The following is a 57,671-nucleotide window of genomic DNA, read 5'->3' on the forward strand; positions in this document are numbered from 1 at the left end:
GCACCAGGCGGCTGTCGCGGAAGCGGACCTCGTGTTTGGTGGGGTGCACGTTCACGTCCACCGCCGCCGGGTCCAGCTCCAGGTAGAGCACGAAGGCGGGATGACGGCCGTGGTACAACACATCGGCAAAGGCGCGGCGCACCGCATGGCTCACCACGCGGTCGCGGATGGCGCGACCGTTGACGTAGAAAAACTGCAGGTCGGCCTGGGAGCGGGAAAATGCCGGCTCCGCTACCCACCCCCACAGGCGCAGGCCACTGCGCTCCATGTCGATATGCAGCGCGTTCTGCATAAACGCCGGCCCGCACAACTGCGCTACGCGACGCTCCATTTCCGCCCTGGTCGTACCGCCACGCAGGTTGTGCACGCCCTTGCCGTTGTGGCGCAGACTGATGGACACATCAAAGCGGGAAAGCGCGAGGCGCTTGATGGTTTCGTCGACGCGGCTGAATTCGGTTTTTTCGGTGCGCAGGAATTTTCTGCGCGCAGGAGTATTGAAAAACAGGTCCCGCACTTCCACCGTGGTGCCGCGGGGATGCGCGGCGGGTGCCAGCTGGGTCTCCATCTCCCGCCCTTCGGCGGTCACCACCCAGCCCTTGCCGGTGTCGTCGCGACTGCTTGTCAGTGACAGCCGGGCGACGGAGGAGATACTAGCGAGCGCCTCGCCGCGGAAACCCAGTGTGGCGACGGCTTCGAGGTCTTCGAGCGCGTGGATCTTGGAGGTGGCGTGGCGGGCGAGAGCTAGGTGCAGGTCGTCTTTTTCGATCCCCTTGCCGTTGTCCCGCACCATGATGCGCTTGACCCCGCCCCCGTCGAGATCCACTTCCAGCCTAGAGGCACCGGCGTCGAGGCTGTTTTCCAGCAGCTCTTTGATCACGGATGCGGGGCGCTCGACCACCTCACCGGCGGCGATCTGGTTGGCGAGTCTTGGGGAGAGTAATTGGATATTGTCGGGCATTGGGAGTCTGTGCCACCCCGCTTTCGGGGTTCTCTGTATTGCTGTGGCGCCGAAGCACCTGGTATGACTTTTCTACTTCATCAGAAACGGTGACCTGGCTCGAACACGATACCTGGGTGCGAAGGCTGACTGCCGCCACGACGGCAAGAACCTAGCTCCGCAGCCGCACCAAGGAAGCACCAAACTCAACCCGAGGGAATAGTTAGCGTCTGACCCACACGAATCATGGAAGTCTCCATGCTGTTGGCCTTCTTCAGGTCCGCCACCGAAATGTTGTAGCGGGCCGCGATGCCGGACAGGGTATCACCACGTGCGATGGTGTGCCTGCGATCCGTGCGGCTGCCATTGGAAGCGAGCCAGCTGCCAGCCGGTGGCCGCGAGGTGAAGTGGGCCACGATACCGTCGCTGAGCTTTTCCGCCATGCGCTTCTGGAACGATGGGTCACGCAGCCGGCGCGCCTCATCCGGGTTGGTAATAAATCCGGTTTCGACCAGGATCGACGGCACATCCGGGTTGCGCAGCACCGAGAAATTCGCCTGCTCCACCTTCTTTTTGTGCAGATGGGTAAAGCTGCCGATCGAGTTCAATACACTGCTGCCCACATCTAGGCTCGTGTTCATGGTCGCGGTCATGGCGAGATCCAGCAGTACTCCGGCAAGGGTATCGTCCTTGTCGCTGAGGCTGAGGCTGCCGGCACCACCGATCAGGTCAGACTCATTTTCCCGCTGGGCCAGAAAGCGCGCAGTCTCACTGGTCGCCCCACGCGAGGACACCGCGTAAACACCAGCACCGCGGGCATCCTTGCGGGAAAATGCATCCGCGTGAATCGACACAAACAGGTCCGCACGCAATTGCCGGCCCTTCTTTACCCGGTCGCGCAGGGGAATGTAGTAGTCACCGGAGCGCACCAGTTTTGCAGAAAACCCGGACTTGCGATCAATCGCCTCGTGCAGGTAGCGGGAGATTGCCAGCACCACGTCCTTTTCCCGCAGGCCGCCAGGACCAAGGGCTCCCGGGTCCTCACCGCCGTGACCAGCGTCAATGGCAACCACGATATCGCGCTGGCCGCTGTCGTGGACCTGCTCGATGGTTTTTTCTTCCACCTTGTCGCGATCGTGCAGGTCGATCACCAGACGGTCGGGAAGGGTTTCGTGGCGGCGCAGGGCGAAGCTGCGCGGGTTTACCGGCTGCTTCAGATCCAGTACTACCCGCAGGTCGCGCTTGTCCTTGGTGGCATAGCGAACGCCGGAGATGGGGGTATCCGTAAGCGGTAGGTCGGCCATGGAGGCCCCGAGAGTCGCCCCACTCACATCAATCACCACGCGATCGGGGTTCTGCAGGGTAAACAGTTTGTGCTCGGCGGGGCCGTCCAGATCGAACACCAGACGGGTGTGGTCCGGCGCACGCCACAGGCGCACACCCTCCACTTCTGCAGCGAAGACGGGCTGCGCGATGGAAACCGCCAGCGTAAACAAAATGGTCGTAAGTCGCACCGGCAACCCTGCTCCGATCATTATTATTGCCCTGTCGAGTTGTTAGCGCGCCTCTCTCCGTGAAATGCGCGGCTCAGTTTTCCGCGAAGTGTGCGCCGGCCAATACCGATGCCCCGGCGTCACTCTCTGCGATTAATTTTAGTTCGCGGCCCGCGCCCTGTAATTGCAGCGCCAGCCGCAGATCCGGTGCTGGCAATACGCCCACACCGCGCTCGGACCACTCCACCAGGCTCAGGCTACCGCGGCCGAAATAATCCCGCACCCCCATGTACTCCAGTTCCTCGGCGTCACCCAGGCGATAGAGGTCGAAGTGATACACACGGAAATCGGTAAATTCGTAGGGCTCCACCAGGGTGTAGGTGGGGCTCTTTACCGCACCGTAGTGACCAAACGCACGCAACACACCGCGACTGAATGTGGTCTTGCCTGCACCCAGCTGGCCGCCGAGAAAAATCACCAGGCCTGCGGCCATTCCCGCGTCGATACACGCTTGCCCCAGCACTTCGCCGGCAGCGACGGTGGCTGCCTCGTCGGCCAGATACAGCGTTTTTTCCACAGGCTGTGCGCTCAAGCTTTTATCCTCAGTCCACCAGTGCGCGGATATGCAGCAACAGGTCCGTGGCCAGCAGGCCGCGCTGTCCTTCGGCCGCGGCGCGGTTGCCGGCTTCGCCGTGCAGCCATACCCCGAGGCGCGCCGCCGCCGGCAGCGTCATACCCTGGCCGATCAATGCGGCAATTACTCCGGTGAGCAGGTCGCCCATACCGCCGGAGGCCATACCGGGATTGCCGGTGTTGATCACATCCACACCCTCGACATGGGCAATCACCGTGCCCGCGCCTTTTAATACCACCACGCCACTGAATTTTTCCTGAATCGCTTTGGCCGCAGCGACCGGATCAGCGGCGACCTCCGCGCTGGCAACGCCCAGCAGTCGCGCCGCTTCTCCCACATGGGGTGTCAGCACCCAGTCGTCGCGCTTGATGCCGGCGAGTACGCGGCCGCCGGCGAGAATATTCAGCGCATCCGCATCCAGTACCAGTGCGCCGTGGGCGCGTCCCGCGCGGGCGAGCAACTGCTCACTCCAGGGGGACTGGCCGAGGCCCGGGCCTACGGCGATCACATTCGGCGCCTCCAGCAGCGGCTCCAGCTCCTGACCCGACACCACCGGGTGCGCCATTACCTCCGGGCGCCGGGTGAGCGATGCCACCACATGCTCAGGGCGCGTTGCCAGTGAAATCAGGCCGGCACCACAGCGCGCAGCAGACTCCGCCGCCATCAGCGCGGCACCGCCAAAGCCGTGATCACCGCCGACAATCATCACATGGCCAAACTGGTTCTTGTAGCTGTCTGCAGCGCGCGCCGGCAGTCGCTCGAGACTGTCGCCGCTGTGGCGGACCAGCAGCGCAGGCACCTGGGCATAAATTTCCGGCGCTGCGCCCAGATCCTCGAAAACGACCTCACCCGCGAGCGCGGGACCGCGGCCGAGAAACAGGCCGGCCTTGCGGCCGATAAAGGTGACGGTCGCATCCGCCCGCACTGCATCAATGGCGAAGCCGCTGTCCGCGTTCAGGCCGGAGGGCAGGTCCACCGCCAGCACCGGTGCGGACGAGCGGTTGAGGTGTGCGATGGCCGCATCGACAGGTGCGCGCAGTTCGCCGCTGAAACCGGTGCCCAGCAACGCGTCCACCAGCACCGTGTGTTTGTCCACTGGCGGCAGCTCCGCGAGCCCAGACACGAACTTTGCGCCCTCGCGCTCGGCAAAACCGTAGGCTTCCAGCGCTTCGCCTTTCAGCTTGTCCGCGGGCACCCCCACAAATACCGTCACCGGAATCTGGCGTTGGGCGGCGAGACCGGCAATCACATAGCCGTCACCACCGTTGTTGCCACCGCCGCAGAACACCTGAATACCGCTTATCTCTGGCCAGCGGCTGCACAGGTAATCGAATGCAGCGCGACCGGCACGCTTCATCAACGCGATGGAAGGAACCTGCTGCTGACTGATTACAAGCCTGTCCAGCTGGCGCACGGCCTCGGCGCTGTACAGTTTTTGCGGGTGCGACGGAGTGAGATTCTGACTATCCATAGTGTCCGGCATAGGTGGGTACTGCATTCCAGCTGTGGTCAAATTTTAAACTGTGGCAAAATATCGGTGATTATACCGCCTCCACCCCCAAACCGCCGCACACGGCCACCGCCAATTTCGTGACCAACCCTTCATGACGAATACCCCTGACACTCAGACCATGACCGAACTGGCCGCGCAGATTCGCCTGTGGGGGCGGGAGCTGGGTTTCCAGCAGGTTGGCATTACCGATTGCCACCTCGAACAGCACGGCGAGCGGCTGCACGCATGGCTGGACGCGGGCTACAACGGCGATATGGAGTGGATGGGTGCCCACGGTGACAAGCGCTGGCGACCGGATCTCTTGGAAGAAGGCACCCTGCGGGTGATCAGCGTGCGCCTGGACTACCTGCCGCCGGACACACAGCCGGTGCAGGTTCTGAAAGACCCGGGCAAGGCCTACGTTTCCCGCTACGCCAACGGCCGCGATTATCACAAGCTGATCCGCAAGCGACTGGCGCAACTGGCGCAGCAGATCGATACTTTTTGCGAAGAGCGCGGTATCGAGGCACGCGGCCGCGCATTTACCGACAGTGCGCCGGTGATGGAACGGGCACTGGCCGAAAAAGCCGGGCTCGGCTGGATCGGCAAGAACTGCATGGTGATCAACAGCCACGCCGGCAGCTGGTTTTTCCTCGGTGAGATCTACACCAACCTGCCGCTGCCGGTGGATGTAAGCGAGGAGCCAAACCAGTGCGGCGAGTGCACCGCATGCCTGAAGGTGTGCCCCACGGATGCGTTTGTCGATGCCTACACCCTGGACGCGCGCCGCTGTATTTCCTACCTGACCATTGAGAACAAGGGCCCGATACCGGAGGAGTTCCGCGAGCCGATGGGCAACCGGGTATTTGGCTGCGACGACTGCCAGATCATCTGCCCCTGGAACAAGTTTGCCAAACCCACTGGCGAGCCCGACTTCCACCCGCGGCACGGGCTAGACAGCGGCGCGCTGATGGATTTATTCCGGTGGTCGGAAGAGGAATTCCTGAGGAAAACCGAGGGGTCGGCGATTCGGCGGATCGGGTTCGAGCGGTGGCAGCGGAACCTGGCGGTGGCTCTCGGGAATTCTGATCCGGCACCGGAAACGGTTGCGGTTTTGGAAGAGGCCCTTGGTTGCGCGACGCCGCTGGTGGCAGAACATATTGAGTGGGCGCTGATGCGGTTGCGCAGCGGGCGGCGTCGGAAGCGGAAGATCAAACGCCCCTCAGAGTAAATTCTAGTTTTCTGGTATTGGTGGCTTTTAAGCTGGGGGCATACGGAAGCCAAAAGCTTACGAAGTAAAAAGACTAGATTTGAAGGCGGAGTGACGGGAATCTGTTTTCAAAAGCGTCGGCGACAAGGACGTCGCCGACGCAGCGTACAGGGATGTATTCACAGCGGTTTTGAAAACAGATTCCCGGCGCTTCGCCGCTACCGCGCCTGCCTCCAAACCACCAACACCACCCAAACTCAACTCATACGAAAAAAATGTTCGCGATAATGCTTCAGCTCATTAATCGAATCGTGAATATCATCCAAAGCCAAGTGCGATGAAGTTTTCTTAACGCCTTCCAATACATCCGGACGCCAGCGCCGGGCCAGCTCCTTCACCGAACTCACATCCAGGTTTCGATAGTGGAAGTACCGCTCTAGTAACGGCATGTACTTCACCAGAAAGCGGCGGTCCTGACCGATGGAGTTGCCACACATGGGGGAGGCGCCCTCGGGCACCCAATGCTGCAGGAACTCGATGGTCTCCTGCTCCGCCTCCCGCTCACTGAACGGGGACTCCTTCACCCGCGCCACCAGCCCCGAGCCGCCGTGCTGCTCCGTATTCCAGTCATCCATCGCATTCAGTAGCGCATCGCTCTGGTGGATCGCCATCACCGGCCCCTCCGCCAGCACATTCAGGCGCGAATCCGTCACCACCGTGGCAATTTCGATGATGCGCTCTTTCTCGGGATCGAGACCGGTCATTTCCAGATCGATCCAGATCAGATTATTCTGATCCACAATAGTCTCCTGTCTGGCCGCCAGATCCAGCGGCAAATGAATACGGGATGAAGGAAGGATGGGCCGGAATATACAAGAGAAGCAAGGTACCGCAATCCCCCGGTGATGCAAGCTATAATCCGCCGCCCTCCACAAACCGAGCCCCTCCCCAAGGCCGCCAACGAAATACCTATGAGCAAACGCAAACTCAACCGCCGCCAGCAGTGGCGCATCGCCAAGATCCAGGAAGAGCGGGAAGCCCGCGCGCGTAAGCGTGAGGACAGCCTGGATCAGGCGGCCGAAGAAGGCGACCTGGGGCCAGAGCAGACCGGGCTGGTCATCGCCAATTACGGCAGCCAGGTACTGGTGGAGAGTGAGGACGCGAGCCTGCGACAGCGCTGCCATGTGCGCGCAAATATCGAAACCTTGGTCACCGGCGACAAGGTCGCCTGGAACCCATCCATCGGTGAATCCACCGGCGGCCTCGGCGTCGTCGGTGCGCGCCTGCCGCGTCACTCCGAGCTGCAACGCCCGGACCGCTACGGCGATATGAAAACCGTCGCCGCCAATATCGATCGCATCCTGATCGTCATTGCCCCCTATCCAGAACCCTTCGCCAATGCCATCGACCGCTATCTGGTCGCGGCGGAGACCACCGGCATCCACCCATTGTTGCTGCTGAACAAGATCGACCTGATCGACGACGACAATCGCGACAGCCTGGAGCAACTGCTGGCCCCCTATCCCGACCTCGGCTACGAGGTTCTGAGGCTGTCCACCAAAACCGGCGAAGGTCTCGATGGCCTGCTGACCACCCTCGCAGAGGGCGCCAGCGTGTTTGTCGGTCAGTCCGGCGTGGGCAAATCATCACTGGTCAACGGCCTGTTACCAAGCGCCGATGCCCGCACCGGCGCGCTGTCGGAAGCCACCGGCAAAGGCACTCACACCACCACCGCCGCGGAACTGTTTCATCTGCCGAGCGGCGGCGATCTGATAGACTCCCCCGGCATCCGCGAATTTGGCATCTGGCACATGAGCGAGCAGGAATTACTCGAAGGCTTCGTGGAATTCCGCCCATTTATCGGCCATTGCCGCTTCCGCGACTGCAACCACCAGGGCGAACCGGGCTGCGCGATACAGGGTGCACTGGAGCGCGGCGACATCAGCCAGCGTCGCATGGACAGCTACCTGCACCTGCGCAACAGCCTGGAAAACGAATAAGGGCCTTTTGAAAGGGCAACACCCATAAGGAACACGTCGTGAGTGAAGTACCGCTGATTCTCGAACCGGAACAACTGGCCCCACTGCTGGAGCATGAAGAAATCCGGGTCGTCGACCTGAGCTCGCCAGCCAATTATTTCGCCGGCCACATACCCGGCGCCATCGGCCTGCCCTTCCAGGCGCTCTTGGCCGGCACCCCGCCCGCCCCCGGCAAACTGCCGTCACTGGAACGCCTCACCGAAGTCATGCGCGCCATCGGCCTCACCCCCGACACCCACATCGTCGCCTGCGACGACGAAGGCGGCGGCTGGGCTGGACGCCTACTGTGGACCCTGGAAGTCATCGGCCACAAGAAATACAGCTATCTGAATGGCGGCATGATTGCGTGGAAAAATGCCGGCCTGCCACTGTCCACCGAAGACACCACCGTTGCAGCGAGCGACATCGAAATTGCCATCGCCGACGATGCGCCGATGATCGAGGCAGAACAAATCCAGCAGCGCCTGGGTCACAACGACCTGCAAGTCTGGGACGCCCGCTCCCCCACCGAATATACCGGCGAGCGCCTGGTCGCCATGCGCGGTGGCCATATCCCCGGCGCCATCAACTGCGAGTGGACCCAGCTGATGGACCCGCAGCGCGACCTGCGTATCCGCACCGATGCCAGGGAATTTCTCGAGGCCCTGGGCATCGACGGCAAAACCGAAATCGCCACCCACTGCCAGAGCCACCACCGCTCCGCGTTTACCTGGCTGGTAGGAAAATCCCTGGGATTCCCGATCAAGGCGTACCCTGGCTCCTGGAGTGAATGGGGCAATCTGCCAAACACACCAATAGAGCAATAGGGCTTACGAAGCAAAAGAGATCGAATTGAAGGTTGGGTACCGGGTGCGGGTTTTCAGGAGCGTCGGCAACAGGGATGTTGCCGACGCAGCGTACAGGGATGTATTCACAGCGGTCCTGAAAGCCCGCACCCGGTGCCCGACCGCGACCAAAACATAAACAGAGCACCGAAAGACTCTGGTACCAAATCAAAACCAAAGGGATTACCAAAACCCAATGCACCCGAAACTGTTTATCTTTCTGCAATACATCACTCCCCAGCACCTGCTCTCGCGCGCTGCTGGCTGGCTTGCTGAAACCCGCATCGGCGGCATCAAAAACCCGTTCACCAAGTGGTTCGTGGAAAAATATGAAGTCGACATGAGCGAAGCACTCGAAGAAGACTGCACCGCTTATACCTGCTTCAACGACTTCTTCACCCGCGCATTGAAAGAAGGCGCCCGCCCCATCGTCGAAGGTGAAGACACCATCGCCGGTTGCGCCGACGGCGCCATCAGCCAGCTGGGTGAAATCCACAACGGACGGATCTTCCAGGCCAAAGGCCAGGACTACAGCCTGCTGGAACTTGTCGGCGGCGACCCCGAAGTGGCTGCACAATTTACCGGCGGCAAATTCGCAACCATCTACCTCTCCCCGAAAGACTACCACCGCGTACACATGCCGCTGGACGGCGTACTGCAGCGCATGATCTACGTCCCCGGCGAACTCTTCTCGGTAAACACCACCACCGCGGAAAATGTCCCGCGCCTGTTCGCGCGCAACGAGCGCCTGGTGTGCATTTTTGACACCGCCGCCGGCCCCATGGCCATGATCCTCGTCGGCGCCATGATCGTCGCCGCCATCGAAACCGTTTGGGCCGGCCAGGTCGCACCTCTCAAACGCCAGATCCGCACCACCCGCTACGATGAGCAGAAGCCCATCGCACTGAAAAAAGGTGAGGAAATGGGACGCTTCAAACTCGGCTCCACTGTGGTACTGCTGTTTGGTGCGGATAAGGTGAATTGGCTGGAAGAACTGGCGGCGGAAGCCCCGGTGAAAATGGGCGAGCATTTCGGCGACCTGGCGTAAGGGCAGCTACCAAGCCAGTAGAACTCCCACGGGCCGCGCTCCCGGCGCGCCCAAAGGGTGACGAATTTCCGGCGGTTGCCGGTTACGTAAATATCAATTGTTGCGGAATTGCCGCCTCAGCGGCCGGGCAGGAATCGCGCGATAAATGCCGGCAGGCGCTGCTCGAAGAGGTACTGGTCGCGCACCTTGGCAACATTGATTTGCGGGAACTGGCTGGGGTCCAGGTCCTGGGTGATGGTGATGAGACCCGCTTCTGGCAGGGATTTCCTGCCCTTGTTTACCAGTGCCATTTTGCGGTCGTCGTCCACCGCCATATCGAACAGACGCGGCTTTTCCAACAGCTTTTTCTCGCGGTCCGTCACCAGCATGACCTTCGGCTTCAGCCGACGCTGATGACTCTGCTCCACCACCACCGCGAGTTCACCACTGGAGAGCTCCACCTGGGTGCCGGTGGGATAGAGACCGATGGACTGGATAAATTCCACCACCAGCTGCTCCTGGAAAGCTCCGTCACGCAATTCGTAGAGTTGTGCCACAGCCTTTGACGGCGGCACAGGGAATTCCGCACCACGGGGGTTGGTGGCTTCGTCATAGAAAGTGACGATACCGCACATACGCGCCAGTACCGGAATCTGTCCGCCGCGCAATCCGCGGGGATAGCCACTGCCATCGTACTGCTCCTTGTGGCACTGCACGATGTTGATTACCTGGCGGTCGATATTCGGATCGGTGGACAGCAGTTTTACGCTGTAACCCACGAACTTGCGGTATTCGAGCTCCGCACGTGGGTCGCGCCTTTCGGCTTTCAGCACTTCGTCCGGCAGGCACAGCTTGCCCACGTCTTTCAGCAGGGTCGCCACTCCCAGCTGCACCAGTTCATGTCGTCGCAGGCCGATATGACGCCCGAAAACCACTGCCCATACGCTGGCGCGCACCGAATGGCTGTAAGTGTGCTCATCTTTCTCCCGCACCCGCGCCAGCCACGAAAAAGCATCCGGGCTGCGCAGTACGCTGTCCACCATCTGGCAGACATTCTGGCTTATCTGAGCGGTCGGCAGGGGGCGGTCGGCTTGCAGTTGCACCATGACTTCGTGCATACCGCGGATGATACGGTCGTGCAGCTGCCTGGCCTTGTGGGCCTCCCGGCGCGCTGGCTCTGGCACCGCATAGCTGTTGTGACGGATCTGAACCGGTTTGCAGTCGACAGCGACGGGGATGCGGCGATAACTGCCCTTGGCGGGAGGAGTCTGCTGGCTGCTGCTCTGCTCGTCGGCGGCGCGAGTGATCTTGCGCAGCTTGACGCCCACGTCGCCCACACTCTTGACCACGTCCACATAGACGTAGCGACAGTATTTTTGCAGTTGGCGGATTTCTTCCAGATCGCGGATATAGAAACCCTGCAGGGCAAAGGGTGTGCGGGTCCACGGACGGTCCAGGCGGGACACAAACATGCCCCGCTGCAGGTCTTCCACGAATACCTTCGCCTGTTGGATTGCCACTAGTCAGTTGCCGCGTATTTATTTGTTTTGTGTAGTTCTGTCTAACAGTCTCGTGTACAGGTAGAAAACGGCGCTACCGTACACAAAGACCCCGCACCGGCCAAACCAGAGCAGGGCGGGATTGTCACACAAGTCTACCCGTTGGTTTACATTCCATTTGTGACACGCATCACGTAACAATGGTCAGCAAGCGCTTACGCACCAAATTCTTTTCCCATTACTGGTGATATTGGGGAGAGAGTTCCAATACCGCCTCGAACATGGCACCGGCATGGGCCGGATCCACTTGGGGCGTGACACCGTGCCCCAGATTGAAAATATGCCCGCTGCCATGACCAAAGCTTGCCAGCAGACTCGCAACTTCCGCGCGGATGCGCGCCGGGCTCGCCAGCAGTATCGCCGGGTCCAGATTGCCCTGCAGGGCCACACGATCGCCTACGCGCGCGCGTGCACGGCTGATGTCCGTGGTCCAGTCGAGACCAAGTGCGTCAGCGCCGGTCTCCGCCATCAGCTCCAGCCACTGGCCGCCCCCCTTGGTGAACAGGATCGCCGGAACTTTGCGCCCGTCCTGCTCCTTGATCAGTCCCTGCAGAATACGGGCCATATATTGCAGGGAAAACTCCTGGTAGGCCGCGTGGCTGAGTGCACCACCCCAGGTATCGAAAATCTGTACCGCCTGGGCACCGGCGCGGATCTGCGCGTTGAGATAGTCGATGACCGAGTCCGCCAGCACGCTCAGCAACTGATGCAGATCTTCTGGGCGGTTGTAGAGCATCTCCTTGGTGCGGGCGAAGTCGCGGCTGGAGCCACCTTCCACCATATATGTGGCGAGGGTCCAGGGACTGCCGGAGAAGCCGATCAGCGGCACCCGACCATTCAGTTCACGGCGGATAGTGGTAACCGCGTTGGTGACATAGTCCAGGTCCTGTGCGGTGTTGACCACTTCCAGTGCCGCGATATCGGCGCTGGTACGCACGGGCTTTTTGAATTTCGGGCCCTCGCCTTCCTCAAAATAGAGCCCCAGACCCATCGCATCGGGGATGGTCAGGATATCGGAAAACAGGATCGCAGCGTCCAGCGGGTAGCGCTCCAGGGGCTGCAGGGTCACCTCACAGGCCAGCTCGGTATTGCGGCACAGATCCATAAAGGTACCGGCCTTGGCACGGGTGGCGCGGTATTCCGGCAGGTAACGGCCGGCCTGACGCATCATCCACATCGGCGTGCGGTCTACGGGCTGACGCAGCAGGGCGCGCAGGAAGCGGTCGTTTTGAAGCGGAGCAAACTGGGAGGGGGGCTGGATCTCGGACATGACAATTCAGGGGCTGGCTAAAAAGGCGGCTATTGTAGCCGGGAGCATAGGCGGAAAACAAAACTCTTGCGGATACAGTTTCCCCAAACGTCACGTACAATAACGCGCCCACGGCTTTCACCATGGCGCAACCTGCGTTACCCGAACCCCGACCGCCGTGCCATCGCTCAGGCAATGATGCGCCGCTTCCACTTTTTTCAGTGGGCGGCTCTGGTTGCGGCTGCCGGATTCTTTTCCCTGTAGAACGATGAGCGATTGAATGGAAACTTATGGCGCACTCAGCCTGATTCCCACCATTGCCGTGGTCGCCACCGCCGTGATCACCAAGCGCCCGGTGGCCGCCCTGATCACCGGCGTGATTATCGCGCTGGTGATGCTCGACCCGAGCGACATCATGACCCCGCTGACCGAAACCGCACTGGCGGTGATGGCCGATGAAACCATCGGCTGGGTCATCCTCGTGTGCGGACTGTTCGGCAGCCTGATCGCGCTGCTGATACGCTCAGGTGCCGCCAACGCTTTCGCGGATTTGCTGGCCAAAAGAGCCAATACCCGCAACCGCGCGCTGCTCAGCACCTGGTTTCTCGGGCTGGTGATCTTTATCGATGACTACCTGAACGCCCTCGCCGTCGGCGCCTCAATGAAAAAGGTCACCGACAAATTCAAGGTGTCACGCCAGATGCTGGCGTATATCGCCGACTCTACCGCGGCGCCGGCGTGTTTTTTGGTGCCTATCTCCACCTGGGCGGTGTTCTTCTCCGGCATCCTGGAATCCGCAAATATCGCGGAACAGGGCCAGGGTATCAGCATGTACATCAGCGCCATCCCGTTCATGCTCTATTCCTGGCTGGCGCTGCTGCTGGTGCCACTGGTGGCCACCGGTCGTATACCACTGATCGGCCCGATGAAACGCGCCGAGGCTCTCGCCGCCGCCGGTACGCCGGAAATTTCCCCCGACGAGCTGCCGGCGAGTGCCGCCGGCCCCGCTGCGGTGGGTCCGCGGCACCACGCGTGGAACTTCATCGTGCCGATCCTCAGCCTGCTGTTTTTCAGCTGGGTTTACGACATTGACGTCCTCAAGGGTGTGATCATCGCATTGGCGATCACCATTCCCCTGTTCGGCCTGCAGAGAGTCATCGGCTGGCACGAGATGCTGGACACGGTGATGGACGGCTTCAAACTGATGATTCCACCGCTCGCCATCATCGTTGCGGCCTTTATGTTCAAGGCCGTGAACGACAGCCTGGGCATGCCGCAGTATGTGATCGAGTCACTGAAACCGCTGATGACCGCGCAGTGGTTGCCGCTGGTGGCCTTTTTGTCCATGTCGCTGATTTCATTTGCCACTGGCTCGTCGTGGGGGATTTTCACCATTACCATCCCCATCATCGTCCCGCTGGCGCAGGCCGTCGGCTGCCCGCTGCCGCTGGCTCTCGGCGCACTGCTCTCCGCCAGTGCCTTTGGTAGCCACGCCTGCTTCTACGGCGACGCCACCGTGCTTGCAGCCCAGGGCAGCGGCTGTACGGTGATGAGCCACGCGCTGACCCAGCTGCCCTACGCCATCATGGCGGCGATCATCGCCGGCATCGGCTTCGTGCTGTGCGGCTTTTTGCTGGTATAAGCGGTTAGCTGAATTCACCAATAAAAAAGGGGCGCCGAGGCGCCCCTTTTTATTTTGACGTTCTGCACGTCGGATAAGCATCAGACCTTCAGGTAGTCGAGGATACCCTCGGCGGCCTGGCGGCCTTCCCAGATCGCAGTAACCACCAGATCTGAACCGCGCACCATGTCGCCGCCGGCAAAGACCTTGTCGTTGCTGGTCTGGAACTTGAACTTCTGCTGCTCCGGCGCAACCACACCGCCCCACTCGGCCACCTGGATATTGTGCTCACCGAACCAGTCCGCCGGGCTCGGGCGGAAACCGAACGCCACCAGCACCACATCCGCCGGGATGACCTGTTCGGAACCGGGCACCACTTCCGGGCGACGGCGGCCTTTCTCATCCGGCTCACCCAGCTGGGTGGTCACCACTTTCACACCTTCCACCTTGCCGTCACCGACGATTTCCACCGGCTGGCGGTTGAACAGGAAGCGCACGCCCTCTTCCTTGGCATTCGCCACCTCGCGGCGCGAGCCGGGCATGTTTTCTTCGTCGCGACGGTAGGCACAGGTCACGCGCTTGGCGCCCTGGCGGATGGAGGTGCGATTGCAGTCCATGGCGGTGTCGCCACCACCCAGTACCACTACACGCTTGCCGTCCACGGAGATGAAATCTTCCGCGCTCTTCTCCCAACCCATGTTGCGGTTGACGTTGGAAATCAGGAACGGCAACGCGTCGTATACGCCCGCCAGATCCTCACCGGGGAAGCCGCCCTTCATGTAGTTGTAGGTCCCCATGCCCAGGAACACCGCGTCGTAGTCAGCCATCAACTGGTCGAAAGTGATGTCTTTGCCAATCTCGGTTTCCAGACAGAACTCCACCCCCATCTCGGTGAAGATGGCGCGGCGCTGTTGCATCACGGATTTCTCGAGCTTGAACTCGGGGATACCGAATGTGAGTAGTCCGCCGATTTCCGGGTGCTTGTCGAATACCACCGGCTGTACGCCGTTCCGCACCAGCACGTCGGCGCAGGCGAGGCCCGCAGGGCCGGCGCCGACAATCGCCACACGCTTGTCGGTCTTTTTCACCGCACTCACGTCCGGGCGCCAGCCCAGCGCGAACGCGGTATCGGTGATGTATTTCTCGGCGTTGCCGATGGTCACCGCGCCGAAGCCGTCGTTCAGGGTACAGGCGCCCTCACACAGGCGATCCTGCGGGCACACGCGGCCGCACACTTCCGGCAGGGAGTTGGTCTGGTGACTCAACTCCGCCGCTTCCATGATGTTGCCCTCGCTGATCAGGCGCAACCAGTTCGGAATGTAGTTGTGCACCGGGCACTTCCACTCGCAGTAGGGGTTGCCGCAGTCCAGGCAGCGGTGCGCCTGGCTGGCTACCTGCCGCTCGGTGAACGGCTGGTAGATCTCCACGAACTGGTTGGTACGGGTGATGATGTCTTTCTTGGCGGGGTCGACCCGGCCAACGTCGATAAACTGGAAATCGTTGTTCAGACGCTGTGACATAGGTAAATCTCCCCCTTATTCGCCGCGCTTGCGTACATCGGACAGCAGTCCGGCGAGGCTGGCGGCCTTCGGCTTCACCAGCCAGAACTTGTTGAGGTAGTCGTCGAGGTTATCCAGCAGTTCCTGGCCCCACTCGCTGCCGGTTTCATCCACGAACTCCTCGATCACTTCGCGCAGGTGACTCTGGTATTCCTCCAGCGCCTCGCTGCTGATACGGCGCAGCTCGATCAACTCGTGGTTGCACTTGTCGAAGAAATCGCGATCCATATCCAGTACATAGGCGAAGCCACCGGTCATACCGGCACCGAAGTTGACCCCGGTCTTGCCCAGCACCGCGATCATGCCGCCAGTCATATACTCACAACAGTGATCGCCTGCGCCTTCCACCACCGCAAAGGCACCGGAGTTGCGCACGCCGAAGCGCTCGCCGGCACAGCCGGAGGCAAACAGCTTGCCGCCGGTGGCGCCGTACAGGCAGGTGTTGCCGATGATGCTGGTTTCCTCGGACTTGAAGCTACTGCCCTGGGGCGGACGAATCACCAGCTTTCCGCCCGCCATACCCTTGCCCACATAGTCGTTGGCGTCGCCTTCCAGGTACATCTCCAGGCCGCCGGCGTTCCACACCCCGAAGGACTGGCCGGCAACGCCGGTGAGACGCAGCTTGATCGGTGCATCCACCATGCCCTGGTTGCCGTGGCGCTTGGCGATCTCGCCGGACAGGCGCGCACCGATGGAGCGGTCGCAGTTGGTCAGCTGGAAACTGAACTCGCCACCGGACAGGTTTTCTATCGCCGGCAGGGTTTCCGCCACCATGCGCTCCGCCAGCAGGCCCTTGTCCCACGGCTCGTTCTTCGGCTGCTGACAGGTCTGCGGCTTGCTGTCGAGCAGCGCGTCGCTGTGCAGCAGCGGCGACAGGTCCAGGGTCTTCTGCTTGGCAGTCTCACCCTCGAGGGTCTCCAGCAGGTCCACCCGGCCCACCAGTTCCTCGATGGAGCGAACCCCGAGGCGCGCCATCCACTCGCGGGTTTCCTCGGCCACGAACCTGAAGAAGTTCATCGCCATTTCCACCGTGCCGATGTAGTGCTCGTCGCGCAGGTCCTTGTTCTGGGTGGCGACGCCGGTGGCGCAGTTGTTCAGGTGACAGATTCGCAGGTACTTACAGCCCAGCGCCACCATCGGCGCGGTGCCGAAACCGAAGCTTTCGGCGCCGAGAATGGCCGCCTTGACCACGTCGAGACCGCTCTTCAGACCGCCGTCGGTCTGCACCCGCACCTTGCCGCGCAAGTCGTTGGCGCGCAGGGTCTGGTGAGTCTCCGCCAGGCCCAGCTCCCACGGGGAACCGGCGTAGCGGATGGAAGTGATCGGGCTCGCGGCGGTACCGCCGTCGTAGCCGGAAATGGTGATCAGGTCCGCGTAGGCCTTGGCTACACCGGCGGCGATGGTGCCGACGCCGGGGCGGGATACCAGCTTCACCGATACCAGCGCATCCGGGTTGACCTGCTTCAGGTCGTAGATCAGCTGCGCCAGGTCTTCAATGGAGTAAATATCATGGTGCGGCGGCGGTGAAATCAGGGTCACGCCGGGCACCGAGTAGCGCAGGCGCGCGATCAGTTCGTTGACCTTGCCGCCGGGCAGCTGGCCGCCCTCGCCGGGCTTGGCGCCCTGGGCTACCTTGATCTGCAGCACTTCCGCGTTCACCAGATAGTGCGGGGTAACGCCGAAACGACCGGAGGCGATCTGCTTGATCTTGGAGACCTTGTCGGTGCCGAAACGCGCCGGGTCCTCGCCACCCTCACCGCTATTGGAGCGGCCACCCAGGCGATTCATGGCCTGGGCCAGGGACTCATGCGCTTCCGGTGACAGCGCGCCGAGGGACATGGCGGCGCTGTCGAAGCGGCGCAGGATGTTTTCCACCGGCTCCACTTCATCCAGCGGAATCGACAGCAGGTCTTTTTTCACGCCCAGCAGGTCGCGCAGGGTGGCGACAGGGCGCTGGTTCACCAGCGTCGCGTAATCGCGCCAGGCGCCGTAATCGCCGGAGCGCACCGCTTCCTGCAGCGCCTTCACCACATCCGGGTTGAACGCGTGGTACTCCTGGCCGTACACAAACTTGTGCAGACCGCCGGCGGAGACTTGCTTGCGCGGTTTCCACGCCAGTTCGGCGCGCCCGCGCATGTCTTCTTCCAGCTCGGCGAAGCCTGCCCCCAGCACACGTGCTGGCGCTTCCGGGAAGCACAGGTCAATGACGTCCTGTGACAGCCCCACCAGTTCAAACAGCAGTGCGCCGCGGTAGGAGGCCACCGCGGAAATCCCCATCTTCGACAGGATCTTCAGCAGCCCCTTGCTGATGCCTGTGCGGTAGTTCTTCTGCGCGGTGGCAGCGTCCAGCAGCAGCTCACCGGTTTCGATCAGGTGATTGATGATGCTGTAGGAGAAATACGGGTGCACCGCGGTGGCGCCGACGCCAATCAGGCACGCCAGCTGGTGCGAGTCGCGCGCGGTGGCGGTGTCCACCACCACGTTGGAGTCACAGCGCAGGCCGTTGTGCACCAGGTGGTGGTGTACCGCGCCGGTGGCGAGCAGCGCATCGATGGGCAGCTTGCCTTCTTCAATATTGCGATCCGACAGCACCACGATGACGGTGCCTTCGTTGCGCACCGAATCGGCGGCATCCTTGCACAGTTTTTCAATGGCGCCCTTCAGGTCCAGCTGCGTCGGGTCATAGTTCAGGTCGAACACCTTCGCCTTGAACTCCTCACGGCCGAGGTCCAGCAGTGCACTGTATTTAATGTGCGAAAGCACCGGCGACGACAGGATCACGCGGTCCGCGTGCTCGGGAGTTTCCTCGAACACGGACTTCTCACGCCCCAGGCAGGTCTCCAGGGACATGACGATGGTTTCCCGCAGCGGGTCGATCGGCGGGTTGGTCACCTGCGCAAACTGCTGGCGGAAGAAATCGTACAGGCAGCGGTTGCCCTGGGACAGCACCGCCATCGGGGTGTCGTCGCCCATGGAACCCACAGCTTCCTGGCCCGACTCCGCCAGCGGGCGGATCACCTGGTCGCGCTCTTCCAGCGAGGAGCTGAACAGTTTCTGGTAGACCTTGAACTGCTCGAACGAGAAATTGTTGTCCACTGGTGCGGTCACCAGGGTGGAGCGGATGCGGCGGGCCTTGCCCTTCAGCCACTGCTTGTACGGATGCGCCTTTTTCAGCTCGCCGTCCACCTCGGCGGTATGGCGCAGCTTGCCTTCCAGAGTGTCCACAGACAGGATCTGGCCCGGGCCCAGACGCCCCTTGGCTACCACGTCAGCAGGATCGTATCTATAGGTCCCGACCTCGGACGCCACGGTAATGAAGTCGTCCTTGGTGATGACCCAGCGGGATGGGCGCAAGCCATTGCGGTCGAGGGTACACACGGCGTAGCGGCCGTCGGTCAACACCAGACCGGCAGGGCCATCCCAGGGCTCCATGTGCATGGAGTTGTATTCGTAGAAGGCGCGCAGCTCGGAGTCCATGGTGTCCACGTTCTGCCACGCCGGCGGTACCAGCATGCGGATGGCGCGGTGCATGTCGATACCACCCGCCATCAGCAGCTCGAGCATATTGTCGAGACTGGAAGAGTCGGAACCGGTGCGGTTCACCAGCGGCGCCAGCTCGTTCAGCTCCGGCAACAGCTCGGTATTGAACTTGGGCGTGCGCGCCACAGACCAGTTGCGGTTACCGGTGACGGTGTTGATCTCACCGTTGTGCGCCAGCATGCGGAACGGCTGGGCCAGCGGCCAGCGCGGCATGGTGTTGGTGGAGAAACGCTGGTGGAACACACAGATCGCGGTTTCCAGGCGCGGGTCTGCCAGATCCGGGAAGAACGCCGGCAGATCCGCTGGCATCATCAGGCCCTTGTAGGAAAGCACCCCGGTAGAAAGGCTGGCGATGTAGGTATCGTCACCGAGCTGCTGTTCCGACTTGCGACGGATCACGAACAGGCGGGCGGCAAATTTCTGGTCACCCAGCGGTTGCTCGGCATCGTTGATTAGCAGGTGTTCAAAGCGCGGCAGCGACTGGCGCGCAATGGGGCCAAGACAGTCGGCATTGGTAGGTACCGGGCGCCAGCCGGCGACCTTCAGGCCCTGGGCCTCCACTTCGCGCTCGAGAATGGCGCGTGCCGCGGCAGCCTTGGCCTCGTCCAGCGGCAGCATGATGGAACCCACGGCGTAGCTGTCGCTCAGCTCGCCACCGAAGGCCTCCTTCGCCACAGCGCGCAGAAACGCATCCGGCTTCTGCAGCAGCAGGCCGCAGCCGTCTCCGGTTTTGCCATCGGCGGCAATACCGCCGCGGTGAGTCATGCAGGTCAGCGACTCAATCGCCGTCTGTAACAACTTGTGGCTGGTCTTGCCTTTGAGATGGGCAATCAGACCAAAGCCACAGTTATCTTTGAACTCATCCAATCGATACAGACCGCTACCCATAGAATTCCTCAAAGTGTTATTGCCACCCCGTTCGTGCTGAATGATCGCGCCCTATCGGAGCGGCAATCCGTTCACAGTGCGCTCGTTAATTCGAGGACTGTCCTTGGGGGTATATTTATCTACTTTCGAGCCAAAGATGCCGCAGATTCCACTGGGTTTTCGAAACTCCAGTGACAAAAAAAGCCCGCATTAGGGGCTTGGGTGTTACTCGCTTCCTGCGAGCCTGGGCTTTGTTGTTATCGGCTCATTTCCCCGGTTTTCACCAGGGGGGCGCGCAATGTTACAAGTGCCCCCCTGCGATTGCAAGATTCGCCAGATTTTTTTGCTGTTAGCATGCCGTTTAACCGATTTATCTTCTTCAAAATTCGTTTGGCGTCAAAGAATCCTCAGTACGGTAAAAAAACTACAGATTCATCACCGTGCACCGCAGCTGTGCAACGCTTCTATCAGTTGCTCTTTAGGGGTATCAGCGACAATCTGCGCATCACCGATGGCGCGCAGCAACACCAGACGCAATTTGCCATCCTGTACCTTTTTATCCACCGACATTGCGCGTAAATAATCATCCACCGCCATATCCACGGGGGATTGTTGCGGCAGGTTGGCTCTGGTTAGCAGTGCGCGCAAGCGGTCTACCTCTTGCTGGGAAATCCAGCCGCGCAGGCGCGACAGCTCCGCCGCCATTGCCATCCCTGCAGCCACTGCCTCCCCATGCAGCCATTTACCGTAACCCTGTACCGCTTCTATCGCATGGCCGAAGGTATGGCCGAAATTGAGGATGGCACGGCGTCCGGATTCCCGCTCGTCTTGCGCCACCACCGCGGCCTTGTCCGCACAACTGCGCTCCACCGCGTAGGCCAGTGCCGCGGGGTCGCGGGCGAGCAGTGCGTCCATATTCGCCTCCAGCCACGCGAAAAAGGGTGCATCGCAGATCATGCCGTATTTGATGACCTCGGCGATGCCTGCAGACAACTCGCGATCCGGCAGGGTCGTCAGTGTGTCGATATCGATCAGCACCAGTCGCGGCTGATAGAAGGCGCCGATCATGTTCTTGCCCAGCGCATGGTTGACCCCGGTTTTCCCACCCACAGAGGAATCCACCTGGGACAACAGGGTGGTGGGGACCTGCACGAAATCCACCCCGCGCTGGTAGCAGGCCGCGGCGAATCCACTCATATCCCCCACCACGCCGCCGCCAAGGGCGACGATGGTGGTGCTGCGATCGTGGCGCTTTTCCAGCAGTGTGTCGAAAATCCGGTTCAGGGTATCCAGGGTCTTGAACGCCTCGCCGTCGGGCAGCTGCACACTGTCCACCTTGTCAAAGTCCTGCAGGCTGGCGAGCAGCTTTTCCAGGTAAAGCGGCGCAATGGTCTCGTTCGTGACCACCAATACCTGGCGGCCGCGAATCGCGTTGGTGAAATGTGTGGAATTTCCCAGTAAACCGGGGCCGATCAGAATGGGATAACTGCGATCACCGAGATCGACCGTGAGACTGTGCATGGCTACTCCCTTAAGCCCAGAAGTGAAAAATGAAAAGGTGATTTATTCCGGCGAGCCAACACCCTAACACCGCAAGATGCGGATGTTGCAACGGCGCATCGGGGATCTCATCCGGCAGATACTGCCATCAGCCGGTCCACCACCAGCTGGGCGGCCTGCTTGGGCGTACAGTCGTCGGTATCACACACAAGGTCGGCAACATCATCGTAAAACGACGCACGCTGCTGCAGAATTTCCTGCAGTTTTTCACGGGGATCGGCCACCTGCAGCAGCGGGCGGTTGCTGTTTTTGGAAGTGCGCTCCACCAGTTGGTCGAGTCCTGCGCGTAAGTAGACGACAAATCCGTGATTTTTCAGCAGCGCGCGATTTTCCGGTATTAATACTATTCCGCCGCCAGTGGCGATTACCTGCGGCTCGCCAGTGCACAGATCCCGCAACACCGCGCTCTCGCGACGGCGAAAGCCGGCCTCGCCTTCCACATCAAAGATCCACGGAATATCGGCGCCGGTGCGGTCTTCAATCACCTTGTCGGAATCGGCAAAAGGCAGCCCCAGTTGGGCTGCCAGTAATTTGCCGATGGTGGACTTGCCGGCCCCCATCGGGCCGACAAGAAAGATGGGCTGGGTGATCACTTGCTGAAAGACATGAACTCGTCTTGCATGATGCGCGGGGTGACGAAAATCAGCAGCTCGCGCTTGTCTTCCTGCTTGGTGGACCGCTTGAACAGGTGACCAAGGAAAGGGATATCGCCGAGGAATGGCACCTTGCTTTCCCCTTCCAGAGTCTGCGCTTCGAAGATGCCGCCGAGCACGATGGTTTCGCCGTTGCGCACCAGTACCTTGGTCTGCAGAGAGTTCACGTTGATCGCCGGAATCTGCGCACCGGTGATCACATTGGTGAACAGCTCACCGACACTGTTCTGGTCGATGTTCAGGCTCATGATGATGTTGTCATCCGGGGTGATCTGCGGGGTAACGTTCAGCAGCAGTACCGCCTCTTTGAAAGTTACCGAAGCGGCACCGGAGGAGGTCGCCTCCAGATAGGGGATTTCCACACCGGAGCGAATCGTCGCCTCCTGCTTGTCGCCGGTCACCACCTTGGGCTGGGACACAATTTCCGCCTTGCCCACATCTTCCAGTGCGGACAGCTCGAGACCCAGCAGGAAGTCTTCTTTCAGGATCGCATAGGCAATGCTACCTGCGCGCTGACTGAGCCCCAGATCCACCAGCATCGGGTCGTGCAGGGTGGTAGGTGAAGACAAATCCGGAATACTGCCATCGCCATCAGAAATTCCTGGCAACTGACTACCGGAACCGATACCAATGGCATCGTCACTCATGTTGTGATCTTCCAGATAGCTCCAGCGCACACCGAGGTTTCTCTCAAAGTCGGTATTGGCTGTCACCAGACGTGCTTCGATCATCACCTGACGGATCGGGATATCGATCGCGGCAATCAGATCGCGGAACTGGGCAATCTTGTCTTCGGTATCGGTGAGGATGATGGTGTTGGTACGCTCATCCACGATGGCGCTGCCACGGGAAGACAGGATGCTGCGCTGCTCCTGGTCATCACGACCACCTGCAAAGTTGCCCTGTCCAAAGCCACCGCCCTGACCACCACTCTGGTTACCGGCAAACAGGGTGAACAGTTCGCGGGCGTCGGCGTAGCGGATCTGAATGTACTCGGTGCGCAGCGGCGCCAGCTCTTCCAGCTGCTTGCGGGTTTCCAGCTCGCGGCGCTCACGCTCGGCAATTTCCGCTGCCGGCGCGACCATGATCACGTTGCCTTCCTGGCGCTTGTCCAGGCCTTTGGCTTTCAGAATCAGCTCCAGCGCTTGATCCCACGGCACGCCGTCGAGGCGCAGGGTGATACGCCCCTGTACGGTATCGCTCGCCACCAGGTTGAGGTCGGTAAAGTCAGCAATCAACTGCAGTACCGAGCGCACCTCGATGTCCTGGAAGTTCAGCGACAGTTTCTCTCCGCTGAACTGGAATTCCTTCTGCTTCTCGCGCACCTGGGCCACGGTCAGCGGTTTGACGCTGAGTACGTATTCGGTATCAGCCTGGTAGGCCAGGTAGTCGTAATCGCCATCGTGCGGATCCACGGTAATTACGGTGTTGCGACCGTCGTAATCCACATTGATAGCATTCACCGGGGTGGCAAAATCGGTCACATCCAGGCGCTGGCGCAGTTCCGGCGGCAGTTGTGCGCCGAGGAAGGTCAGCACAATCTTGCCCTTGGTGCGCTCGACATCGATATTCACCGCGGGGTCGGTCAGGCTGACGATCACCTTGCCTTCACCGCCCTGGCCGCGACGGAAGTCCACGTTGCGGATACCCACGCCACTGGCCGCCTTGAACTGCGCACTGCCACCGATATTGGTGCTGCTGTGCACCGGCGCGGCCGCAACACTCGCGGTCGCAGCACTGTCGGCTCCCACTTCCAGAACCACCTGGTTACCGATGCGCTCGCTGGTATAAACCGGCAGTTCATCGAGGTTCAGAATCAGGCGGGTGCGGTCTTCACCGGATACGATCACCGCGCTGCGCGCCGCGCCAATATCCATGCTGTATTTTTTCTGCGGCAGCACGCTCTCGACGCCGGCAAAGTCCATGACGATGCGCGCGGGCTGCTCGATGGTGTACCCAGTCGGCTCAGGCGGCACATCACTGAACGTGAGACGCAGCTGCAAGCGGCTGCCCGGCAGTTCGGAAAACTGGATATCTTTTAACTGGCTGGCCAGGGCTGGCGCCGCCAGTGGCAGAATCAGCAGGCCCAGCAGCAGCGCTTTGGCGCGCGGCAATGCATTGGCAGCCCGGGCCAATACGCAGGCGAGTTGCTTGGTGATCATTATTAGTTGTCCTTCTCTTCCAAAGTCAGAGCCCGCGGCCGTTCGAGCCAGCCACCGGTGCCGTCCGGCACAATTTCCAGTACATCGATCTGTGACGATGAGGCGTTGACCACACGCCCGTGATTTTTACCCATGAAGTTGCCGATGGTGATGCGGTGAATACCGCCGTCGCCATCGTTGATCAGCGCCCACAGCTGGCCGCTGCGGGACAGCGTGCCCACCATGGAGAGGGCGTCGATGGGGTAGCGTTCCAGCAGTTCTTTCTGGCGGTTCAGGTCCGGCGCCACGTCGAGTTTGCGGCCAACCAGACGCTGGTCCGCCTCCAGTACCGGGCGCATGAACGGGCTGCGTAAGGCAGCCGCGCTGTAGACGTAAGGGCTGTAAGGGGTAAAGGTCGGAATCGGCTCAATCTGCCCCTTGGGCTTGTGCTTGACCGCCGCCATTTTGTCGCGAAGGTCGCTGTGGTTGCCGTCCAGGCTGCAGCCGGCCAGTGCCAGCAGCGCCGCGGTCAGAGCGATGTATTTTTTCATCCCTCTTCTCCCTGATCCTTGTAGCGATAGGTTTTCGCGTTTACCACCATGTTCAGCAGCGCAGCGCCATCCTTGCTGGTCTGGATGTCGAAATCGTGCAGGGTGACGATACGGGGCATGCCGGCGATACCGCTGATAAAGGCGCCGAACTCGTGGTAGCCGCCCTGCACTTCGATGCGGATTGGCAGCTCCACGTAAAACTCGCCCACCTGCTCGCCTTCGAGGGCGACCTTCTGGATGGTAAGGCCACTGCCGCGACCAAATTCGTCGATATCTTCCAGCAGCCCGGGGACTTCGGTGTCTTTCGGCAGCTGCTTGAGCAGCGCACCGAAGGTTTCCTCCATTTCCGCCAGCTGTTCGCGGTAGGCGTCCAGGTTGGCCGCCTCAAAGGACTTGCGCTCGAACTGGGTAAACAGCTCGCGCTCCTTGTTGGCCGCGAACTCCAGCTGGCTGTAGCGGTCCTTGATCATGAAGAAATAACCGCCGCCCACCAGGACTGCGGCGATCACGATCAGCAACGCCACGCGCCCGGCCAGCGGCCAGACACCGACGCGGGAGAAGTCGATATCGTTGATATCCAGCTGATTCAGCTGTTTGAGAGTATCTTCAAGCGCCATGGTTACGCTCCACTGTTGGCGGCGTCGCCATCTTCTGCTTTTTTGCGGCCGCTGACACTGACCGTCATTTCAAAGGCGCTCGCCTGCTCGCCGAATTCCGGCTTCGCGGTTACCCCGGTAAGGTTTGGAGACTCAAACCATTCGGACTGGTCGAGACTGCGCATAAACGAGGAAACCCGATTGTTGGATTCCGCCACCCCGGAGATTTTCAGGGTCTTGCCGGTGCGCTTCAGGTTCACCAACCACAGGCCTTCAGGCGCCGCACGCACCATTTCGTCGAAATAGCGCACCGCCAGTGGACGGTTACCCTGGAGCTCCTGAATCACCCGCATACGGTCGATCAGTTCCTGGCGGCGCTTCTTGAGATCCTTGATCTCGCGCACCTGCTTGTCGAGGGCAGCGATTTCGGTGGTCAGAAGCTGGTTGCGCTCATTCTGGTTGGCGATCTGCGCATCCACGGTCTTCATCCACATGAATACGCTGACCGCAGCGGCGATCACCACCAGCGCTGCAACCTGTTGGAATTCTCTCTGTTTTTGCGCCCGGTATTCCTGGCGCCAGGGAAGTAGGTTGATCTTTGCCATGTCTTAGAACTCCCGCTCGCGCATGGCGAGGCCGGCGGCAATCATCAGCGACGGTGCCTCTACCGCCAGTGACTGGCGGTTGACCCGGGACGCCACACTCATGTCACGGAAGGGGTTCGCCACCAGGGTGGGTTTATTCAGTTTCTGACCAACCATTTCAGCGAGACCGTCCATTGCCGCTACACCACCGCCGAGGAGGATGTAATCGACATCGCTGTAGGAGGTGGAGGAATAGAAGAACTGCAGGGAGCGGGTAACTTGCTGAACCACCGCGTCGCGGAAGGGCTCCAGCACTTCCGGGTAGTAGTCGTCCGGCAGGCCGCTGCCGCCCTGGCGCTTGGCCAGCGTGGCCTCTTCGGCAGACAGGCCGTAGCGGCGCTGGATCTCGTCGGTGAGCTGGCGCCCACCAAACAGCTGCTCGCGCGTATACACAATGCGACCGTCAACCATCACCGACAGCGCACTCATGGTGGCACCGATATCCACAACCGCCACCACCAGTTGCTCCTGGGCGGGGAACTGGTTTTCCATCAGGGTGAAGGCCCGCTCAATGGCGTAGGCCTCCACATCAACCACCCCCGGCTGCAGCTCCGCCTGGGTCAGCGCTGAAACTCGCTGCTCCACGTTTTCGCTGCGGCAGGCCGCCAGTAACACTTCGACCTGCCCCTCGCCACGCTCCGACGGCCCCTGCACTTCAAAGTCCAGGTTCACCTCATCCAGCGGGTAGGGAATGTATTGATCGGCTTCCAGCGAAATCTGCGCCTCCAGCGCGTCATCCGAGAGATCCGCCGGCATTTCCAGCGTCTTGGTGATGACCGCGGAACCGGAAACTGCTACCGCAGCCTGGCGCAAACGGGTCTTGGAGCGCCGCACTACCTTGCGGATGGCCTCCGCAATGGCACCCACGTCATTGATATTCTTATCCACTACCGCGTTTGGCGGCAGAGGTTCGGTTGCATAGCTTTCCACACGGTATTTGTCGCCACTGCGACTCAGTTCAAGCAACTTTACCGAGGTGGAGCTAATATCGAGCCCAAGCATGGCTTTAGGGCCCTTGTTGAGAAAAGGGAGCATCCCCATTTTTCTTATCTTTTCCGTGGGTTATCGAGATTTTATGGTATAGCACTTTAAATTACCGTCGCAACCGCCTTTTGCATAGGTATCAGTGCACATTATTCGTATAATTGTCGAACAGCGCCGACATTTTTGATCAAGACGTACACAGAAGCATTTCCATGACCCAAAAAGCCCGCAACCGCCTGTTATCCTTGCTGTGGCTGGCTCTGGCCGGTGCCGCCGCTGGCGCCATGGCGCTTTCCAGCATCTACATGTACCTGAAGCCCGGCCTGCCGTCGGTGGAGAGTTTGCGCGATATTCGGCTGCAGACGCCGCTGCGCATCTATTCCCGCGACATGAAACTGATCGGCGAGTTCGGGGAAAAGCGCCGCAGCCCGATCACCATCGAACAAACCCCGGACATGTTCATCAAGGCGATCCTCGCGGCGGAAGATGACACATTTTACTCCCACAGCGGCGTTTCACTGAAAGGCCTGATGCGCGCTTTCCGCCAGCTGGTGGCGAGTGGCTCCATCCAGTCCGGCGGCAGTACGCTCACCATGCAGGTGGCGCGCAATTTCTTCCTGACCCGGGAACAGCGTTTTATCCGCAAGTTCAACGAGATCCTGTTGTCACTGCAGATCGAGCAGGAACTCAGCAAGGATGAAATCCTCGCGCTGTATATCAACAAAATCTTCCTCGGCAACCGCGCCTACGGTTTCCAGGCCGCAGCCCAGGTGTATTACGGCAAAGATATCAACGAGCTGAGCCTGGCCCAGTGGGCGATGATGGCGGGTCTGCCCAAGGCGCCCTCCACCTACAACCCCATTGCCAACCCTTCGCGCGCGCTGGTGCGACGTAACTGGATCCTCAAGCGTATGCTCGACCTGGGTTACATCGACCAGGACGAATACAAGAATTCCATTACCGCACCGGTCACCGCCCGCTACCACAGTCGCGACCTGGATATTGACGCCCCCTATGTGGCCGAAATGGCGCGCAAGGAGGCGGTCGACCTGTTCGGTGACGCCGCCTATACCGATGGCTACCAGGTCATCACTACGGTCGACAGCAAGCTGCAGGACCGCGCGCGCAAGGCGCTGCAGAAAGGCCTCGAGACCTATGACGGCCGCCACGGCTACCGCGGCCCGGAGCAACGCCTGGACCCGGAGTTGCTGGCGGACAACGACCAGCTGGTGGACCTGCTACAGGAAATCCCGGTGCTCGGCGGCCTGCAGCCCGCAGTGGTAACCGCGGTTGCCGATCGCAGTATCAGCGTGCAGCTGCGGGATCGCCGCGTCATCGAGATTCCATGGGACCGAGGCCTCGGCAGCATCCGCCCGTATCTTTCCGAAAATGCCCGCGGCGCGAGTCTCCAGTCCGCAGGTGAAATGTTCGCACCCGGCGACGTGGTACGCCTGCGCCGCGTGGTGATCTCCGCCGAACAGGTGGCGGAAGAGCAGAAAAAGGCCCGCGCCGCCGCGATTGAAAATGCCGCCGAGAGCCTGGCCGGCACCGAAATCACCGACGATCCCTTCTCCACACCGGAGGGACTCTCCGACGAGGAAGCACTCGATGCGCCGCAGTCCCGCGAGGAGTGGCACCTGACCCAGGTGCCCACCGCCCAGGGCGCGCTGGTGTCACTGCAGCCGGAAGACGGTGCCATCCGCGCGCTGGTAGGCGGTTATGACTTCCGCCAGAGCCACTTCAACCGCGTCACCCAGGCGGCGCGCCAGCCCGGCTCCAGCTTCAAACCGTTTATTTATTCCGCCGCCATCGAGCGCGGCTATACTGCCGCCAGTATCATCAACGATGCCCCGATCATCTTCGAGCAGACCAACCTGCAGGACGTGTGGCGCCCGGAGAACGACGGCGGCGACTTCCTCGGCCCGACCCGCCTGCGCAAGGCGCTGTACCTGTCGCGCAACATGGTTTCCATCCGCCTGCTGCAGTCCCTTGGTCTGGATCGCGCCCTCACCTTTGTCGAAGGTTTTGGTTTCGAGCGCGACAAGCTGGCCCGCAACCTCTCCATTGCGCTCGGCAGCTCCGCGCTGACCCCGCTGGAAATGGTGCGCGGCTACGCCGCCTTCGCCAACGGTGGTTTCCGGGTCGAGCCCTACCTGGTGGACCAGGTGCTGGATGTGCGCGGTGACACCGTGTACCAGGCGCTACCGCTCACCGTGTGCATGGAGTGCCCGGAAGCCGGACAGGAGCACAGTGCGCAACCTGAGCCCATCGACCTGCAGGGACTGCAGCAGGACACCGCACTGGCGTCGGAAGAGCGCGAGCCTATCGAGCTGCGCACCCTGCCGGTGGCACCGCTACAGGCTGACGAACAGGCCCGCCCGCGCGCACCCCGCGCCATGTCCGCGGAAACCGCCTACATCATGGATTCGATGCTGAAAGACGTGATCAAGCTCGGCACCGGCCGCAAGGCACTGGTGATGAAGCGCGGTGATATCGCCGGTAAGACCGGTACCACCAACGGCCCGCGGGACGCCTGGTTCTCCGGTTACAGCCCTTATTTGGCCACCAGCACCTGGGTAGGATTTGACGACAACACCCCCATCGGCCGCAATGAATACGGCGGCTCTGCGGCACTGCCGATCTGGATCGACTTTATGAGTTCCGCACTGGAAGGCCTTCCGGAGCGGCACCTGGCGCAGCCGGACAACATCGTCACCATGCGCATCAACCCGCGAACCGGGCTGCGCACCTCGAGCGGCGGTATCTTCGAGATCTTCCGCGCCGACAAGGTGCCGGGACGCGAGACTTACAGCAACTATCCATCCATCTACTCGGATGGCCCGGAGGCGCCAGCCGCCGGCGAGCATCAGACCCAGGAAGAGCTGCCGGAGGAAATTTTCTGATGCGATAACGCGTCAGGAGTTTTCCGCTGACAAAGCGCAGCCACAAAAAAACCGCCTCACCGGGCGGTTTTTTTGTGCTCCTCATCCAGCCGTTGCAATCAACGGCGATTGCGGTACTCGAGGCAGACTTCCTCAATCGTCGACAGGTCTGGAATCACCGCCAACTCACCTGACAGAGCCACGTGCATCAGTTCGCCCATGGCGCACTCGCCTTCACGTGCCACCAGCTCTTCCGGGGTAACCCTTACCAGCCGCGGAGTGCCCTGCAGGACCACGGCGAAAAACGGCAGGTCGCCGTCACCGTTGCCACTGCTCAGCACCGCGATGCGGCAGTTACTGCGCAATACCGGCATAGGATTACCGCGCATTACCTCAAACGACACCAGCGGCAAGCGCAGCTCCCGCCAATGCAGCTCGCCCATATACCAGTCCGGCGCGTCGAACGCGGAAACCGGGCTCTGCAGGGCGATGATTTCCGATAGCGTATCCACCGGCACCAGCAGGTGGCCATCCGCCAGTGGCAGCAGCAGGCTGCTCACTTCCTGTGGCAGTTCGGTGGTGGGCAGGGCGTCTAATCCGCTCATGCTGTGTACTCTCCGCCACGCACTCGGGCTTCAACAGATTCGTAATTAACCGGTACCGCCATCACACGTCCGCCCTGGATTCGGTGTAGTCGCGGATCGCGCCCAACAGGATTTCCTCCTGATAGGGTTTACCCAGGTAGTGGTTTACCCCCAGCGACAGCGCGTGATCGCGGTGCTTCTTGCCGGTCCTGGAAGTGATCATGATGATCGGAATATTCCGCAGGCGACTACTGGAGCGGATATTGCGCGCTACCTCGAAGCCGTCCATACGTGGCATTTCGATATCCAGCAGCATCACATCCGGGATCACATCCTGTAGTTGGATGATCGCATCCTGGCCGTCTTTGGCAGTGATCACGCGATAACCCTCCCGCTCGAGGAAGCGGGTGGTCACCTTGCGCACGGTCACCGAGTCGTCCACAACCATCACCAGTTTCTGTGCCTCCGCCTGTTCGCGGCCGCTGGTGGCGGCAATTTCCTGCAGCAGCGGTGCCTCCGGGCGCGCCAGCAGCGCGGCGTGCTTACGCAGCAGCGCGTGGGCGTCGAGAATCACTACCACTGTCCCGTCACCGGTTACGGTAGCCCCGGAAACCCCCTGCACACTGGCAAACTGCGGCCCGAGGCTCTTCACCACGATTTCGCGGCTGCCCATGATCGCGTCTACCTGCAGTGCCATGGCGGTATTTTCCGAACGCACCAGCAGCACCGGCATCTGCATATCTTCCACCGCCAGGCGCGGCTGTGCACTGGATTGCAACAGGCTGCCGAAATAGTTCACCTGGTAGGGCTCACCGGCGTATTCGAAGCGCGCCTCCGGGGTGCGGTAATAGTGCTCCAGCTCGAACGGGCTGAGACGCACGATACCCTCGATGGTGTTCAACGGCAGCGCGAACAGGTCGTCCCCTACCTTCACCATCAACGCGCGGTTGACCGATACGGTAAATGGCAGGCGCACCACGAACTCGGTGCCCTTGCCGGCCTGCGAGGCGATGCTCACACTGCCGCCAATCTGTTTGATTTCAGCAGACACCACGTCCATACCCACGCCGCGCCCGGAAATCTGTGTCACTTTCTCGGCGGTACTAAAGCCCGCGTGCAGGATGAACTGCATGATCTCGTTATTGGACAGCTCGGCGTCCGGCCGCATCAGGCCGCTTTCAATGGCCTTCTCGCGCACCCGCATCAGGTTGATACCGGCGCCGTCATCGCTGATGGTGATCACCACCTCACTGCCTTCCCGCGCCAGCGCCACGGCGATGCGGCCCCGTTCAGACTTGCCGGTGTCACGGCGCTTCTGCGGCGACTCGATGCCGTGGTCCACGGCGTTACGCAGCATGTGTTCCAGCGGAGCCACCATGCGCTCCAGCATGGATCGGTCCAGTTCGCCTTCCACGTTGGAGAACACCAGGTCCACCTGCTTGCCGAGCTCGGCACTCACCTGGCGCACAATACGGCGCAGGCGCGGTACCAGGCGGGAGAAAGGCACCATGCGGCTGCGCATCAGGCCTTCCTGCAGTTCGGTATTTACCCGTGACTGCTGCAGCAACAGGGTTTCGGTGTCCCGCGCCTTGTTGCCCAGGGTCTGGCGCAATTCCAGCAAATCCGAGGTGGATTCCAACAGCGAGCGCGACAGGTGCTGGATGGACGAGTAGCGGTCCATTTCCAGCGGGTCAAAGTCCACGTCCTGCTCGGCCAGCTGCTCCTGGCGGAAATGGATCTGGGCTTCGGTTTCTTTGTCCAGGCGACGCAGCTGTTCGTTCAGGCGACTCAGGGTGGAGTCCATCTCATCGAGGGCGAGACCGAACTCCGATACCTGTTCTTCCAGACGACCTCGGGAAATCGAGGTTTCACCGGCGAGGTTAACCAGTTCTTCCAGCAGTTCAGACGCCACCCGCACCATTTCCTGGGGCTGGTTGCGAGGCTGGCCGCCGTTGCGATCGCCGACATTTTTCGACTTGCGCACAAACGGCAGCACGTTGGTCGAGGGGGCCGCAGCGGGCACCGGCACAGCCGCTTTTTCGATCACTTCTACCGGCGGCGCATAGCTGTCATTTTCGGGTTCTTCGTGGACGTCTTCGTCCGCGTCGGCCACATCGACAAACGCACCCTCCCCGGCGACGACGGCAGCACTCGGCTGCTCATCTGCGACGGCGGTCTCTTCTGCAACCCGCTCGTCTGCCCAGCGGGTTTCCAGCAGTGCACAGAAAGACCCGATTTCCTCACCGCCCATCCACGCACGCACGGTTTCGACGCCGGTCATGAGGCGATCGTATATGCGGTGAGCGTCGGCAAAGAACGCCGCCGAAGGCGAGCTGCCGCTCTGCATGTTTTCAATCACGGTTTCAAAGCGGTGCGCCACTTCACCAAGGCCCATCAGCGCCGCCATGCGCGCGCCGCCCTTGAAGGTGTGCAATACGCGTTTCAGTGCTTCCGGCGCGCCCCTGTCATCCGGCGACTGCTCCCAGTTCTGGATCAACTCTTCAAGCTCATCCATCAGGTCGCCGGCTTCCTCCAGGAAGACTTCCACCACATCCGGGTCGATGTCCGCGAGCAGCGCGCGCTGGGTGGCGCTGACCTCATCATCGGCCGCAGCAACCGCTGCCGGCACTTCCACTTCCGGCGCGGGCGGTGCGGAAGCAACCGCATCGCGCACCTGTTCGGCGCCGGTATCCAGATCGTTCTGCAGCGCTGCTGGCAGCTCGAAGTCCGCGAGGGACACGTCGTCGAGGTATTCCTCTACGGTCAGGGCACTCTCGGTCGGAATATCCGCGAGCTCGAGTTCTGCTGCATCGGCATCGTCGATGGCTTCTGCGGTTGCGAATTCAATGCCATCCAGTTCAAGCGTATCCGCGCCAATGGCCTCAGCCACTGCGACATCAACTTCCATGTCGGCAGGCAGCTCGAGGGCAATCTCTGGTTCCGCGCCCGGTGCCGCGGCATCGATCTCGGATTCCGCGGCCAGCAGGTCGTCAAAGCTCAGGTCCGCCAGCAGCTGCTCGTCGGCATCCTCAGCGGCAACCACCTCCATATCCTCGACTTCGGCCTCATCGGCGCCCACAGGCGCAGCGACGAGAATCTCTTCGTCGAAGGTGAATTCGCTGCTGTCGATGCCGTACTCGGAGAGATCGATATCCTCATCGCTGGCACCGTCATCGCCCTGAGCCAGAGTGCGCAGGGCTTCGCCCACCACTTCACTCACCGGCGGCAGATCGGTAGACGCGGCCACCGCGTCCACCAGATCCAGCAATTCATTGTGCCCCTGCTCCAGCGCTGCCCACAGCGCGGGCTCCTCCTCCAGGTGACCGTCGATCACCTGGCGGTAGACTGCCAGCAGCAACTGGGACAGTTCCTGCAGCGCCGGCAACTGCGCCTGGCCGGCGGCCTGCTGCAGTACATCCAGCTCTTCGGCTACTGGCAACAGAATGGCTGTTTCGCCCGGGTGTTGCCGCCACTGGTTTAGCATCTGGTCCGCGTCCAGCAGCACCCGCATGCCATCGGCCATAATGACTGCCAGCAATTGTGGGTCGACCGCCTTGGGCTCGTTGGCCTCGCGCTCGCGGATCAGGTGACCCACGGCGCGCTCCTGTAATTCGGCGACCCGTGCCAGATACTGCTCGGCGCGTTCCACGTACAGCGGCTCGCCGCGGTAAATCTGGTTGAGCACAGCCTTTACATAGCTGGCGGCATCGCTGATCAGTTCAAAGATGTCGCTGTCGATGGCCACCTGATAGGTGCGCAGCTCTTTCACAAAGCGCTCGAGCGGCGCCATCAACTCCGCCACCTGGGTGACTTCCGCCATGTGCGCGGAGCCTTTCAGTGTGTGCAGTGCGCGATGCAGCGGATCCGAGGGAATGCCGTAGACGGGTGCGGCGCGCGCCATTTCGGCGAGGAATTCCGCCACCGTGGCCAGGTGCGTCTCCGCCTCCTGGGCAAAGATTTCCCACAGCTGCGCGTTGTCGTCGATATTGTCGTCAATGTGGCCGCGGTGACTGTCTTCCACCTCCGGCACAGCGGCCGCCGGCGCTGACTGCAGAAGCGCCTCCGGTATTCCGCCGTGAGACAGCTGTTTGGCCCAGGCCTCCAGCTCGGCGGTGCGCGCCGGGTCGGGATCGCCCGTCTGGGTGCGGAAGCCCTCCACCATGGACGGCAGCTTGGCAATGACCTGCTCGATCAGCAGCACATGGGCGCGGCCCGGGGTGACGGTTTCGTCGAGTACCCGGTTCAACATGTTTTCCACCGCCCACGCCAGCTCGCCCACCTCCAGCGCTTCCACCATGCGGCCAGAGCCCTTCAGGGTGTGGAAGCCGCGGCGGAACTCCACCAGCGCGTCGCGATTGTCGAAATTCGCCGCCCACATCGGGAAATAGTGGTTGATGGTGTCGAGCACCTCACCGGCTTCCTCGAGGAAGATTTCCAGAATTTCCTCGTCGATGATACTGGCGTCATCGTCGTCATCCAGCATAGGTGCCAGGGCAGCGGCCGGCGCTTCCGGCATATTGCTTGCGATAGGCTCTGCTGCGGTTTCGCTAGCGTTCTCTTCCGCGGTGTGCGCGGGTTCATCGGCCGCAAACCAGCTCGCTTCCAGCAGGGAAGAGTCGTCACTGGACTCACTGGCGCGCGCGGCACTGGCCTCTTGCACCAGTGAGGCGGAAAGCCCGGCGAGCGGATCTTCGCTCTCGGGCTCAGAATAGGTATCTGCTGTGGCGGCAGTGCTTGCTGTAGAACCGGCCTCGTCGATATCGAGGGAAAACTCAAAACTGGCTAGGGCGCTCTGCTCTTCGTCACTTGGGGAATCCGCTTCCACCACCAGCGGGGCTTCGTCGGACCCGGATACGGCGGTATCGGCTTCGTCGAAGACAAACTCCGCGGCGAAATCGGCGGTATCGCCGGCGCCGTCATCGACCGCGGAGGTATCGACAACAACCGGAGTCTCGACTTCCCCCGAACCTTCGCCATCGGCGACGGCGTAGCCGAGGGTGGCAACACTGTCTTCCGCCAGCGCCAGCAACATGTCCGCGTCTTCGATGCCGTCGGCGCGGCGCTCGAGGTAGTACTCTACGCTGGTTACCGCATCGGCGAGGGTATCCAACAGTTTCCAGTCCGGTTGGTCGCCGGCGCTGATCAGACGCTCCTCGATATAGGCCCTACAGGCGCCGACGATCTCCGCCGCACGCCGGTATCCCACCATGTCGAGGCCGCCACAGACTTCCTGCAGGCGCGTGGGTACTGGCGCGAGGTGCCCTGCATCCCAGTGACTGGCGATGTATTCGACCACCGCTTCCTTCACGGTTTCGAGGCCGATACGGGCCTCGCGTAGTACGCGGCTGGTAGCTTCGCCCATCAGCGGCGATTCGCTGTCATTGCGCCGGTCGCGTTCCACCGTGGCGGCAAGGCCGGAGTCCAGCTGCACCAGCTCGGAAGCGGCCTGCATCAGCAGCTCATCCGGGTCGGCGCTGCGCGAGGCATCGCGCAAGTATTCGTAGATGGCACGGGCGCGGGTGCGCTGGTTTTCCAGCCCCAGCACGCCCAGGGTGTCGGCGATGCGTTTGGCGACGTTAGCGGTGTCGGCCAGCGGTGGGCGCTCGCCATTGGCAATACTCGGGTCCAGCGCCTCGCGCACATTCGCGAGCTCCTCCCGCAGCGCCACCACCGCGGTCCCCATGGCCTCGGGGCCCATGGCGAGCGCGGCTTCGGTATCCGGGCGGGGGGTGCCGGGCACGGCCTGGTCCAGGGCAAATTGCTGGTACAGCGCGCTCGTGCGCGGGCCGTTGGGGCCGGAGAGGTAGACGTAAAACAGCAGGTTGCGCAGCAGGTCGTGATCCGGACGCGCATCCAGTACCCGCGCGCCCTGCCCTGCGAGCAGGCGGAATTCCACATCAATACGGCGCAGCAGTTGGCGCAGTGCCGGCAGCACGTTGACCCGGTGATCGGCAATGCCCTCGAGCAGGCCGCGCAGGATTTCCCACAGGTGCTGGCGCTGGCTACCGCTGTAGAGCAGAGCCATTTTTTCACACACCTTGTTGAGGTAAGCGATGCTCTCGCCGCTGTTGACGTCGCGGATCAGGGAGGCGGCGGCCACGTGATACATTTTGCGCAGCTTGGCTACCAGGTCCTGCAGTTTGGCATTGTTGCCAAGCAGTGGCTGACGCTCGCCGGTGGCAAATTCCAGTGCGGACAGGTTCGGCGAAAACAGCGCGCCCTCGGTAATCAGGCGCTCGCGGCGCACCGCACGCAGGTCGTTCAGCAGGGGTAGCAACAACACCGCGTTGTCGCGACGCTGGAAGGCAATTTTTTCCAGGTACAGGGGCAGTTCCAGCAGCGCACGCATGAGGAATTCGCGGGTTTCATCGCTGTTTTCCACTTCGCCACTGGCCAGCGCGTGCACCAGTTGTTCCATTTCTTCGGCGAGCATGGCTGCGCCGGTGAGCTCCGCCATATGCAGGCTGCCGTGGACCTGGTGAATCAGGTTCAGGCAGTTTTTCAGCAGCCCGGAGCTGTCAGAAGAGGCGTCCGCGATGGAGGAATCCGAGGCAAAGGTTTCCAGCTGCTGGCGCGCCTGGGCCAGCGTCTCGTTGATTTCGCCTATCAGCCAATCCAGGGCCACAAAATTGGGATTGTCGCGACTCACGCCAAGTCCTCGGTAATTCAGTTTGCTCGCTGGCAGGCGCTAACAACGGCTCCCGCCGTTCACCTGCTGCTCTGCACCTCCCCGGTACCGTACCGGGCGCGGGGAGGTCCGCTTTTTTCGTTATGGGTATCTGCGGTAGATCAGGCCATGGCCCGACCGCTGCGCTCTGCCGCGGTGAGCATGTCGAGCTCGTCTTCGGCGGCCTCGTCATCCAGCATCGGGAATTCTTCCGAAAGCTGGGCCAGATCGCCGTCGTACAGATCGCTCTCACCGTCCACATCGTCATGGCTCGGCAGTTTGAAGCCGGCAACAGAATCGCGCAGTGCGGAGGCGGTCTGGGCCAGGTTACCAATGGACTGTGCCGTGGCCTGGGTACCGGCAGAAGTCTGCGAGGTAATTTCCTGAATCACGTTCATCGTGTTGGAAATGTGACCCGCGGAGGAGGCCTGCTGGCGCGCCGCGTTGGAAATGTTCTGAATCAAGGATGCGAGGTTGGTGGATACCGTTTCAATCTCTTCCAGGGCAACACCCGCGTCCTGCGCCAGACGGGCACCGCGCACCACCTCGGTAGTGGTGGATTCCATCGACACAACCGCTTCGTTGGTATCGGACTGAATCGCTTTTACCAGGCCTTCAATCTGCTTGGTGGCGGCGGCGGAACGTTCCGCGAGGCGCTGAACCTCGTCCGCAACCACCGCGAAGCCGCGGCCCGCGTCGCCAGCCATAGAGGCCTGGATTGCGGCGTTAAGAGCCAGAATGTTGGTCTGGTCGGCAATGTCGTTAATCAGGCTTACGATGTCACCAATCTCCTGGGAGGACTCACCCAGACGCTTGATTCGTTTGGAGGTGTCCTGAATCTGCTCGCGGATGGTGTCCATGCCCTTGATGGTGTTCTGCACCACCTTGGCGCCGTTGCTCGCGATCTGCACCGAGCGCTCCGCTACCTGCGCGGACTCCGCGGCGTTCGCAGAAACCTGGTCAATGGTCACCGCCATCTCGTTAACCGCAGCGGAGGCACCGGCAATTTCCTGCGCCTGGTGCTCGGAAGCCTCGGCCAGGTGCAGAGCGGTCTGCTGGGTTTCCTGGGACAGGGAGGATACTTCCTGCGCGGCACCGTTGATTCGCGATACCAGCACACGCAGCTGGTCGATGGTGTAGTTGATGGAGTCCGCAATCGCACCGGTGAAGGCCTCGGTTACGGTGGCGGAGGTTGTCAGGTCACCGTCCGCGAGGTCGGCCAGTTCATCCAGCAGCTGCATAATCGCCTGCTGGTTGCGCTCGTTGGTTTCGGATTCTGCGCGCAGGCTGCGGCGGGTACCGGAGAAGGCCTGGATCATCATGGCGAAGATCAACAGTACGAATACACCGGCAATGATGAAAATGGTCTGGTTGTTAGGCTGGCGCTCACTGGACAACCCGCCGATGCGGTCGTTCAGAACAGACAGCGCTTCCAGCAGCTGCGGGGAGGATGCCGCAATACCGTCCGCCGCCTGGCGGGTGGCGAACAGCGCCGGGGTCGCTTCGAAGATTTCACGTACGGAGGAGCTTACGAATTCGAACAGTTCGGTAATCTCTTCCAGAGACTCTCGCGCCTCTCCGTCGGTCACGCGGGAGATGCCCATCACCACGTCACCGCCTTTCATACCTTCAACCACTTTACCGAACAGGCTGGCGTCGGTATTGAACTGGTCCGCAGCGGATTCCGCGTCGTCGCCGCCCTGCAGCATCTTGTCGATGTTCCGGCCGATACGCTCGGCGCGCCATACCTGCAGCTGGGCCTGCTCCACCTGGTTGGCCGGGGCGTTGTTGGCCAGCAGGATTTCCACGATGTTGTTGTGCTCTGCCTGCAGTTCCGGCAGCGAGTCATTCAGGGTGCTCGCCACATCGTTCAGGAAGATGATCGAATCCTTGTTACCGATAATGGTGTCGGCCTGTTCGCGCATCTGGCGCCATACCTGGCCATATACCGCCAGCTCCTGCTCCAGCGCGCGCTTGCTGCCCGGGTCCATGCCCTGCAACTCGTTCCAGGTGGCGGCCATCTGGTTGACCACCTTTTCCAGGTCCGCGAATGCCTGCTCGTCGCCGGCGGTGGCCGCCGGTGCGTAGGACACCATCTGATAGGACAGGGCGCGCAGTTCCGCCACGTCTTCCTGATACCCCTGGTCCCGGCCAGCGTAGCTCTGCACCAAATAGATACTGACGAACAGTCCAATCAGTGTGGCGAGTACCAGCAGACCCATAAACACCGCCGCACTGTTACTGCGCAGCGCGGAAAATGAACTCTGGGAGCCTGTTTTCATAATTTACTCCTGGCGGACCTGTCCCTCAGGCCTAATTCTTGTTGTCACCACTGTCGAGACCTCGCGGCCTCTCATCCCCTGTTACCCAACTGCTTGGGCACCCCCAAAAACCGGCGCTTGCCGACAACGGGTTCTGTGCGAACGAACGGCATAACCATCATCCGCAATAGGTTTGACGCACAAAACGCGCCCCACCTCAGTGACACCCGGATTCGGAGCTGCCTGAATCGGGGATGCCAGAAAACAGAAAGCCGCCGCTCAGTGAGCCGCGGCATCCGCAAATTGAAAATCGTTGACCAGGGCCTGCAGGTCGAACACCAACCAGCGCCCCTGCTGCAACTCGAACTGGCCGCTGATCATGGGAGCGAAAGACTCCGCCAGATCCGCTGGCGGCAACTTGCCGAATTCCAGCGCGAGATGCTGCATACCGTGAAGTTCGTCGACGATCAGGCCGACATAGAGTTTGCCCTGCTCCAGCACCAGCACCCGGCGGCGCTGGCGCGGACTGGCAAGGTGGCCGCCGAAGAACGCAGCCAGATCGACCAGCGGCAACAGGCGGCCGCGCACATTGGCCACCCCGCGCACCCAGGGTTGGACCCCGGGAATGAAGGTGTACTGGGGAACCTCCAGCAATTCCACCACGTCTTCCATGGCGGAGACTAAACGGTGCCCCAGAATAGAAAATCCGATGCCCGTCCAGTAGGGTTTGACTTCCTGGCGGGCAGGGAGCCCCTTGGCCTGCGCTTTTGCGCGGTTGGCAATATCAACCAGCGCCAGATAGGGGGTAAGAGTTGGTTGCACGGACTCTCAACGTCGGCCTCAGGCCAACACCTCCTCGATGGTGCCGAGCAGCTTGCTCTCATCCACAGGCTTGGTCAGGTAGGCACGCGCGCCCTGGCGCATCCCCCACACACGGTCGGTGTCCTGATCCTTGGTGGTGACGATCACAATGGGAATACCGCTGGTATCACCATTTTTGCTGAGCTGGCGGGTGGCCTGAAAGCCATTCAGGCCCGGCATCACGATATCCATCAGGATGACATCGGGACGATGTTCGCGGGCAACACCGACACCGGCTTCGCCATTGGTCGCAGTCAGTAGCGCGTGGCCGTTCTTTTCCAGCATGGTGGTCAGCTTGTGAGTTTCGGTTGGCGAGTCGTCGACGATTAGTACTCTGGCCATCTGTTCCCCCGAGATAGTGTTTCCGCTTGCGGCATCGCTCTCTGCCAGGCGGTTGTTGTTGGCACCAATCGCGCGCCAGTGCAGGCGCGGCGATCACACACTTTGTTATTCGTAACCGAGCTTCCTGACTTCCCAACCATTTAGCGAACGCGCACGGGCCCCGGAAGTTCAGACGCGCTAGTCTACGCGATTTCCATCGAAAATTTCACACCCGCAACGAGAACCAGTTCTCAGGCTGCGTGATGAGGTTTGGCGTGGGCGGAAATCGCACCCAGCAGTTCACTTTTGCTGAACGGCTTGGTGAGATACTGGTCGCAACCCACCACACGACCCTTGGCCTTATCGAACAGGCCGTCCTTGCTGGACAGCATGATTACCGGCGTGCTGCGAAATTCACTGTTGTTCTTGATCAGCGCACAGGTCTGATAGCCGTCGAGACGCGGCATCATGATGTCTACGAAAATGATGTCCGGACGCGAATCGGCAATCTTGGCCAAGGCATCGAAGCCATCAGTGGCGGTAACCACCGCACAACCCGCTTTTTGCAGCAGCGTTTCCGCGGTGCGACGAATGGTTTTACTGTCGTCAATCACCATCACGGTGAGACTTTCCCAGTTGAGCTCCATAGTGTGTTCCCAAGTCCCCTTTACTTATTTTTCAGGCCGGATTTATTTGTATCCCTGCCCTTATGCGCAACCTCTTGACGGGGTCCGATCGTCGCTGCGAATGGCCACGGCCGGCGGGCGCAGATCAGGGGGAAACTTGTATCACAGATACCACAGTGAATCTAGCGACCACCGGGGGGCGCAGCAGGCAATGGCTAAATTGTGAGCAAGGCCGCAATTCCGCCCCGCGACGCCGCCGCACACAACCTTGCAGAGCTCGCCCGCTACTCTTACCTTAGCGACCTGTAACAGTCGGATGCAGATTCCGAATTTTCCGCGGCCGCCGGCACGTCCTTCCGAACCGGCTCCCGGCCAGCACAGATTCATCACACGGATACCGGTATGAGCCAGACTCTCGGCGTGGTCATGGACCCCATCGCCAACATCAGCTACAAAAAAGACACTACCCTCGCCCTGCTGCTGGCGGCCCAGCGCGCAGGTTTTGAGCTGCATTATTTTCTGCAATCCGACCTGTATCTCGACAGCGGCAAGCCCATGGGCAACGGCTCGCCACTTCAGGTGTTCCAGGATCCGCAGAACTGGTTCGAACTGGGCGAGCGCAAGCCGGTGCACCTGGGTGATCTCGATGTGATCCTGATGCGTGTCGATCCCCCGTTCGACAATGAGTACATATATTCCACATATATCCTTGAAGCGGCCGAGCGCGCGGGCACTCTGGTAGCCAATAGCCCGCAATCCCTGCGCGACTGCAATGAAAAAATCTTCGCCACCCACTTTGCCGAGTGCATCCCGCCGCTGATCGTCAGCCGCGACATGCAACTGTTGCGCGCCTTCCACGCCGAGCACAAGGACGTCATCTTCAAACCCCTCGACGGCATGGGCGGCACCGGTATTTTTCACGTCAAACCCGACGGCGCCAATTTGGGCGCGATCCTCGAAATGCTCACGGACAACGGCCAGCGCCAGATCATGGGGCAGCGCTATATTCCTGAGATCAAAGACGGTGACAAACGCATTCTGATGGTCGATGGCGAGCCGGTACCTTTCTGCCTGGCGCGCATTCCTCTGGCCGGCGAGACCCGCGGCAACCTGGCCGCCGGTGGTCGCGGCGAAGCGCGCCCGCTGAGCGAGCGCGACCTGTGGATAGCCCGCAAGGTTGGCCCGAAACTGAAGGAAAAAGGCCTGCTGTTTGTCGGCCTCGACGTGATCGGCGAATACCTCACGGAAGTGAACGTCACCAGCCCCACCTGTGTGCGCGAGATTGACGCCGCCTACGGCACCGATATCGGCGGACTGTTGATGCGCGCGATCACAGACCGGCTGGACAAAAAGGGATAAACTGGCGCCTGCCATATCACGGCATCGACCATTACAGTCCCCAAAATAAATCAGTCGTACAAAGCAGCAGTAAAGCAATAATCACAATGACCGCAGCCGCCAGCCAATCCAAACCCAACCCGGGTGTCCAGTCGACGCCCCCCAGCCAGGGCGACCGCTTCACTTTCGCCCTGTTCCTGGCCTGCGCGCTGCACGCACTGCTCATTTTTGGCGTGGCCTTTACCGCACCCGAGGCGAAGGAGGCCCCGCCAACCCTCGAGGTCACTCTCGCCCAGCACCGCTCACTGGATGCACCGGAAGACGCCGACTACCTGGCCCAGCACAACCAGCAGGCCAGCGGTACGGCCGAAACCCCAAAAGAACTCTCCAGCGACCGCCGCGCTGAGATAGCCGACACCAGTATCCGCCAGGTCAATCCGCTGCCGCAGCAGCAGGCCGCGCGCCCGGCGGACCAGTTGCGCCAGCTGATCACCACCATCGGTGACAGCCCCGAGCAGGCGCCGGAATTGCCGGCCGAAGACAAGCGCTCGGAAGAAAAGCGCGGCGACGCACCCAGCGACCTGCCGCCCACCAACCCCGAGATCGCCAGCCTGCAGGCGCGCCTCGACAAGATCCGCCAGACCATCGCGCAGCGCCCGCGGGTACGCCGCCTCACCTCGGTGGCCACCAAAGCCTCGGCCGATGCCGCCTATCTGCACGACTGGCGCCAGAAGGTGGAGGCCGTCGGCAATGACAACTTCCCCGAAGAGGCGCTGGCCCGACACATAACCGGCAACCTGCGTATGATGGTGCGACTGCTGCCCACCGGCGCGGTTGAGGAAGTGGTGATCCTGGAGTCGTCCGGCGAGCGCATACTCGACGACGCCGCCCAGCAGATCGTGCGTCTCGCCGCCCCCTTCGCGCCGTTCCCGCCGGAGATCCGCAAACAGGCCGACCGCCTGGAGATCATCCGCACCTGGCGCTTCGAGATGACCGGGTTTTCCACCGCCGCCGAAGGCCGTGCCGACCGCGGTTGATCCGCGCCCGGGACACCCGCGCAAACCGCGCCTGTTGCGGCGAAGCAGCTAAACTAAGCCCCATGCACTACAAACACCCAGTGAACCTCGACAGCGACCTTACCCACAACAGTCTCCGTGGCCAGTTCCTGATCGCCATGCCCGGGCTGGAGGATCCGCGTTTCAGGCATGCGGTGACGTTCATCTGCGAACACAGCACCGAAGGCACCATGGGAATCGTCATCAACGCACCGAGCCGCATCACCTGGCGCGAGGTCTTCAGCCAGATGCAACTGGACGATGCCAGCCTGCGCGGACAGGAACCGGTACTGGTGGGTGGGCCGGTGGCACAGGAGCAGGGATTCGTGCTGCACGGCCGCGGCATGCAATTCGCCTCCACCGCCGAGGTTTCCGACGATATCAGCCTCACCGCCTCCAAGGACATCATCGAATCCCTCGCCGCCGGTCGCGGCCCGGACGATGTGCTGCTGGCGCTGGGCTATGCCGGTTGGGGCCCCGGGCAGCTGGAGCAGGAGATCGCCGAGAACTCGTGGCTGACACTGCCGGCGGAACCGGAAATCCTGTTCGCCACGCCCATGGAAAAACGCTGGCACACCGCCGCCGCACGTCACGGAATCGACCTTTCGGGTATCAGCTCCCAGTCCGGCCACGCCTGATAACAAATTCCCGAGCTAAATCTCACCAATATCCCCTACATCCCTAATTCCAATGAGCAAACCCTTTACCGTCCTCGCCTTTGACTTCGGCACCAGTTCCATTGGCACCGCCTATGGCCAGAGCCTCACCGGCAGCGCCCGCGAACTCGAACCATTGCGCGCGCGAGACGGCCAGCCGGACTGGAACCAGGTACAGCGCCTGATCGACGAGTGGCAGCCGCGGCTGCTGCTGGTGGGCCTGCCGCTCAATATGGATGGCAGCGAGAGTGAGATTGGTGCGCGCGCGCGCAAGTTCGGCCAGCGGCTGCACGGCCGCCTCGGCCTCCCGGTGGAATACGCCGACGAGCGCCTCAGCACCCGCGCCGCCAAGGAGGAAGCCCGCGGGCGCGGTCACCGCGGCCACTACGCCAGTGACCCGGTGGACTCCATCGCCGCGCGCATCTTTCTCGAGGATTGGCTGCGCCAGTACAGCGCTCAGTAATCCCGCGCACAAACTGGTAAACTTGCGCGCGAATTCTCAACCACGACAGTTCCCCCGCATGTCTGACACCCTCGCCAACAACAGCATTCACAAGATCCGTATCGCCACCCGCGAGAGCGCCCTCGCCCTGTGGCAGGCCAACTACGTCAAGCAACAGCTGGAGCTGCATCACCCCGAACTCAGCGTGGAACTGCTGCCGCTGACCAGCCGCGGCGACCAGCTGCTGGATATCCCGCTGAACAAGGTGGGCGGCAAGGGCCTGTTCGTGAAGGAGCTGGAAAAGGCCATGCTCGATGGCCTCGCGGATATCGCGGTGCACTCCATGAAAGACGTGCCGATGGAATTCCCCGAGGGTCTGCACCTGCCGGTGATCTGCGAGCGGGAAGACCCCCGCGACGCCTTCGTGAGCAATCACTACGCCTCCGTGACAGAACTGCCCCAGGGCGCGGTGGTGGGCACATCCAGCCTGCGCCGCCAGTGCCAGCTGCTGGCGGTGCGCCCGGACCTCGAGGTGAAATTCCTGCGCGGTAACGTCAACACCCGCCTGGCCAAGCTCGATGCCGGCGATTACGACGCCATCATCCTCGCTGCCGCCGGCCTTCTGCGCCTGGAAATGCGCGAGCGCATCGCCGCCTATATCGAACCGGAAGTGCTGTTGCCCGCCGGCGGCCAGGGCGCCGTGGGCATTGAGTCCCGCCGCGACCCGGCACTGGAAGCTTTACTCAAACCGCTGCACTGCAGCGAGACCAGCACCCGCCTCGCCGCCGAGCGTGCGGTAGTGCGCCGCCTCAACGGCGGCTGTCAGGTACCCATCGGCAGCTACGCGGTGCTCGATGGCAACGGCGGCATGCACCTGCGCGGCCTGGTGGGCAGCCCCGACGGCGCCACCATGCTGCACGCGGAAGTACATGGGAATGCGGCCGACGCCGAAGCCCTTGGTATCCGCCTTGCGGAACAATTGCTGCAGGCCGGCGCCGACAAGATCCTCGCCAATCTTTGATGGCGAAGCGTAAATAGTGACCAGTCCACTCGCCGGCCGGCGCATCCTGATCACCCGCCCCGCTCACCAGAGCGGCGGCTTCCGTGATCTGTTGCAGGCGCAAGGCGCACAGGTGGACAGCATCCCGCTGCTGGAGATTACCCCGATCACCGGCGGTGACGGCGTCCAGGCAATCCGCAACCTGGTGATGGACTTCGACCAGTTCGACCACGCCATCTTTGTGTCCCAGAACGCGGTGCAGTACGCCTTCGACTGGCTCGACGACTTCTGGCCGCAACTGCCACAGGGCCCACGCTACTACGGCATCGGTGCCGCCACTGCCAGCGCCATCCGCGCGCGCGGCGCCGAGCCGCAAAGCCATCCCCTCGAGGCCGACGAAAGCACCATGGATTCCGAGGCGCTACTGGCACTCCCCGCACTACAGAACCCTCGCGACGAGCGCGTGATCATTTTCCGCGGCCAGGGCGGGCGCACATTGATCGGCGACACCCTGAAAGCTCGCGGCGCGCGCCTCGACTACTGCGAGCTATACCGGCGGGTGCTTCCCGCCGATGCCACCGAGCAGCTGCGCAACTATGTGCAGCTGCCCGACGCCATCGTCGTGCACAGCGGCGAAACCCTGGACAACCTCACCGCCGCACTGGCCAGCAGCGGCCGCCAGCAATTGTTGGCATGCCCGCTGGTCTGCCCCAGCCCGCGCGTTGCCGCCAGTGCTCGCGCACAGGGTTTTGTCCGCGCCCAGGCCGCCACCAACGCCGGCAACAGTGCCATGCTGGTGGCGCTGGAGTGCACCCTCGCCGGCAACTCAGACACCAGCAATACCGCCGGCCACTCCTGATTCCGCGCCAGCGTCGGTAAAAAATTTTATTTCCGCGCCAGACTTCGTATAAAGAGCCACTTCAGTCGCTATAATTTGGCGACAAAATTTCTTCCGGCATCCGCGCCGCCTGTGACGTATCTGGCAAAAGCCCGTGCCTTTCGGCGTCCACTCTGAGCAGACGAGTCCATGAGCGATAAAAAAGTCCCGCCTTCTTCCGGTACCGAGAACAGCGCCCGCAGCAACAACCCGGACATCAAGGCCGACAACCAACAACACATTCCGCTGGTAACCGAAAAGGCCGAGCCCAAAAGCAATTTCGCCAAGGCCGATACCGGGAAAACAGCCGGCAAAGTATCCGCGCCCCGCACGGTAAAAAAACGCAGCGCGTGGCGCTGGTTCTGGCTGTTGCTACTGCTGCTGGTTGCCGCCGCAGTCGCGGCCTGGTACCTGGTGCCCGGCGTGCGCCAGCAGCTGAGCGAGCAGTTGCAGTCCCTGCCGGTGATCGGCCAGCACTTCGCAACAGACAGCAGCGGCACGCGCTCCAGCGATGCACAAAATACGTCCGAAGCGGATAGCAGCCAGTCGGCACCCGAGGCTCCACAAGTGCCCTCAGATGAGACGAACGCCCAGGCCCCAACCAGCGTAGCGCCGGTGCCCGAGCAGCCAGTATTGCAGCCTGACGAGTCCCGCCCACCGGAACCCTCCAGTACCTCGCCGGTACCCCCTCAGGATCACAGTGCGCAGATGATTGTTCAGCTGCGCGAACAGCTGGCGCAACAGAGCCAGACCATCCAGCAACTCGAGCAACAGCTCGCCGGCCTGCAGCGCAATGTCACCGCCCAGGGCAACCGTCTCAGCCAACTGGGCAATGCCAGCCGCGAAGACTGGCAACTGGCCGAAGCGGATTACCTGCTGCGCCTCGCCAACCAGCGCCTGATGCTGGAGCAGGACAGCCGCGCCGCACTCGGCCTGCTGCAGGAAGTGGATACCATTGTGCGCGACGTGGACCTGCCGGATCTCTATGGCGTACGCCAGCAACTCGCGCGCGACATCACCGCATTGAAGCTGGCGGAAAATGTCGACCGCGAAGGCCTGTACCTGCGTCTGCGCGCACTGGAAGAGCAGATGGTGAACCTGAATATCCAGCCCCAGTTCGACCTCGCCAAGCGCGATGTCGCCGCGGCGCAGCATCAGGCGGACAACAGGGACGTGGGCGAAGACCATTTCCGCTCAAGCTGGGATAACTTCGTCGATTTCCTCAAGGGTTCCGTGCGTATTCGCGACGGCGAGGTAGACCCGGTTCTGCTGTCGCCCCAGAGCGAAACCCGCTTCCGCCAGAGCCTGCGCCTGAATATGGAACAGGCGGAACTCGCGGTACTGCGCGCGGATGACACCGTGTACAAGGACTCACTCGCCCACGCTCGCCAGCTGCTGCTGGATTATGGCGTGGACAACCCCCAGCGGCAGGTAATCCTGAGCGAACTGGAAGATCTGGGCCAACAGAAAATCACCACGGACCTGCCGAATCTCAGCGCGTCACAGAGCGCCCTGCGCAATTACATCGACCGCATGCACAAGGTCTCCTCCGGGCAATCGCCGGACAGCGATAACGGAGGCGAGCAACCGTGAAGCGCTTTCTATTTTTCACGCTGGTCCTGCTGTTGGGCGGTGCGCTGCTGGCGGAGGCCATGCGCTCTTACCCGGGCTACCTGTTGTTGATGGTCGGCGGGGATTCCGGCAAACGGATTGAAATGAACCTGTGGGTGGCGGTGGGCGGCCTCGCCCTCGGCATCCTCGCGCTGTTCCTGTTTATCTGGCTGCTGCGCAGTATCGCCCGTGTCATCGAGGGCAGTGTCAGTCGCATCCGTTTCGGCCGCAGCCGCACGGCCCGCCGCAGGCTCACCAACGGGCTCGTGGAATATATGGAAGGCAACTGGGCCCGCGCCCGCCGCCTGCTGCTGAAAAGCGCCGCGCGCTCCGACGCCCCCATCATCAACTATCTGGCTGCCGCGCGCAGTGCCTTCGAACTGGGCTACCGCGATGAAGCCAACGAACTGCTGGCGAAAGCGGAAGCCACCGGCGACGACACCCAGCTCGCTGTCGCCATCAGCCAGGCGCGCATGCAATTGCTCGACAAGCACTACGAGCAGTGCATCGCCAGCTTGCAGCGCGCCATGCAGGAAGAACCCAACCACCCCGCGCTGCTGCAACTGCTGCGTCAGGCGTACTACCACATCGGCGAATGGAACGGTCTGCGGGAGTTGCTGCCGCGACTGGAAAAGCACGGCACCATGCCGGAATCACAGCTGCAGCAGCTTGAGCTCGAGGTGTACCAGAACCTGCTGCGCGACGCCGCCAATCGCAACGATACGGAAAAACTGCGGGAAATCTGGCAGAGCCTCAACGGCCGCTGGCAGCGGAATATAGAACTGCGCAACCTCTACGGCGAAATGTTGCACAAGGTTAGCGACGATCTGGAAGCGGAAAAACAACTGCGCTGGATTCTGAACCGGGAATGGCGCGGCGACACGGTACGTCTGTACGGGCTGCTTACCGGTGCCGATGCCAACCAGCAGCTCGGCGTCGCCGACGGCTGGCAAAAGGAGTACGGCGAGAACGCCGACCTGCTCACCTGCCTGGGTCGACTGTGCCTGCGCAATGAAATCTGGGGCAAGGCCCGGCAGTATTTCGAAAAGAGCCTGTTGCTGCGCGCCGACCCCGCCACCTCGGCAGAACTCGCGCGGTTGCTGTACGCCCTCGGCGAAAAAGACCAGGCGGCGCGCCTGTATGAACAAGGGTTACTACAAGCGGTATCCGACCTGCCGCAATTGCCGCTGCCGGATGAGAGTACGGGCATGCTCAGCGCCGACACTCATTGAACAATAGTGCACTTTTGCCTGCGGCCTGCTAACGGATAATAAATGAAAAATCGAAAAGTGCTGCGCGCATGCTTAAGCGCGCTCTGCACCGCTGCCATTTTGCAGGCGCAACTGCCGATTGCGGCTGCCGCTGAGAATTACCAGGTTCAGCCCCGGGACGCCCAGCTCAGTAACTACCCCTACCCCTATCCTGTAAAATTTCTCACACTGCCCAGCCAACAACCTGCGGATGACGACCACGGCAATAAATTGCGCATGGCGTATATGGACGTAGGGCCGAGTGCAGGAGACACACAACCGCAAGGTACCGTCCTGCTACTGCACGGGAAAAATTTCTCCGGCGCCTACTGGCAGTCCACCATTCAGGCGCTCAGTGATCGGGGATACCGCGTTATCGTCCCGGACCAGATCGGTTTCGGCAAATCCAGCAAACCGCTGGATTTCCAGTTCAGCTTTCAGGCACTCGCCGAACATACCAATACGCTGCTCAAGCACCTCGGTATCCACAGGGTACAACTCGCTGGGCATTCCATGGGCGGCATGCTCGCCGCGCGTTTCGCACTGATGTATCCACAGAGTGTGGAAAAACTGATTCTGATCAACCCGATCGGTCTGGAAGACTGGAAAACGGTCGTACCCTACCAGCCCATTGAAGAAGCGATTGCTGCGGAAAAAAGCCAGACGCCGGAGATGGTCAAAGGTTACATGACCCAGGCCTACTTCGATGGCAAATGGAAACCCGAGTACAACACCCTGCTGGACATTCAGGGTGGCTGGACGATTGGTGCTGATGCGGAAAAAATCGCGGTTATCGACGCGCGCACATCCGACATGGTGTTTACCCAGCCAGTGGTCTACGAGTTTCCCGGTATCAGCGCGCCAACGCTGCTGATTATCGGCACCCGCGACAAGACAGCCATCGGTCGCAACCGCGCACCGAAATCAGCGCAGCTGCAACTCGGCCGCTACGACCTGCTCGGGAAAAGGGCCGCCGAAAAAATCCCGCATGCGAAACTGGTGGAGCTGGAAAATGTCGGTCATGTGCCACAGTACGAAGCCTTCAGCCGCTACATCAAGGCAATGACGGAATTCCTGCAAAGTAACGGATAAACCGCTCATCGATAGAATACGGCCAGCCAGACGGTCGGCCGATCCGGGTCCGTCCAGCTGACCCGGTGTTTGCAATGCGCGGGAATATTCAGGCAATCGCCTTGCGCAAGAGCCACCTCTCGCCACGATGGCGGATCACCGCGCGCGGCAGGCTCCTCAATCTCAAGCCGTGCCGCCCCCGCAAGTACCAGCACCCACTCGTGCTCAGCCTGGTCATACCATGCCCCCTCCGGCGTCACCTGCCCACCGGAAACAATACGTTCAACCCTGACATGATCACCCGCCACAATACTGTCAAACACCTCCCCCTGCGTTGTGTCCGGGAGCATCGACAGGATATTGGTGACTATCGATTTCACTGGTCCGGAAACCGCTCAGGCCTTCGAATCAACCGGCCTTGCCACCAGGGCCGGCAAAAAACCATGCGATTAAACCGATTACCGGCAGAATCAACACGATCAACACCCATATGAGTTTCTTAAGCCCACTCGCGGAGCTTTGTAAAATTTTTATGATGGCGTAGATATCGGCAATAAAGATCAATAACCCCAGCAGACCTTCCATAGAATCCTCCATTTCTGCTTACACGATAAGCGAATATGACTCTCGATCCATCAATAATGGCTACGCTAGCTATAAGCGCTAACAGCCGATACCACGCAACAAACTACTGAATGAAAAGGCCACAAAAACAGTTTCGCGTTGTTGTCTGGCTTTTCACTCGGAGCTTTTTGATTTGGAATAAAGCACGGATAACAGCACAAGCATCAGGCCGATCCCTGCACTAATTACAAAACCGCCCCAAAAATCTGAACTCAATCCAAAGGCAAAATTACCGCTATCAATTTTCAATATTAATTGACTCAAAACGGCAGTGATTAGTCCGAGAACAGCGACCAATGTGGTGATAGAAGATTTTTTCATGTTGTTTGATTTCCGATCCATGGAGTATTGGCTGAAATATAACAGCTTTATTTGGTATCGAGTGTTTATATACACGCCATTGCTGCATATAAATGCTGGTATATAAACACTCACATTGTGCCAATTCGCTTCTATCCGGAAGCTTCCATACGGATTACAAGCCGAGCTTGTTCCAGATTTCGTCAATCCGCTGTGTCACTTGCGGATCTTTGACGATCGGCCTGCCCCACTCTCGGGTGGTCTCCCCTTCCCATTTATTGGTCGCGTCAAAACCAATTTTTGAGCCGAGTCCGGATACCGGCGACGCGAAGTCGAGATAGTCGATCGGGGTATTTTCCACCATGACGGTATCGCGGGCCGGGTCCATTCTGGTGGTCATGGCCCAGATCACATCTTTCCAGTCGCGCGCGTTGACATCGTCATCGGTGACGATGACGAACTTGGTGTACATAAATTGCCGCAGGAAAGACCACACACCCATCATCACGCGCTTGGCGTGACCGGGATATTGTTTCTTCATGGTGACCACGGCGAGCCGGTAGGAGCAGCCTTCCGGGGGCAGATAGAAATCGACGATTTCCGGGAATTGCTTGCGCAGGATGGGGACGAACACTTCGTTGAGCGCTTCTCCCAGCACCGCCGGCTCATCCGGTGGGCGCCCGGTGTAGGTGCTGTGGTAGATAGGGTCTTTGCGATGAGTGATTTTTTCCACGGTAAATACCGGGAAGCTGTCTACTTCATTGTAATAACCGGTGTGATCACCGTAGGGACCCTCATCGGCCATATCCTCCGGGTAGATAAACCCTTCCAGCACATATTCGGCACTCGCGGGCACCTGCAAGTTGCTGAGCTTTGCTTCTGCCACTTCGGTTTTGCCACCGCGCAGAAGTCCGGCGAAGGCGTATTCCGAGAGAGTGTCCGGCACCGGGGTGACGGCACCGAGGATGGTGGCGGGATCGGCCCCGAGCGCCACGGCAACGGGAAAGGGCTCACCGGGAAACTTCATCTGCCAGTCGCGGAAGTCCAGCGCACCACCACGGTGGGAGAGCCAGCGCATGATCAGGCGATTCTTGCCGATCAGCTGCATACGGTAGATACCGAGGTTCTGGCGCTTCTTCTCCGGCCCGCGGGTGATGACCAGGGGCCAGGTCACCAGCGGTGCGGCATCTCCCGGCCAACAGGTCTGGATTGGCAGGCGAGCCAGGTCAATGTCATCGCTATCCAGCTCGATTTCCTGGCAGTCCGCCTTGCTGACCACCTTCGGCCCCATATTCATGACTTGCTTGAAGATGGGGAGTTTTTCCCATGCGTCCCTGAATCCTTCCGGGGGCTGCGGCTCCTTCAGAAACGCGAGTAGTTCACCCACCTCCCTGAGCTCGCTGACCGATTCGCGACCCATACCGAGGGCAACGCGCTCGGACGTGCCGAACAGGTTGGCGAGTACCGGGGTATCGCAGCCGGTGGGGTTTTCAAACAGCAGGGCGGGACCGCCAGCGCGCAATACGCGATCGGCAATTTCGGTCATTTCCAGATGAGGGCTGACAGGGTGTTTGATGCGTTTCAGCAATCCGCGTTTTTCCAGCAAGCGGATAAAGTCGCGCAGGTCTTTGTATTTCATGTTTTACCGGTAGACCAGAAAATTCAGCGGGCAGTGTAAAACAGTCGCGAGCAAATGGGGAAAAATGGAAAAGCGGGGAACAAACGAGAGCACACCGTCGTACCGGAGAGGTAGGACGAAGAGGCTGGAGGGGGGATTTGAACAACCCGCAGCACTAGCTGCGGGCTGCCGAGCATCTAAGCGATAACTTAGAAGCGGGGACGACGCGGGCGGTCACCGCCACGGTTGTCTTCGCGCGGCTTGGCTTCGTTAACACGGATGTTACGGCCAGACAGCGGCTGGTCATTCATTCCTTCGATAGCCTTACGCGCTTCGTCGTCGTTCGGCATTTCTACGAAACCAAAACCTTTAGAACGGCCAGTTTCCCGGTCAGTGATTACAGTAGCCCGGGAGATTTCACCGAACGCACCGAAAGCTTGGTGCAGATCGTCAGAGGTTACGCCGTAGGCCAGATTTCCGATATAGATATTCACAAAAAAGTCTCACTAGAGGTAAGTGGGCTGTCGAGATTCACAATTGGATAACCAGCTCCACCACGTTATCCAGTTGAGATTGGTCTGGGTTCAGCCGACTTCCCAGCCGCCTGTGACCAATTCGGGTGGCGTAAACATTGGTCATTTACGCCGCAATGCTGGCCTTTATATGCCTAACGCCCTGCCATTTCAACAGGAATCGGCGTAATTTCCCGCCTCATTCGTCGCATTGCAAAAATAATCTAAACGATACAAAAAAGGCCGACGCATCCCGCCGGCCTTTTTCCTATATAGGGTTTATTTCCGCTTCATGGACAGGAAGAACTCGTCGTTGGTCTTGAAGTCCTTCAGTTTGTCGATCAGGAACTCGGTGGCTGCCAGGTCTTCCATATCGTGCAGCAGCTTGCGCAGGATCCAGACCCGCTGCATTTCGCCTTCCGGCATCAGCAGCTCTTCGCGGCGGGTGCCGGAGCGGCGGACATTGATGGCCGGGTAGACGCGCTTCTCGGCGATCTTGCGGTCCAGCTGCAGCTCCATGTTGCCGGTGCCCTTGAACTCTTCGAAGATAACCTCGTCCATCTTGGACCCGGTATCCACCAGCGCGGTGGCGATGATGGAGAGGCTGCCGCCCTCCTCGATATTGCGCGCTGCACCAAAGAAGCGCTTCGGGCGCTCCAGGGCATGGGCGTCCACACCACCGGTCAGGACCTTGCCGGAGCTCGGCACGGTGGTGTTGTAGGCGCGCGCCAGACGAGTGATGGAGTCCAGCAGGATCACTACGTCTTTCTTGTGCTCTACCAGGCGCTTGGCCTTCTCGATCACCATTTCCGCGACCTGCACGTGGCGGGCCGGCGGCTCGTCGAAGGTAGACGCAACCACTTCGCCACGCACGGAGCGCTGCATCTCGGTAACTTCTTCCGGACGCTCGTCGATCAGCAGCACGATCAGGTGACACTCCGGGTTGTTGCGGGTGATGGCCTGGGCCATGTTCTGCAACATGATGGTTTTACCGGCTTTGGGCGGTGCCACGATCAGGCCGCGCTGGCCTTTACCGATGGGAGCGATCAGGTCGATGATACGGCCGATGAGGTCTTCGGAGGAGCCGTTTCCGCACTCGAGGGTGAGGCGGTCATTGGGAAACAGTGGCGTGAGGTTTTCGAAAAGAATCTTGTTGCGGGCGTTTTCCGGCTTGTCGAAATTGATATCGCTGACTTTCAGCAGGGCAAAATAGCGCTCACCTTCTTTGGGGGGGCGAATCTTGCCGGAAATGGAATCGCCGGTGCGAAGGTTGAAACGGCGAATCTGGCTCGGAGAAACATAGATATCATCGGGGCCGGCAAGGTAGGAGGAGTCGGCCGAGCGCAGGAAACCAAACCCGTCCTGAAGAATTTCCAATACACCCTCGCCGTAGATGTCTTCGCCGCTTTTGGCGTGGCGCTTGAGGATGTTGAAAATGATGTCCTGTTTGCGCGAGCGGGCGAGGTTCTCGAGCCCCATGCCCTTGGCAATTTCAATCAGTTCTTCAATGGGTTTTGTTTTTAATTCAGAAAGATTCATACCAATTGCTTTATAGAGGTTTCTGCTATCCGTTGGCGCGGACGCGCCGGATGTTTCTGCGGAGGGAGTTGAAAGTTCGATGTTGGTGTTGCCCGTAAAGACCTGCCGACGGACTGGCTGACCGCACGCAATTCATCACTCTTCGGAAAACGGATTACCGCTCACATTGGCACGCTTGATATGGCAAAGGCGCCAGAGGGGAGGATCGTTCAACTTGAGGAGTATGCGCCGGAGAGGCTGGATCGACAGCGGGGTTGGCGACTTGGCTCAGATTTGTACTGAACAGTTAACTTGATTACTAGGCAGTATAACGGCAGTTCGGCATCCTGCAAGGCCTATTTCATCGGCCTGAGGCCCCCGTTATTGGCGCATCCCGCGCTGCAAACGGCCACAAACGACACGGGGCGCACAAGGCGCCCCGGGACCAGGGATCTGATGAGGAATCAGATCTGGCTGTCGATAAACTCGGTCAGCTGCGCACGGGACAGGGCGCCCACCTTGGTGCCCTCCACGTTGCCGCCCTTGAACAGCAGCAGGGTGGGGATACCGCGCACGTTGTACTTGGCCGCCGCTTCCTTGTTGGAGTCCACGTCGACTTTGACGATTTTCAGTTTCTCGCCGTAGTGACCAGCCAGATCTTCCAGAACCGGCGCGATCATCTTGCAGGGGCCGCACCACTGGGCCCAGAAGTCCACCAGTACCGGACCTTCGGCCTTGAGTACTTCGGCTTCAAATTCTGCATCTGTGACGTTGACGATATTCGCGCTCATAGTGGTTTCCTGTGGTTCTGTATTCTTCGGGCTCGGGGGCCGCGTCGGCAGACATGATAAGTAGCGCCTGCAGGCCCCGCAAGGCAAATGGGCTCGCCACCATTGGCATTTCGCCATATCAGTTGGCATTTGCCTCTATGTGGGGACCAGCAATGCAATTTTCAAGGCCGTGCGATGGCCGATCAGCCCGCCGGCAAAAAGCGCTGCAGGATCTCGTCCACGTAGTCATACCCGAACGCGGTGGTGGCAATGCGGGATGCCAGCGGGACCACCAGCTCCATCGCTTCCAGCCGCTGCCACTCCCGCGCCAGTGCCGACAGTGGCAGCCCGGTATAGGCGGAGAAGGACTCCGCAGGCACGCCCTCGACGAGGCGCAGCGCGTTCATCAGGAACTCCAGCGGCCGCTCCTCCACCGCCACATCGGCGACCTTGGGCAGAGGAAAATCGAGCCCGCCCTCACCGACCTCACAGCCGAGCGCCAGATAATCCCGCGGGGTGCGGGTGCGCTGGGTGCGGATGATGCGGCCGCTGTCCGGCAGGGTGAACTTGCCGTGGGCGCCGGCGCCGATGCCGACATAGTCGGCAAATGACCAGTAGTTCAGATTGTGCAGTGAGGCGAGGCCGGCGCGACTGTAGGCGGAGACCTCGTAACGGCCATAGCCTCGCTCTGCCAGATACGCCCTGCCCGCCTGCTGGATGGCTGCGATCTCCTCAGAACCTGGGGTGACCGGGGGCGCCGAGTAAAACGCGGTATTGGGTTCGATGGTCAGCTGGTACCAGGAGATGTGCTCAACCCCCAGGTCCACCGCGCGCTGCAGATCCCGCAGCGCATCGGTCTGCGACTGACCCGGCAGGCCGTGCATCAGGTCGATGTTGATATTCTTAAAGCCTGCGCTGCGGGCCTGGGTGGCCGCGATCTCGGCTTCCGGTCCGGTGTGGATGCGCCCCAGGTTCTGCAACTGCAGCGGGTCAAAGCTCTGCACCCCAATCGACAGGCGATTGACCCCGGCGCTGTGATAGCCGGCAAACTTGGCCTGCTCGAAGGTACCCGGATTGGCCTCCAGGGTAATTTCAATGCCGTCCCTGAAGCCCACCAGGGATTCCGCCAGATCCAGAATCCGCCCGATCGCCGCCGGTGAAAACAGGCTTGGCGTGCCGCCGCCGAAAAAAATGGAACCCAGTTTGCGCCCGTGTACCCAGGGCAACTGGCTGCGCAAATCGCGCTCCAGCTGGTCCACATAGTCGACTTCCGGCAGCTGATCGCCGCTGGGCTCGGCGCCAGCGGCGATATGCGTCGCCACATGGGAGTTGAAATCACAGTAAGGGCATTTGCGCACACACCAAGGGATATGCACGTAGAGGCTGAGGGGGGGCAGTCGCAGGGGCAATAAATCGTTGGCCACGGGCATCACTCACAACAGCGTCTTGCCGGAACCCGCAAGCTGCTGCTGTTCCGGTAACACCATTTCCTCGTGCCACAACTGCTCGAACTTCTTCACCGCCCGCGCGCGATGGCTGAGACGATTTTTTACCTCCCGCGGCAGCTGTGCGGACGTCAGCTTTTCCGACGGGACATAGAACAGCGGGTCGTAACCGAACCCCTGATCGCCCGCCAGATGATTCAGG

The 57,671-nt window shown here is 60.9% G+C and carries 46 protein-coding genes (2 of these 46 cut by a window edge); 15 read left to right on the forward strand and 31 right to left on the reverse strand.

The genetic code is table 11. The features are described 5' to 3' along the window. The 4 genes from mutL to R5R33_RS08380 all read right to left on the reverse strand — a co-directional run. Positions 1-958 carry the 5' portion of a DNA mismatch repair endonuclease MutL gene (gene mutL / locus R5R33_RS08365; RefSeq protein ID WP_318955565.1) on the reverse strand. The gene continues 944 nt to the left of window position 1, outside the view, so the window shows 958 of its 1,902 coding nt (coding positions 1-958); the start codon lies at positions 956-958; its stop codon lies off the left edge, out of view. A gap of 185 nt (positions 959-1,143) precedes the next feature. After that, positions 1,144-2,472 (reverse strand): N-acetylmuramoyl-L-alanine amidase, encoded by a 1,329-nt coding sequence (locus tag R5R33_RS08370; protein WP_318955566.1) that lies wholly within the window; start codon positions 2,470-2,472, stop codon positions 1,144-1,146. A 52-nt stretch (positions 2,473-2,524) separates the two neighbouring features. Then, positions 2,525-3,022: a tRNA (adenosine(37)-N6)-threonylcarbamoyltransferase complex ATPase subunit type 1 TsaE gene (tsaE, locus tag R5R33_RS08375; RefSeq protein ID WP_318955567.1), complete on the reverse strand. Its 498-nt coding sequence runs from the start codon at positions 3,020-3,022 to the stop codon at positions 2,525-2,527. Between the two features lie 10 nt (positions 3,023-3,032). Continuing rightward, positions 3,033-4,535 carry an NAD(P)H-hydrate dehydratase gene (locus R5R33_RS08380; protein WP_318955568.1) on the reverse strand — a complete coding sequence of 501 codons (1,503 nt, stop codon included), beginning with the start codon at positions 4,533-4,535 and terminating at the stop codon, positions 3,033-3,035. Positions 4,536-4,668: 133 nt separating this feature from the next. Between R5R33_RS08380 and queG the strand changes: the two genes are divergently transcribed. Next, complete coding sequence (gene queG / locus R5R33_RS08385; protein ID WP_318955569.1) at positions 4,669-5,787, forward strand: tRNA epoxyqueuosine(34) reductase QueG; 1,119 nt, start codon at positions 4,669-4,671, stop codon at positions 5,785-5,787. 236 nt (positions 5,788-6,023) lie between these two features. Here queG and orn read toward each other — a convergent pair whose 3' ends face one another. Then, positions 6,024-6,566, reverse strand: coding sequence for an oligoribonuclease (orn, locus tag R5R33_RS08390; protein WP_404810389.1), 543 nt, complete (start codon positions 6,564-6,566; stop codon positions 6,024-6,026). Positions 6,567-6,737: 171 nt separating this feature from the next. On the opposite strand from orn, the gene rsgA reads away from it, so the two are divergent. The 3 genes from rsgA to asd all read left to right on the forward strand — a co-directional run bounded on the left by rsgA (position 6,738) and on the right by asd (position 9,677). Further along, positions 6,738-7,766 (forward strand): small ribosomal subunit biogenesis GTPase RsgA, encoded by a 1,029-nt coding sequence (gene rsgA, locus R5R33_RS08395; RefSeq protein WP_318955570.1) that lies wholly within the window; start codon positions 6,738-6,740, stop codon positions 7,764-7,766. A 38-nt stretch (positions 7,767-7,804) separates the two neighbouring features. Further along, complete coding sequence (locus tag R5R33_RS08400) at positions 7,805-8,611, forward strand: sulfurtransferase (RefSeq protein ID WP_318955571.1); 807 nt, start codon at positions 7,805-7,807, stop codon at positions 8,609-8,611. 214 nt (positions 8,612-8,825) lie between these two features. Continuing rightward, on the forward strand, positions 8,826-9,677 hold the full coding sequence (gene asd / locus R5R33_RS08405; RefSeq protein ID WP_318955572.1) for an archaetidylserine decarboxylase: 852 nt from the start codon (positions 8,826-8,828) through the stop codon (positions 9,675-9,677). 116 nt (positions 9,678-9,793) lie between these two features. On the opposite strand, the gene R5R33_RS08410 is transcribed toward asd, so the two are convergent. Together R5R33_RS08410 and hemE are read right to left on the reverse strand one after the other, a co-directional pair. After that, a complete protein-coding gene (locus R5R33_RS08410; RefSeq protein WP_318955573.1) occupies positions 9,794-11,176 on the reverse strand; it encodes an HD-GYP domain-containing protein in 1,383 nt (460 codons plus the stop codon). A gap of 217 nt (positions 11,177-11,393) precedes the next feature. Then, entirely contained in the window at positions 11,394-12,485 is a 1,092-nt protein-coding gene (hemE, locus tag R5R33_RS08415; RefSeq protein WP_318955574.1) for a uroporphyrinogen decarboxylase, read from the reverse strand. 259 nt (positions 12,486-12,744) lie between these two features. On the opposite strand from hemE, the gene R5R33_RS08420 reads away from it, so the two are divergent. Further along, a complete protein-coding gene (locus R5R33_RS08420) occupies positions 12,745-14,106 on the forward strand; it encodes a Na+/H+ antiporter NhaC family protein (protein ID WP_318955575.1) in 1,362 nt (453 codons plus the stop codon). An 80-nt stretch (positions 14,107-14,186) separates the two neighbouring features. On the opposite strand, the gene R5R33_RS08425 is transcribed toward R5R33_RS08420, so the two are convergent. The 9 genes from R5R33_RS08425 to R5R33_RS08465 all read right to left on the reverse strand — a co-directional run bounded on the left by R5R33_RS08425 (position 14,187) and on the right by R5R33_RS08465 (position 27,237). Then, the gene (locus R5R33_RS08425) at positions 14,187-15,605 is read right to left on the reverse strand and encodes an FAD-dependent oxidoreductase (RefSeq protein WP_318955576.1); all 1,419 of its coding nucleotides are present in this window, start codon (positions 15,603-15,605) and stop codon (positions 14,187-14,189) included. A gap of 15 nt (positions 15,606-15,620) precedes the next feature. Then, on the reverse strand, positions 15,621-20,072 hold the full coding sequence (gene gltB / locus R5R33_RS08430; protein WP_318955577.1) for a glutamate synthase large subunit: 4,452 nt from the start codon (positions 20,070-20,072) through the stop codon (positions 15,621-15,623). 414 nt (positions 20,073-20,486) lie between these two features. Continuing rightward, positions 20,487-21,572, reverse strand: coding sequence for a 3-dehydroquinate synthase (gene aroB / locus R5R33_RS08435; protein WP_318955578.1), 1,086 nt, complete (start codon positions 21,570-21,572; stop codon positions 20,487-20,489). Between the two features lie 107 nt (positions 21,573-21,679). Further along, positions 21,680-22,201, reverse strand: a complete 522-nt coding sequence (gene aroK / locus R5R33_RS08440; protein ID WP_318955712.1) for a shikimate kinase AroK — start codon at positions 22,199-22,201, stop codon at positions 21,680-21,682. After that, a complete protein-coding gene (pilQ, locus tag R5R33_RS08445; RefSeq protein ID WP_318955579.1) occupies positions 22,201-24,426 on the reverse strand; it encodes a type IV pilus secretin PilQ family protein in 2,226 nt (741 codons plus the stop codon). The genes aroK and pilQ overlap by 1 nt, the downstream gene beginning before the upstream one ends. Before the next feature lie 2 nt (positions 24,427-24,428). Next, positions 24,429-24,956 carry a pilus assembly protein PilP gene (locus R5R33_RS08450; RefSeq protein WP_318955580.1) on the reverse strand — a complete coding sequence of 176 codons (528 nt, stop codon included), beginning with the start codon at positions 24,954-24,956 and terminating at the stop codon, positions 24,429-24,431. Further along, complete coding sequence (pilO, locus tag R5R33_RS08455; protein WP_318955581.1) at positions 24,953-25,573, reverse strand: type IV pilus inner membrane component PilO; 621 nt, start codon at positions 25,571-25,573, stop codon at positions 24,953-24,955. Before pilO ends, R5R33_RS08450 begins: the two co-directional genes overlap by 4 nt. A 2-nt stretch (positions 25,574-25,575) precedes the next feature. After that, positions 25,576-26,157: a PilN domain-containing protein gene (locus tag R5R33_RS08460; RefSeq protein WP_318955582.1), complete on the reverse strand. Its 582-nt coding sequence runs from the start codon at positions 26,155-26,157 to the stop codon at positions 25,576-25,578. A gap of 3 nt (positions 26,158-26,160) precedes the next feature. Next, positions 26,161-27,237, reverse strand: a complete 1,077-nt coding sequence (locus tag R5R33_RS08465; protein WP_318955583.1) for a pilus assembly protein PilM — start codon at positions 27,235-27,237, stop codon at positions 26,161-26,163. Positions 27,238-27,392: 155 nt separating this feature from the next. Here R5R33_RS08465 and R5R33_RS08470 point away from each other — a divergent pair, with 155 nt between their 5' ends. Beyond that, positions 27,393-30,083, forward strand: a complete 2,691-nt coding sequence (locus R5R33_RS08470; RefSeq protein WP_318955584.1) for a penicillin-binding protein 1A — start codon at positions 27,393-27,395, stop codon at positions 30,081-30,083. Between the two features lie 98 nt (positions 30,084-30,181). Here R5R33_RS08470 and R5R33_RS08475 read toward each other — a convergent pair whose 3' ends face one another. From R5R33_RS08475 to pilG, 6 genes are all read right to left on the reverse strand, one after another. After that, positions 30,182-30,667, reverse strand: a complete 486-nt coding sequence (locus R5R33_RS08475) for a chemotaxis protein CheW (RefSeq protein ID WP_318955585.1) — start codon at positions 30,665-30,667, stop codon at positions 30,182-30,184. A 61-nt stretch (positions 30,668-30,728) separates the two neighbouring features. Then, a complete protein-coding gene (locus R5R33_RS08480; protein ID WP_318955586.1) occupies positions 30,729-37,295 on the reverse strand; it encodes a hybrid sensor histidine kinase/response regulator in 6,567 nt (2,188 codons plus the stop codon). Positions 37,296-37,435: 140 nt separating this feature from the next. Beyond that, a complete protein-coding gene (locus R5R33_RS08485) occupies positions 37,436-39,595 on the reverse strand; it encodes a methyl-accepting chemotaxis protein (RefSeq protein ID WP_318955587.1) in 2,160 nt (719 codons plus the stop codon). Between the two features lie 258 nt (positions 39,596-39,853). Continuing rightward, positions 39,854-40,396: a chemotaxis protein CheW gene (locus tag R5R33_RS08490; protein ID WP_318955588.1), complete on the reverse strand. Its 543-nt coding sequence runs from the start codon at positions 40,394-40,396 to the stop codon at positions 39,854-39,856. Positions 40,397-40,414: 18 nt separating this feature from the next. Continuing rightward, positions 40,415-40,777, reverse strand: coding sequence for a twitching motility response regulator PilH (pilH, locus tag R5R33_RS08495; RefSeq protein ID WP_318955589.1), 363 nt, complete (start codon positions 40,775-40,777; stop codon positions 40,415-40,417). 230 nt (positions 40,778-41,007) lie between these two features. Beyond that, a complete protein-coding gene (gene pilG, locus R5R33_RS08500) occupies positions 41,008-41,403 on the reverse strand; it encodes a twitching motility response regulator PilG (RefSeq protein WP_318955590.1) in 396 nt (131 codons plus the stop codon). Between the two features lie 381 nt (positions 41,404-41,784). Here pilG and gshB point away from each other — a divergent pair, with 381 nt between their 5' ends. The 9 genes from gshB to R5R33_RS08545 all read left to right on the forward strand — a co-directional run bounded on the left by gshB (position 41,785) and on the right by R5R33_RS08545 (position 50,703). Next, the gene (gshB, locus tag R5R33_RS08505; RefSeq protein WP_318955591.1) at positions 41,785-42,741 is read left to right on the forward strand and encodes a glutathione synthase; all 957 of its coding nucleotides are present in this window, start codon (positions 41,785-41,787) and stop codon (positions 42,739-42,741) included. Between the two features lie 86 nt (positions 42,742-42,827). Beyond that, entirely contained in the window at positions 42,828-43,757 is a 930-nt protein-coding gene (locus tag R5R33_RS08510) for an energy transducer TonB (RefSeq protein ID WP_318955592.1), read from the forward strand. Positions 43,758-43,819: 62 nt separating this feature from the next. Continuing rightward, the gene (locus tag R5R33_RS08515; RefSeq protein WP_318955593.1) at positions 43,820-44,413 is read left to right on the forward strand and encodes a YqgE/AlgH family protein; all 594 of its coding nucleotides are present in this window, start codon (positions 43,820-43,822) and stop codon (positions 44,411-44,413) included. Positions 44,414-44,465: 52 nt separating this feature from the next. Beyond that, positions 44,466-44,894 (forward strand): Holliday junction resolvase RuvX, encoded by a 429-nt coding sequence (gene ruvX / locus R5R33_RS08520; protein ID WP_318955594.1) that lies wholly within the window; start codon positions 44,466-44,468, stop codon positions 44,892-44,894. Between the two features lie 58 nt (positions 44,895-44,952). Further along, positions 44,953-45,894, forward strand: coding sequence for a hydroxymethylbilane synthase (gene hemC / locus R5R33_RS08525; protein WP_318955595.1), 942 nt, complete (start codon positions 44,953-44,955; stop codon positions 45,892-45,894). Positions 45,895-45,910: 16 nt separating this feature from the next. Continuing rightward, the gene (locus tag R5R33_RS08530; RefSeq protein ID WP_318955596.1) at positions 45,911-46,732 is read left to right on the forward strand and encodes a uroporphyrinogen-III synthase; all 822 of its coding nucleotides are present in this window, start codon (positions 45,911-45,913) and stop codon (positions 46,730-46,732) included. A 168-nt stretch (positions 46,733-46,900) separates the two neighbouring features. Beyond that, the gene (locus R5R33_RS08535) at positions 46,901-48,343 is read left to right on the forward strand and encodes a uroporphyrinogen-III C-methyltransferase (protein WP_318955597.1); all 1,443 of its coding nucleotides are present in this window, start codon (positions 46,901-46,903) and stop codon (positions 48,341-48,343) included. After that, positions 48,340-49,593 (forward strand): heme biosynthesis HemY N-terminal domain-containing protein, encoded by a 1,254-nt coding sequence (locus R5R33_RS08540; protein WP_318955598.1) that lies wholly within the window; start codon positions 48,340-48,342, stop codon positions 49,591-49,593. Before R5R33_RS08535 ends, R5R33_RS08540 begins: the two co-directional genes overlap by 4 nt. A 42-nt stretch (positions 49,594-49,635) precedes the next feature. Then, positions 49,636-50,703: an alpha/beta fold hydrolase gene (locus R5R33_RS08545; RefSeq protein WP_318955599.1), complete on the forward strand. Its 1,068-nt coding sequence runs from the start codon at positions 49,636-49,638 to the stop codon at positions 50,701-50,703. Between the two features lie 5 nt (positions 50,704-50,708). On the opposite strand, the gene R5R33_RS08550 is transcribed toward R5R33_RS08545, so the two are convergent. The 9 genes from R5R33_RS08550 to rdgB all read right to left on the reverse strand — a co-directional run. Next, complete coding sequence (locus tag R5R33_RS08550) at positions 50,709-51,062, reverse strand: cupin domain-containing protein (protein ID WP_318955600.1); 354 nt, start codon at positions 51,060-51,062, stop codon at positions 50,709-50,711. 28 nt (positions 51,063-51,090) lie between these two features. Continuing rightward, positions 51,091-51,267, reverse strand: coding sequence for a PLD nuclease N-terminal domain-containing protein (locus tag R5R33_RS08555; protein ID WP_404810390.1), 177 nt, complete (start codon positions 51,265-51,267; stop codon positions 51,091-51,093). A 153-nt stretch (positions 51,268-51,420) separates the two neighbouring features. Next, positions 51,421-51,627, reverse strand: coding sequence for a hypothetical protein (locus tag R5R33_RS08560; RefSeq protein WP_318955602.1), 207 nt, complete (start codon positions 51,625-51,627; stop codon positions 51,421-51,423). 154 nt (positions 51,628-51,781) lie between these two features. Beyond that, positions 51,782-53,245, reverse strand: a complete 1,464-nt coding sequence (gene ubiD / locus R5R33_RS08565) for a 4-hydroxy-3-polyprenylbenzoate decarboxylase (RefSeq protein WP_318955603.1) — start codon at positions 53,243-53,245, stop codon at positions 51,782-51,784. A gap of 188 nt (positions 53,246-53,433) precedes the next feature. Continuing rightward, entirely contained in the window at positions 53,434-53,718 is a 285-nt protein-coding gene (locus R5R33_RS08570) for an RNA recognition motif domain-containing protein (protein WP_318955604.1), read from the reverse strand. Positions 53,719-54,015: 297 nt separating this feature from the next. Beyond that, positions 54,016-55,275: a transcription termination factor Rho gene (rho, locus tag R5R33_RS08575; RefSeq protein ID WP_105102741.1), complete on the reverse strand. Its 1,260-nt coding sequence runs from the start codon at positions 55,273-55,275 to the stop codon at positions 54,016-54,018. A 443-nt stretch (positions 55,276-55,718) separates the two neighbouring features. Then, positions 55,719-56,045, reverse strand: a complete 327-nt coding sequence (trxA, locus tag R5R33_RS08580; RefSeq protein WP_318955605.1) for a thioredoxin TrxA — start codon at positions 56,043-56,045, stop codon at positions 55,719-55,721. 182 nt (positions 56,046-56,227) lie between these two features. Beyond that, positions 56,228-57,454, reverse strand: coding sequence for a radical SAM family heme chaperone HemW (hemW, locus tag R5R33_RS08585; protein WP_318955606.1), 1,227 nt, complete (start codon positions 57,452-57,454; stop codon positions 56,228-56,230). Positions 57,455-57,457: 3 nt separating this feature from the next. Next, positions 57,458-57,671: the final stretch of an RdgB/HAM1 family non-canonical purine NTP pyrophosphatase gene (gene rdgB, locus R5R33_RS08590; RefSeq protein ID WP_318955607.1), read on the reverse strand. 431 nt of this gene lie beyond the right edge of the window; 214 of the gene's 645 nt are visible here — the last part of the coding sequence; its start codon lies off the right edge, out of view — the gene reads right to left on this strand; its stop codon occupies positions 57,458-57,460.

The sequence above is a fragment of the Microbulbifer pacificus genome (assembly GCF_033723955.1).
GTDB classification, from domain to species: Bacteria; Pseudomonadota; Gammaproteobacteria; order Pseudomonadales; family Cellvibrionaceae; genus Microbulbifer; species Microbulbifer pacificus.

Bases quoted from the DNA above. Each gene is read 5' to 3' on its own strand.
- R5R33_RS08370 (WP_318955566.1), bottom strand. From the start codon at position 2,472: ATGATCGGAGCAGGGTTGCCGGTGCGACTTACGACCATTTTGTTTACG.
- R5R33_RS08380 (WP_318955568.1), bottom strand. From the start codon at position 4,535: ATGGATAGTCAGAATCTCACTCCGTCGCACCCGCAAAAACTGTACAGC.
- queG (WP_318955569.1), top strand. From the start codon at position 4,669: ATGACGAATACCCCTGACACTCAGACCATGACCGAACTGGCCGCGCAG.
- rsgA (WP_318955570.1), top strand. From the start codon at position 6,738: ATGAGCAAACGCAAACTCAACCGCCGCCAGCAGTGGCGCATCGCCAAG.
- asd (WP_318955572.1), top strand. From the start codon at position 8,826: ATGCACCCGAAACTGTTTATCTTTCTGCAATACATCACTCCCCAGCAC.
- hemE (WP_318955574.1), bottom strand. From the start codon at position 12,485: ATGTCCGAGATCCAGCCCCCCTCCCAGTTTGCTCCGCTTCAAAACGAC.
- R5R33_RS08420 (WP_318955575.1), top strand. From the start codon at position 12,745: ATGGAAACTTATGGCGCACTCAGCCTGATTCCCACCATTGCCGTGGTC.
- R5R33_RS08425 (WP_318955576.1), bottom strand. From the start codon at position 15,605: ATGTCACAGCGTCTGAACAACGATTTCCAGTTTATCGACGTTGGCCGG.
- gltB (WP_318955577.1), bottom strand. From the start codon at position 20,072: ATGGGTAGCGGTCTGTATCGATTGGATGAGTTCAAAGATAACTGTGGC.
- aroB (WP_318955578.1), bottom strand. From the start codon at position 21,572: ATGCACAGTCTCACGGTCGATCTCGGTGATCGCAGTTATCCCATTCTG.
- pilQ (WP_318955579.1), bottom strand. From the start codon at position 24,426: ATGATCACCAAGCAACTCGCCTGCGTATTGGCCCGGGCTGCCAATGCA.
- R5R33_RS08450 (WP_318955580.1), bottom strand. From the start codon at position 24,956: ATGAAAAAATACATCGCTCTGACCGCGGCGCTGCTGGCACTGGCCGGC.
- pilO (WP_318955581.1), bottom strand. From the start codon at position 25,573: ATGGCGCTTGAAGATACTCTCAAACAGCTGAATCAGCTGGATATCAAC.
- R5R33_RS08460 (WP_318955582.1), bottom strand. From the start codon at position 26,157: ATGGCAAAGATCAACCTACTTCCCTGGCGCCAGGAATACCGGGCGCAA.
- R5R33_RS08465 (WP_318955583.1), bottom strand. From the start codon at position 27,237: ATGGGGATGCTCCCTTTTCTCAACAAGGGCCCTAAAGCCATGCTTGGG.
- R5R33_RS08470 (WP_318955584.1), top strand. From the start codon at position 27,393: ATGACCCAAAAAGCCCGCAACCGCCTGTTATCCTTGCTGTGGCTGGCT.
- R5R33_RS08475 (WP_318955585.1), bottom strand. From the start codon at position 30,667: ATGAGCGGATTAGACGCCCTGCCCACCACCGAACTGCCACAGGAAGTG.
- R5R33_RS08485 (WP_318955587.1), bottom strand. From the start codon at position 39,595: ATGAAAACAGGCTCCCAGAGTTCATTTTCCGCGCTGCGCAGTAACAGT.
- pilH (WP_318955589.1), bottom strand. From the start codon at position 40,777: ATGGCCAGAGTACTAATCGTCGACGACTCGCCAACCGAAACTCACAAG.
- pilG (WP_318955590.1), bottom strand. From the start codon at position 41,403: ATGGAGCTCAACTGGGAAAGTCTCACCGTGATGGTGATTGACGACAGT.
- gshB (WP_318955591.1), top strand. From the start codon at position 41,785: ATGAGCCAGACTCTCGGCGTGGTCATGGACCCCATCGCCAACATCAGC.
- R5R33_RS08510 (WP_318955592.1), top strand. From the start codon at position 42,828: ATGACCGCAGCCGCCAGCCAATCCAAACCCAACCCGGGTGTCCAGTCG.
- R5R33_RS08515 (WP_318955593.1), top strand. From the start codon at position 43,820: ATGCACTACAAACACCCAGTGAACCTCGACAGCGACCTTACCCACAAC.
- ruvX (WP_318955594.1), top strand. From the start codon at position 44,466: ATGAGCAAACCCTTTACCGTCCTCGCCTTTGACTTCGGCACCAGTTCC.
- hemC (WP_318955595.1), top strand. From the start codon at position 44,953: ATGTCTGACACCCTCGCCAACAACAGCATTCACAAGATCCGTATCGCC.
- R5R33_RS08535 (WP_318955597.1), top strand. From the start codon at position 46,901: ATGAGCGATAAAAAAGTCCCGCCTTCTTCCGGTACCGAGAACAGCGCC.
- R5R33_RS08545 (WP_318955599.1), top strand. From the start codon at position 49,636: ATGAAAAATCGAAAAGTGCTGCGCGCATGCTTAAGCGCGCTCTGCACC.
- R5R33_RS08555 (WP_404810390.1), bottom strand. From the start codon at position 51,267: ATGGAAGGTCTGCTGGGGTTATTGATCTTTATTGCCGATATCTACGCC.
- R5R33_RS08560 (WP_318955602.1), bottom strand. From the start codon at position 51,627: ATGAAAAAATCTTCTATCACCACATTGGTCGCTGTTCTCGGACTAATC.
- ubiD (WP_318955603.1), bottom strand. From the start codon at position 53,245: ATGAAATACAAAGACCTGCGCGACTTTATCCGCTTGCTGGAAAAACGC.
- rho (WP_105102741.1), bottom strand. From the start codon at position 55,275: ATGAATCTTTCTGAATTAAAAACAAAACCCATTGAAGAACTGATTGAA.
- trxA (WP_318955605.1), bottom strand. From the start codon at position 56,045: ATGAGCGCGAATATCGTCAACGTCACAGATGCAGAATTTGAAGCCGAA.
- hemW (WP_318955606.1), bottom strand. From the start codon at position 57,454: ATGCCCGTGGCCAACGATTTATTGCCCCTGCGACTGCCCCCCCTCAGC.